The organism is Dehalococcoidia bacterium, from assembly GCA_022451965.1.
Lineage (GTDB): Bacteria > Chloroflexota > Dehalococcoidia > Lucifugimonadales > Lucifugimonadaceae > TMED-70.
The window spans coordinates 1-57,671 of record JAKUNJ010000005.1 but is presented as its reverse complement, the minus strand read 5'-3'; the positions used below and the strand labels follow the sequence as shown (position 1 = coordinate 57,671).

Here is a 57,671-nt window from a genome sequence, read left to right as displayed (position 1 = left end):
TTCTAAAAGTTTTTCTTCTGCTCTCGAAATTATAACTCCATGACCTGCCAATATGACTGGCTTTTTTGATTCAGTTATAAGATCAATTGCTTTTTCAACTTGAGATTCATCAATTTTAGGATAAGGTTTATATCCAGGCAGATCAACTTTTGAATCTTTTTTGTAGTCATAATTGGCTAATTCATCGTATACATCTTTGGGTATATCAATTAGCACAGGACCTGGCCTGCCAGTCTTAGCAATATAAAAAGCTTCATGTATTATGGGGCCAATATCTGACGCTTTCATCACTAAATAGTTATGTTTTGTAACAGGTAATGTAGCTCCAGTAATATCTGTTTCTTGAAAAGCATCTGTCCCTATTGCTGGCCTGCCAACTTGACCTGTTATTGCTACAACTGGTACTGAATCCATCATCGCTGTAGCTAGACCCGTAATAAGATTTGTAGCGCCTGGCCCTGAGGTAGCGAATGCAACTCCTACTTTACCGGTTGTTCTTGCATACCCATCAGCTGCATGGCAAGCACCTTGCTCATGTCTAGTAAGTATATGTTTAATCTCTGGAAAGTTGTTTAGTGTTCCATACAAGGGTAAAATTGCTCCACCAGGAATACCAAATACGACATTGACTCCCTCTTTAATAAGAGCCTTACAAACTATTTCGCTTCCTTTGAATAAATCTTTTGCCATTATATTCTCCATTACTTAACAAAAAAAACTCGTCCTAAAAAGGACGAGATTACCCGCGTTACCACCTTAATTGCACGAAATCCGTGCCACTTAATTTAAACTTTATCGCAGTCTATTTCGTTTCTTCTTACTTTATTCAGAAGAACCACTCCTAGGCGAGTTCATTAATCTTTAATATTGATTTGCAGAAACCATCAACTCTCTTATTAGAAAAGTATTAACTACTACTCCTGTTCATAGTGTTGATTCTATTATATAACTATATAGATCAAATTGCTATTAATCTGATAAATTACCCAAATGAAAATAAATAAATTAGACATTAATAATGCAAAAGAAATAAAATATTTTTATAATTTTGTGAGTAAAATTCATGATCATGGGCATTCTGATTTCACAAAAGATTTTTTTTTATTTAAAGAATCAATGATAAATAAAAATCTTATAATTTTCTTATCTCATTCTCAAAATTTAATCGATAATTATTTCATGATAGAACAGGAAAAAAAAATAAATAGAACAATAATTAAATCTCTCGATATAAGTAGAATTTTCCAATATGATGAAATTATTAATACTATTGATTTTTCAAACTCTGTAGAAACTGGAATAAGGGATAGTGAAAACTCAAAAATCCTTTCTAATAAAAAATTTATGCCTACTGAAACATATAATTTTATGGAATTAGAAAAAACTAATTATAAGGCTAATAAAGTTAATATTGATGAAAAATTATTTGAAAGAAAAAGTTTTGATATCAAAACTGACTTAGAAAAATTAACTAATTTACAAAATATATGCTTTAAGAATCATCATGGGTACCAAGAGAATAGACCTCAAGATATTCTTAGAGAAATAAATTATATTAAAAAAGATAATAAAAATAACTATATTATTGGATTGATAAATCCAAAAAACGAATGGGTTGGATATGCATGGTCATACTATAACTTAGAAGATAAAATTGGAAAATTATTAATGTGTGGTTCTCTAAAAAATTATAGAAATCATGGCTTAGCTTCAAGTATTGTTAATTTTTCAATAAATCATTTGTTTGAATTAGGTTGTAAAAAAATTAGACTTGAGGTGGATAATAATAATTCTTTTGCAAAAAAAATATACTCTAAGATGGGTTTTAATGAATATGATAATCTAAAGTGGTACGAGCTAACTAAATAAAAATATCAAATGTTTTGCTTAGTACTTTATTCCATTGAAAAGTTCCTACTTTTTCTAGATTAGGTTTGTAAAAATCTTTATTCTCAAAAAATATTTCTAAATTACTAAAATATTCTTGGGAAGTATTTTTTTCTACTAAAATACCTGAGTTTCCATTATCTATGAAATCTTTCATCCTGCCTACCGGAGAAGCTAATACTGGAGTTTTTGTAGCTATGGCTTCAAGACACACCATACCAAATGTTTCTGATCTTGATGGTATTAGTACAATATCAACAGCATTGTAGTAATAATTTAAGTCTTTTTGAGTTAATGATCCTAACCAAAATATTGAGTCATTAATTTTATTCATTTTTAATTCTTCAATAATTTTTTTTTGTTCTAATGATCCTATATCTCCACCCGCAATCAAAAGTTTATAATTTTTACTTTTTATTTTTGATAGTCTCATTACATCTAAGGCTATATCTAATCCTTTTAGGTAATCTAACCTACCTACAAAAAGTATTAATTCATCTTTTTGATGAAAATTAATATATTGTCTTGAATATTGCTTAGACATATTATAAAAAAAATTTTGATTATAACCAGGAGTTGAATCTAAAATTTGAGATTCTAAGTAGCCATAATCTTTTTTCAATAATTCTTTTTCTTGTTTCGAAAAACAAAGTACATAGTCAAAAAAATCAGAAAACATTTTTTCTTCTTCGTATCTGAATTTATCTATTTGATATGTAGGATTATTAACTTTCTTTAGACTTTCAATAGTATGTGATATGTTTATTTTCTTTATTTTGGAAGAATTAAAAAATTTTTTTGCGAATATTCCAGATGTCCAATAATTTGAAATGAGCAAGTCAGTTTTATTACTTACTGAAAAAATCTTAGAATCAGACAAATTAGAATTCTTGGAGTGAATAATATTAAGATTTACATTTTTTTCTAGTAAACAATTTTCATGATAGGAGGTAATAAAATTTACCTTAACTTTTTTTGAGAGTAAGAAATCTACAAGATTATAAAGATAGATACTTAACCCTCCAGATTTTCCAATTCCAATTTTTTGACAATAACAAGAATGTATTGAAAGAACAGTAATATTCATATTTATCATTTTCTTTCAAGATTTATTGAATAAAGCTTTTTATCTACTCCTCCAAGGTCATATTTATATCTCTCATTCCCTCTCATAAAATCAAAAATTTGAAATTTATTTTCAATAGACCTCTTAATTGCAAATATATGGTTTAGTAATCCTGAGGAATGCTTTATGTATTCTGGATCAAATCCAGAGTTGTATAAATATCTAGTGCCATTGAGTACGAAAGAAATAGAACATGCAATAGTTTTATTATTAACTTTTATGTATGAATATAATAATTTTTTATCTAACAAAAATTTATATATTAGATTTCTAAAAAAATTTTCTCTATTTTCATTCATAAAAATTTCTTTTTCATGGGAGCTTAACTTATGTAATCTAATAAATTCATCGGTAATCTCTTTGGCATTTTCTAATGAATCATAGTCACCAGAAATATAACTAAAGTTTTCTTCAAATCTTCTAATTTTTCTCTTAATTTCATGTCTTCGTTTTTTACTGAGTCTAGTAAGATATTCATCCCAAGATTGTGGAAGTGATAAGTAAGGTGCAACATCTTCTTTAGAAATATTGATATTATAATCTTTCAGCATCTTAAGATTTTTTAGTATCTCTGAATTCTCTCTAATAGAGTAGATCCTAAAATTAGAAATTTTTTCTTCAAAAATCTGATCTATTAATTCATTAAAATCTTCAAATTTATTATTTTTATAAAGTATCGCATTATAATCAACTACATCTTTATCACCAATTAATGAAGCCTCTAAATTACAAAACTTAACAGGAATAAAAAAATTAGAATTGAAAAAAATTTTATAATCAAAGTTATCGCCCAAATTTTGAGACCATATTTTTTTCCAAGCTAATAAATCAAATGGCGAAACTTCAGAAGAATTTTCCTCAAAATTCTTCCATATGCTACTGTCTAATTTATCAAATTTCAATTGGATAAAATCCTGCTGATAATATTAGTTGATGAACCAGTAATAATTGCTTTTTTTATTGACTCAGGGCTGGAGCCTGTTTTAATTATTTTTGAACTTAAATACTTTTCAGCATTTTGAGGGTCTTTCAATCCATTACCCGTTAATATACATACTATTATTTTATTTTTTACATCTAAACCATTTTCAATATTTTTCAATAATCCTGCAAAAGATGCAGCAGATGCAGGTTCACAAAAAATTCCTTCATTACTAGCCAAGAGAGATTGAGCAGAAATAATTTCTTCGTCAGAAACTTTCAAAAACTCACCATTAGTTTCTTTGATAGCTAGTTTTGCCAATTCTGAACTTGCAGGATTCCCTATTCTAATAGCACTTGCTAATGTTTTCGGATTTTTAATTATTCTGTCATCAACTAGTGGTGCAGAATTCTTAGCTTGAACACCATAAAGAACTGGTATATTATCAATTTTATTTCTTTCCAAATACTCTTTATAACCCTTGAAATATGAACTTATATTTCCTGCATTTCCAACAGGCATAAATTGATAGTCAGGAGAAACTTTTAGCGTATCAATGATTTCAAAAGAAGCGGTTTTTTGGCCCTCTAATCTAAAAGGATTAATAGAGTTAACAATCTCAAAATCCATACTTTCGGATATTTGTTTGACTGCCTCAAGGGCTTGATCAAAATTTCCTTTAATAGAAACTATTTTTGCTCCATATGCCATTGCCTGCAAGAGCTTACCTACAGCAATTTTTCCACTGGGTATAATAACAATAGTTTCTAGGTTATATCTTGCTCCAAAAGCTGCAGCTGAAGCAGATGTATTACCAGTTGAAGCACAAATTATTTTAGACTTATTATTTTCTATTGCTTTGGCAACAGCTAAAAACATTCCTCTATCTTTAAACGAGCCACTAGGATTACACCCTTCTAACTTAAAATATATCTCAGATTCAAATTTTTTACTAAAATTTACAGACTTAACCAGAGGTGTGAATCCTTCTCCTAAAGAAATACTAGGTGTTGATTTATTAATAGGAAGAAAATCTTTGTAGTGTTCAATTAGAGTTTTTTTCATTTAAAAAAAGTATATATCATTTATTGTTGTGAAGTTTGAATATTATTTTGAAGATTGTCATCACTTTGAATATCTAGAAATTCTGAATTTGAAGCGATAAGAACTTTATTATTTATCCAATTATAGATATCACTATCAATATCCATCCAAAGATTATATTCTTCAGTAAAAGAATTAATAAATTTTTCAAACTCAAAATCCGCTAAAATCTCAAAATTTTTATCATCTATTTCTCTTGCTTCAGAATAATCAGCTATATAGTAAAATGAATATGTTTTTTCAGTTGTATTTCTATAAGGAGTGTCAAGTAATTTATTATATTCAATAATATTGTTCTCATCTAATGAATCAAAAATAATTTTATCCATTTCCTTATCTATACCTCTAGGCATCCAACCTAAATTTCCTTTGGTTCTCAAAACTTCTTTATCTTCTGAATATTCTAATGCTATTTGCTCTATATCCGCACCCATTGTTAGTTTTCTATCTATAGAATTGATTACTGATAGATCAGGTGTTTCAAATACTAATTCATAAATATTAGCTTGAGGTTGAATTCTTGATAAATCTCTAGAAACAACTTCTTTCAACTCTTCTCTAAACATTGTTCTTTGGACATAATCTTTATATTCTTGATCACTTAATCCAGTTTTATTAAGAAATTGACGGTAGGATTCTTCAACATTCTTTTTATATTCTTCTGAATTCCCACTATTACTATCTCCAATGAATCCCATTAAGAATTCTATTCTTTGGTCAACTTGATCATTTGTAACCGTAATCCCATATTTTGGTGCAACTTGATATGCTAATTCTGCCTCAAGAATTACTCTGAGAGCTTCAAATAATGAGTTCCCTATCTCAAATTCAATACCTAAATCTTCACTAATTCTTTGATTAAATCTTATAAATTTTACTACATCACCTCTTGTATACTTAACATCCGCAACTCTAACTGCATCCTGCATTGGAGGTAAAACATAACTATTTACATAGAAGAAAACCAGTATAAAAAATATAATTATGAAAAATGAAAATCCTATATAAAAGAATGGCTTTAAAAAAATCGACTTACTTTTGTTTTTTTCTAAAATTTCAAATCTACTTTGACCTTTAGTTCCTGTAATGCTTCTCTTTCCAATTTCAAAAGAAGTACTAGCTTGATCAGGATCAGAGATTTTTTTATCGTTGACCATAATAAATAATTTGAAATCCTAAATTTTAAGAGACCTACTAATTTTTTGATGAAGAATCATCATCTGAATTTTCTGGCTTTACTTCCTCAGAATCCTCTGACTTTACTTCCTCAGAATCCTCTGACTTTACTTCCTCAGAATCCTCTGACTTTACTTCCTCAGAATCCTGTATAAAGTTTCTAACTAGCTCATGTTCATGAGAAATAGGTAACAAAGCCATATGTCTTGCTCTTTTTATCGCAGTAGTTAAACTTCTATGATCCTTTGCATCATTTCCAACCCTGTAAGCACTACTTATTTTAGCTCTATCTGAAACATATGAAAGTAAAACATCAACATCTTTATAATCAACTGGTAAACCTTTAATCATTTTAGAAATTGGCTTTTTTCTAGCTCTAAAATCATAAGAGAAAGAATTTCTTTTTGAATTTTGTCTATTAGTAGTCATAAGATTCCTTTACCATGGTAATTCTTCTGCTTCATCAGTATCATTATTATCAATATTTATTTCTTTTGAGACTTCAGAGGCAGGAAAGTTTTGATTTTCATCGTTATTCATAGGAATATCAGATTGAGAATTATCTGCCTGTCTATCTAAAAATATAACTCTAAATGCAGTTACTTCATTTGATTGTCTCTGAGTTCCATCATTGCCAACATAGCTACTTGATCGAAATCTACCTTCTACAAAACATTTTTGACCTTTTTGGAGAAACTGATTAACAGATTCTGCAGTTTTGTTCCAACATGCAATTCTGAACCATTCAGTCTCTTGAATTTGTTCTCCATCCGAACCATTTCTATAAGAGTTTACAGCAAGACTAAAATTTACAACCATTGAACCACTGGGAGTATATCTCATTTCAGGATCAGATCCACAGTTACCTATTAGTAATATTTGATTTAAGCTCAAATTTCCCTCGACTTAGCTTTAACTTTGTATGGCTTGAAATTTTGTTTTACTGTTATCAGGTGCCTAATTACGTCTGGGGTATCTTTCATTATATTTTCAATTTTTATAATACTTGAAGGCAAACATTCTATCTCTGAAATGAAGTACGTTCCTTCATCAAAATTTTGGATTTCATATGCCAATTTTCTTCTTGCCCATAATGATGAACTTATAACTTTAGATTCACTAGTAATATTCAAAAGTTTCTTTATTTTATCCAATGATTCATCGGCTGAATTATCATCTAGATTCCCACCTATTATCCACATTAATTCATATTTTTTCAATTGATGCTCTTACAATCTTGATTTTAACGATTTAAAAATTATATCACTGATTAATAATTATTTAGTATCATTTCCTACAAATTTTATGGAAGAGGGAGCTTATTCATTATTTTTTCAACTTCTTGTCGATAAGTCCCTGATTTCTTGGAAGATGAAATTAAGCTATCTACTATTATATTACCAATAGATAACAAGTCCTCATTAGATATTTCTCTAGAGGTAATAGCTGGAGTACCAATCCTAATACCAGATGTTACTTTTGGGGGTTCAGGGTCAAATGGAATAGCATTCTTATTTACTATAATTCCAGCATCACTTAGTTTATTTTCAGCTTCAGAGCCATTAATTCCAATAGATCTTGTATCAATTAGCATAAGATGATTATCAGTACCTCCAGAAACCAGTCTTAGTCCCCTAGAAATAAAGAGATTTTCAAGAGTCTTAGCATTTTCTAAAATTTTTTTGGAATAATTTATAAAGTCTTGAGATAAAGCCTCCTTAAACGCAACAGCTTTTGCCAAAATAGTATTCATTAGAGGACCACCTTGAACAGCGGGAAATACTCCCCTATCGTACTTATTAGAAAGATCTTCTCTTACAATTGCTAAACCACCTCTTGGACCTCTAAGAGTTTTATGAGTGGTGGAAGTAATGATATCAGCTATGCCTACTGGTGTAGGATGAAGACCAGAAGCAACTAATCCAGAAATATGAGCGATATCAGCCAGCAAGAGTGAATTAACATTTTCTGCTATTTGTTTGAATTTCTTAAAATCTATAACCCTCGAATATGCAGAATAGCCACATACTATTAACTTAGGTTTATTTTTTTCAGCTACTTCATTTATATGATCAAAGTCTAATAATTCCGACTCTTCATTCAAATAATAATTATGAATATCATAAATTTTTCCTGAAAAATTTACATTATGTCCATGAGATAAATGACCTCCATGATCAAGAGATAGGCTTAAGATTTTGTCTCCTGGTTTCAGTAATGATATGTATGCTGCCATATTTGCTTGTGATCCAGAATGTGGTTGAACATTGATATGATCTGAGGAAAATAATTTTTTCCCTCTAGTTATAGCCAAATTCTCTACCTCATCTGCGTTTTCACAGCCTGCATAATATCTAGCGCCTGGATATCCCTCAGCATACTTGTTTGTGAAAATGGTATTTGAATAATTTCTAACTTTTTCAGAAGCATAGTTTTCTGATGCTATAAGCACGGCTGAGTTTTTTTGCCTTGATAATTCTTTTTCTAAAATAAGTTCAATCTGATTATCTAAATTTTTCAAGAAATATAATTAACCTTTTTTTGTTGTAATAGTAAGTTTAATGATATTATTTTTTTTCTATAATGAAACGATAAAACAATAAATTTTAGCAATATGATTGAATTTAATGACATTCCAAAAAGTGCAATGGTTGTTTTTGCTCATCCTGATGATGCAGAGATTGGGTCAGGAGCAACTGCTGCAAAATGGTCTGACGCTGGTTGTAAAATTTTCTATGTTCTTGCAACTACAGGATCAAGTGGATCTAATGATTTGAGTATGACTAGCGAAAAAATTGTTGATATTAGATCTAATGAACAATCCGAGGCTGGCAAGATAATTGGTGTTGAAGATATAGTAAGTCTCAATTACACAGATGGAGAGTTAGAATCCAATAGAGAATTATTGTCTGATTTAGTTTTCTATATTAGAAAGTTTAAGCCTGAAATAGTTTTCACTCACGATCCTTTTAGAATGAATAGTTTTCTTCATAGAGATCATAGAAATTTAGGATTTTCTGTTATGGATGCAATATATCCATACGCTAGAGACCATCTTCATTTCCCAGATCAGATTACAAAAGATATTACACCTTTCAAGGTAAAAAAATTATTATTTTGGGGAAGTGATAATCCAAATGTAATAGTTAATGTTAGTAATTTTGAAAAAAGAAAAATAGATGCTTTATCGATGCATCAAAGTCAGTTACCAGGATTAAGTCTGGGATCTGAGTATGGTAATGGTATACTCGAAAGACTAAAGTCATCTGCAAATAATTTTGATTTTGAGTTCGGAGAGTCATTCAGAATGATTGAAGCAAGATCATAAATGATAGATATAAATAATAAAATTTTTAATTTCTACGAACCTAGCCAAATAATTGACGAGCAACTAAATCTTCTCCAGAAAAATAAAGTTGAAAACGTTTTCACAGATTCGATTTATATAATTTCAGAAAAATATATACCATTAAGAGAAAAAGCTTTTTTGATTAATCAATTTTATAATTTGGTAACAAACTATAACTATGAAAAATCAAAAATTTATGAAAAAAAGGAAAATAATCTATCAGGAACTGAAGTTATTTTCACTAGAGAATTCCTAGAAATAAATACTCAAATAATTGATTATTGCTTGGTTGATTCAAATTTCCTACTTATGGACTTAACTAATAATACTAGTAAAATTGATTACAGCAATTTTGAGGAATTGAAAAATCAAAATATAATTCCAATTATTTCGCATCCCGAAAGAATAGATAAACTAAATGATTTATCTGAAATAAGAAAACTAAAGAAAAATGGGGTACTATTTCAACTATCTCTTGGTTCACTTGATGGTTCTTTTGGTGAATTGATAAGATTAAATTCTAAAAAGTTGCTAGCAAAAGATACTTATGATTTTATAGCTTCTGACACGGTCAATTATAAAAAAATAGATGAATCATATCTAGAAATTAGACTAGATGAAGTTTCTGAAATCATTGGACATAGTAAGTTAGATCAAATAATTTACAAAAACCCACTAAATATTATTGATCATAAAAATAGCAATAATTACCAAATTTAAATCTTAAATGATGTTAACCAGTTAGAATAGTCTTTTCGCTTAGAAATTTTTTCATCATCAATAACTATAGAAAAGTATAAATCTTGCAGAGATTTAGTTATTTTACCAATTTTTCCTTCTCCTATTTTTCTATTATCTAAAGAACCAACAGATGTTACATGGGCTGCTGTCCCCGTAAGAAAAACTTCATCTGCTAGGTAAAGTTCAGATCTATGTATTTGTCTTTCTATAACAGTTATGCCTAGTTCATTTTGAGCTATGTCAATGATTGAATCCCTCGTTATTCCTAAAAGACAATTATCAGTTTCAGTAGGAGTTATGATTTCTCCATTTCTAACCATAAAAAGGTTCTCTCCACTTCCTTCAGACACTGTGCCATCATGATTTAATAAAATAGCTTCATCAAAATTAGCAGATACTGCTTCTGTTTTTGCTAATATACTTGTTGTGTAAAGTCCAGCTAGCTTAACTCCAGTTGGCATCATTGAATCTTCCGGTCTTCTCCAAGAGCTAGTCTGACAATTTATTGGTTTATCATTATCTATGTAGGCTCCAAATGGAACAACTATGATACTAATGTCATCTTCAAGTTCATGGAGTTTTAGGTTTGCAACTTGTTCCTGAGATTTATAAGCTAAAGGCCTAATGTATAGATCTTGCTTGTAACCGTTGCTTTTGACTAAATCAACAGTAATTTCTGATAATTCTTTAACTGAGTAAGGCAGGTTCATTCTAAGTATTTTAGCTCCTCTAAGTAAGCGTTCGTAATGTTCGTCAAGTCTGAATATCACCATATCTTTTTTGTCATTATTCCAGTTACCTCGAATACCTTCAAAAACCGCAGTTCCATAATGCATAGCATGAGTCATTATGCCAACAGATGCATCCTTAAGTAAAATTTTTTCACCTTTATGAAAAGCGATTCCTTCATTGGACATTTTTAATTACCTTCCGAAAATTTATTTTTTGATTTTTGTTTTTTTAATTCTTCATATAGTTTATATGTATCATCATTAAAAGGGTAATACTTACCTGGTGATTCAGGGTTTTTGATAAGTTCATCTTTAATCATTATTTCCATCTCTTCTCTTTCTTCAGTAATAGAAACAATCTCATTCAATAATTTTTTTGGGAAGACTACTACTCCATCATCGTCACCTAAAATATAATCTCCTGGTCTTACTAAAATTCCTCCGCAATTAATACTATCATTGACTGAAAATGGTAGCATAATTCCAGGTCCTTGCTTAGAAGTGAATGAGTGAGCAAAAATAGGAAGATTATATTTTTCTAGCTCTTTGGAATCCCTGACTGATCCATCAGTTACTATACCAGCTACTTTTTTTTGAAATAATCTTAAGAACTTAATATCTCCACCTATTGATTCCCATGGACCAACAGAAGATGCAACTAAAACCTTTCCTGGTCCACATAATTCAAAAGCCTTATATTCAGGAGATTCATGCTTCTTAGGTAGGTCTTCTAATAAATCTTTTCTAAAGTGAACAAATCTTAATGTTACAGCTTCTCCAAAAATCTTCTTTCCTTTAAATAAAGTTTTTGAACCATGTATCATGGTTTGATCCCATCCCAAAACGCTCATTGCATCAATTATATTTTGAGAGCTGAAAGATTTTATTTTTTTTTCTAATTGATTAGTCATTAATTAACCTTCCTTAAATTTTTGTAATGATGAAACTAAAGTAGTACTAAAAGGAGCTGGATAATTATATTTTTTCGATAAAACAACAACATGACCTAAAATATTATCTATTTCAAGTGGTTTTGACTTTATCAAGTCCTGCTGCATTGAAGATGTAATTGTATCAGATTCCTCTTTTAGACCATCTAATACTTTGTCTATATCAACATCTTCTAAGTTTACACCCTCTAGTTTTCCAATTTCTAGTATCTCATTCATAGTTCCTCTCAACACCTCTTCTCCATACATAGAGCTAGTTATTTCTCCAAAAGTAGATCTAAAAGAAGTCATTATAGTTCCAAAAGCTCCAACAGAAATCATTTTTTTCCATAATGATGCCTTAATATCCTTAGATATATTAATTTCCAATTCTTCAAAAGAAAGTTTATTCTTTATATTTTTTAATCTCTCAGAAAAATTACCATTAATTTCCCCCATTTCTATTACAACTGAAGAACCTTTTTGCAATATTGTTCCAGGTGAAACTATTTCTGCCTCGATATATGTTGCCGCTGGGATAATATTTTCAGAATCAAAAAAATTTGATAACTCATCATAACTACTAACTCCATTTTGAATTGTTATGATTAAAGTTTTATCTGAGCAGAGATTAGTTAATTTACTAATAGCATCTTGATTAGAATATAATTTTGTAGTCAAGAAAACTAGATCAAAAACACCAAGATTGCTTGTTTCATTTGAGGCATTAATATCAACATTATAATCACCCCAAAACGATCTAATATTTAGACCCTTATCAACTATTGCATCATGATGTTTTCCCCTATTGATAAGAGTAACATCAATTCCATTTCTCTTAAGAACTCCACCGTAATAACTTCCAACGGCACCTGCTCCCATAATAACAATCTTCATAATTCTTAATTAAAATAATTTTCTTAGTCAAATATTCTTTTGATAAATAACACAAATAAAACTATAAATTTTTTGTACAATGATACTATGAGAAAAAACAATAGAAAACTAGATCAAGCTAGAAAACTAACAATACTTACAAACTATCAAAAGAATTCAATAGGATCAGTGCTCATTAACTTTGAAGATACAAGAGTTATTTGCTCAACAAATATATCTAGAAATGTCCCCAGATGGTTACTAAATGAGAATAGAGGATGGGTTACGGCAGAGTATAGTATGCTACCAAATTCATCTGAAGATAGAATCAGTAGAGATCGAGGTGGAAGAATAAGTGGGAGAACTCAAGAAATTCAAAGACTTATAGGAAGATCACTAAGACAAGCCATAAATTTAGACTTAATTCCAGGTATTTTAATTACCGTTGATTGTGATGTTCTTAATGCAGATGGTGGAACAAGAACAGCATCAATTACTGGATCATTTATAGCAACTTACATGGCATTGAAAAATTATTATAATTCAAGTCCAAAAAAATTCATAAAAAATCAAATTGCAGCTATTAGCGTTGGTAAAGTAAATAATGAACTATTATTAGACCTTGACTACTCTGAGGATTCTAATGCAGATTTTGATATGAATTTAGTTTTAAATGAAAAATTAGAAATTGTAGAAATCCAAGGTACTTCAGAGGATGAATTATTGTCATTCGATGAAATGAAAAAACTATCAGATTTAGGATCTAGAGGTATACAACAAATCTTGAAAGAACAAAATAAGATACTTGAAGAAATAGACTTACACTAAGGTTAATAATGGCAAAAATTACATCAATAATAGCTAGAGAAATTTTAGATTCAAGAGGAAATCCAACAGTCGGAGTAAATATTACTCTGGATAATAATATAAGTGCATTTTCATCTGTCCCATCAGGTGCAAGTACTGGATCAAGAGAAGCGCTCGAACTTCGTGACAATGATTTAAAAAGATATAAAGGTAAAGGAGTACTTAAGGCTGTTGAAAATATAAATACAATTATCTCAAAAGCATTAGTTTCTAAAGATGTAAGTAGCCAAAATGAAATTGATGAAATCATGATTGAAATTGACGGAACTGAAAAAAAAGAAAATTTAGGAGCAAATGCTATTCTAGGTGTTTCATTAGCAGTATTAATTGCGTCTAGTAAATCAGAAAAAATTAATCTTTACCAAAGAATTTCAAATATTACAGAAAGTAAAAAAAAGTTTACCTTGCCAGTTCCTATGCTAAATATTATGAATGGTGGTGCACATGCAGTTAATTCCACAGATTTTCAAGAATTTATGATAATACCTGCAGGGTTCAATACTTTCAGTCAAGCCATTAGAGCAGGATCAGAAATTTATTCAACATTAGGAAAAATTCTAGAAAAAGATGGTCATTCCACTAATGTTGGTTATGAAGGAGGATTTGCTCCAAATGGGTTAACTAATTATCAAGTTCTAGATTACGTTATGAAAGCTATAGAAGATTCAGACTACAAACCAGGGGAAGAAATATATTTAGCACTTGATACAGCTGCTTCAGAATTTTATGAATCTGGAAATTATAATCTATCAAAAGAAGAAAGAGTCTTAAGTTCTGAAGAAATGGTTGATTACTATGATGAATTAATAAATAAATATCCAATCTTTTCAATAGAAGATGGATTATATGAAGATGACTGGGATGGATGGAAAAAACTTAATGATAAATTTGGTAATCATACTCAAATTGTTGGGGATGATCTTTTTGTTACACAAGAAAAATATCTTGAAAGAGGAATTCATAATAAATGTGCAAATTCTATTCTGATTAAGTTTAATCAAGTTGGAACAATTACTGAAACACTTCAAACTATCAAAACAGCTCAATCAAATAACTTTAGTTGTGTTATAAGTCATAGATCAGGAGAAACTGAGGATACAACAATCGCAGATTTATCAGTAGGAACTTCGTCTGGACAAATAAAAACTGGTGCTCCAGCTAGATCTGAAAGGGTTGCGAAATATAATCGATTACTTAAAATTGAAGATGAACTTGGATCAGGATCCAATTACTTTGGCAAATCAATATTAAAAAATAATTAAAAAGATTTTATAAATTATGAATAAAAATGTAGGAATTAATGGATTTGGAAGAATAGGTAGACAAATACTAAGAATAATTTTGGAAGATAATTTAGACGTAAATATAGTAGCAATAAATGGAAGATCAGATACAGAAACATATAAACACTTACTAAAATATGACTCTGCTTATGGAAGATTAGATATTGGCATTGAAGCTGATAAAGATTTTCTGTACGTTGGAGATAGAAAAATCAAATGCTACAGAGAAGATGATCCTAGTAAGATACCTTGGAAGAATGAAAATGTTGAAATTGTTATAGAGTCTTCAGGTAAATTTAATGATAAAAAAGGAGCATCAAAGCATCTTAAGGAAACTGTAAAAAAAGTTTTGCTTACCGCGCCTGGGAAAGATGAGGATATAACTATTGTAGTAGGAGTCAATGAGGATGATTACGATAAGAAAAATCATAAAATCATTTCAAATTCTTCATGTACTACAAATTGCTTAGCCCCTGTTGTTAGAGTTCTAGAAGAAAATTTCGGAATAAAAAGTGGATTCATGACTACAATTCACTCATATACAAATGATCAAAATATACTTGATAATTCACATAAAGACTTAAGAAGAGCAAGGGCAGGAGCTACAAGTATAATTCCTACAACTACTGGAGCAGCAAAATCCGTTGGAAAAGTAATAAAAAGTGTTGAAGGTAAAATTGACGGAATGGCATTTAGGGTTCCAACACCCAGTTGCTCAGTTGTTGACTTAAATGTATTACTTAATAAAAAAACTTCAGTTAACAATGTCAATGAAGCTTTTATCAAATATTCAAATAATGAGCTCAAAGGTATATTAGATGTTACTAACGAGCCGCTAGTTTCAATAGATTTTTTAGGTAATCCACATTCTTCAATTATTGATCTAAATTCAACTCTTGAAATTGAAGAAAATATGTTTAAGATAGTTAGTTGGTATGATAATGAGTGGGGTTATGCAAATAGAACTATTGATTTATTACAGATATTGTTGACAAATTTAGATTAAATAATGACTAAATCTAAATAATTTACTAAGATAGTAAATATACGGGTTCGGTGTCGTATAGATAAATAATAAAAAGCCGAGGAGAAAAAAATGAGTACATTGAAAGATCATAAATCTAAAACATGGAAAGAACAATCATTACCTGATGTGGGTGACTGGAGAGTCAAAGGTGGACTTGCACAAATGCTAAAGGGTGGAGTGATAATGGATGTAGTTACTCCAGATGAAGCTAAGGTTGCAGAAGACGCAGGAGCAGTTGCTGTAATGGCTCTTGAAAGAGTACCATCTGATATTCGAAGAGACGGAGGTGTTGCAAGAGCCTCAGATCCTGAGATGATATCAGGCATCATAGATGCTGTATCTATACCTGTTATGGCTAAAGCAAGAATAGGACATTTTGCAGAAGCACAGGTACTTGAAGCTCTTGGAGTTGATTATTGTGATGAGTCTGAGGTCCTAACCCCTGCAGATAATGAATTTCATATAAATAAATGGGAATATAAAATGCCATTTGTTTGTGGAGCAACTAATTTGGGAGAAGCACTAAGAAGAATTGGTGAGGGTGCTTCAATGATAAGAACTAAAGGAGAAGCAGGAACAGGAGATGTTGTCCAAGCTGTTACACATGCTAGGCAGATCTTATCTGATATAAAAAAAATACAAAGACTTGATGATGAAGAGCTAATGACAGAAGCAAAAAACTTAGGGGCTCCATACGAACTGGTTTGTGAAGTTAAGAATTCAGGTAAGCTGCCAGTTGTAAATTTTGCAGCTGGAGGTATAGCAACACCAGCTGATGCTGCACTTCTAATGCAGATAGGAGTAGAAGGAATTTTCGTAGGATCTGGAATTTTCAAAAGTGGCAATCCATCTAAAATGGCTGATGCAATAGTTCAGGCAACAACACACTATGAAGATGCAGACCTAATTGCAGAAATTTCTAAAAATTTAGGTGGTGCTATGAAAGGTGATGAAGTTTCAAAAATAGACCCTTCTGAAAGACTTGAAAAAAGAGGTTGGTAAGTAAAGTTAGAATAGGAGTTTTGGCTCTTCAAGGGGATTTTGCAGAGCATATTGCAATGCTTGAGCAACTATCATCTCATGTAATTAAGGTTAAAAAAAAATCTGACTTGGATGAAATTGATGGATTAATAATCCCCGGCGGAGAGTCTACAACTATTAAAAAATTAATTGATCGTTATAACTTTGAGGAATTGATTAAGAATAAGGTCAATAGTGGTATGGCGCTGTGGGGAACTTGTGCAGGATTAATTTGTATAGCCGATAAGTTGACAGAAAGTGAGCCTAAACCAATGGGGCTATTAAAAGCAGAGGTATCTAGGAATTGGTTTGGCAGACAAATTGATTCTTTTGAAACTGACGTATCATTCAAGGGAATAATAGGAAAAATTAAAGCTGTTTTTATTAGAGCCCCAATTGTAAACAAAGTTAATAAAGAAGTTGAGATTCTTTCTAGATTGAACAATAATGAGATAATTGCAATTAAACAAAATAAAATATTAGGCACCTCATTTCATCCTGAAATATCAGGATCTACTAAAGTTCATCAATATTTTATAAATTTATCAAAAACATAAATTTAATATATTCTTAATAGATAGTTACATTTTTTTGATTTAAAGTTAATTTAAAAATAATATGAAAGACATTTACAACTCAGAAATACTAGACGATTTAGACTTATTTCTTAAGATTTTACCGTCAAAGATCATTAATCATATTGATATTCATAGTCATGAATTAATTGAGATAGTTATGGATATAGGCAGACCCCCTGTTATTATTTATTCATCTCACCAAAAAATTCTTCAAGATCAAACCACTACCTTTTTAGATATTAGCTTTGTATTAGAAAAAATTGGTCATGTAGGTGATGATAATAGAGCTGGAATAGAAAAGACATTGCATCGAATATCTCTTATCAGAAATCGATTTGGAAAAACTGTTGGTATAACTTGTAGGGTAGGAAGAGCAGTTTTCGGCAGCATTAAGGTGATTGAAGATTTTATTGGCACCAACAAAAGTATATTAATAATGGGCAAACCCGGAATTGGTAAAACAACTATGCTCAGAGAAATCACTAGACTGCTCGCAGATAAACAACAAAAGAGGGTTGTTGTTGTAGATACTTCAAATGAAATTGCTGGAGATGGAGATATTCCTCATCCAGCCATAGGTTCTGCAAGAAGAATGCAAGTAAGTAATACCGAGCTACAGCACAATGTAATGATAGAAGCTGTAGAAAATCACATGCCTGAAGTTGTGGTGATTGATGAAATTAGTACTGAAAAAGAAGCTAATGCTTGTAGAACTATAGCAGAAAGAGGAGTTCAGCTTATTGCTACGGCTCATGGTAATACCTTAGACAACCTTATTATAAACCCAACTATTAGTGATCTCGTGGGTGGTACTAAATCAGTTACATTAGGGGATATTGAAGCTAGAAGAAGAAAAAGTCAAAAGACTGTCTTAGAAAGACAACACGAACCTACTTTTGACATAGTGGTAGAAATAATAGGAAGAAATGAGGTAGCGGTTCATTTTGATGTAGCATTAGCTGTAGATAAAAAATTACGAGGTATAGCTTCTCCTTCAGAGTTAAGAAAATTAACTGGAGACGATGTCATAAAATCTCTAGATTTAGAAGAAAATGAAACATTAAATATGACTCCTTTTAATTTTAGTAAATTAAAAAACTCTAATTTATCCATTCACGATATTACACCAAAAAAAAATAAAAAATCTAATACCAAAAGAATTAATATTTATCCTTTTGGCATACAAAAAACTAAACTTAGAAACTCTTCAAAAACTATTTATAATAATATTAGCTTAGTTAGTAATCCTGAAAAAGCTGAAATAATTCTTACCACCAAATCAAATTATTCCAGAGATCCTAAGCCTAAGATTTTGGAAACTGCAGAAAAACTAGGAATTCCTGTCCATATTCTAAGAAAAGGTTCTAGTGATCAAATAATTAGATTTTTGGAGAAAATTAAGGGAAAAAGTAAATTAGAAAACTCTGAAATAGATCTTGACATAGACGATTCTGATGCATTAAATGAAGTAAAGATTGCTGTAAAAAAGATATTAAATGGAGAAAATGAAATTGAATTATCTCCAAGAGATGCTGATATAAGAAGAAGGCAGCATTTCTTTGCAAATAATCTAGGTGTAGGAACTAAGTCAATAGGCAAAGAATTAAATAGAAGATTAGTTTTAAAAAAAAGAGATTAAATGATTTCCAAAAAAACTTCTGAAAAAAACTTACATTTATTTACTTTCCCAGAAGATGGTAAATCTTCTAAAAATATACTTGATAAAGGCTTATTAATTACATTTGAAGGTGGAGAAGGATCAGGTAAGTCAACTCAATGTAAAAGACTAATCAATAAACTGGTTTCTGAGGGAGTGAATTCTATTTTAGTTCATGAGCCAGGGAATACTCCTATGGGAGAGCAGGTAAGAAAATGGGTTAAGTCTAAAAGTATTAAAAATCCAATTGCTGAGACTTATTTGTTTTGCGCAGCTAGAGCTGAATTATGTAAATCAGTTATAGAGCCTGCTTTAGATAAAGGTATCACAGTAATAGTTGATAGATTTATTCATTCAACAATTGCATATCAAGGATATGGCAAAGGGGTACCAATAGAAATTATTGAACAACTAAATAAAATAACTATTAATGACTTATCTCCAGATTTGACAATTCTACTGGATATTGACCCGGATCTATCGACAAAAAGAATTAATAAGAATATTAATATTGAATTATCTTCTATAAATGATAAGAAAAGAAAATCAAAGAGAGAAAATTTTGAAGGTAACAAGTATGAAAATATGAGTATGAATTTTCACAAAAAAGTAAGGGAGGGTTATCTCCAACTAGCAAATGAAAAAAGATCCCTATGGAGCATTGTTGGTGCTCATCAATCAGAGTCTAGGGTTGCTGATTCAATATGGAAAAGAGTAAAGAGATTGATAGATAATCATAAATCTTTCAGAGAAATTTGATTTTGCCAGTCAGATATTATCTTATCGTCATGATCAAATGCTAATTCAGGTAATTTATCTAAATCAAAAAAACCAACTTCAATTGTTTCATCTAATGGTTTAGGTTCACCAGAAATCAAAGATAAATCCCAAACTAAGAGAATAATAGGAGAATCTTTTTCAGAATACACGCCTGAAATCCAATTTGCTTTTACAACTATACCGCACTCTTCAAAAAGCTCTCTCTCAATTGCATCTTCGACTTTTTCAAATCTATTTATAAAACCAGAAGGCATACTCCATTTACCATAACCTGGCTCTATACCTCTTTTAACTAGGAGAATTTTATTATCAATAACTAAAATTCCTATCCCAACTACTTTAGGGTCTAAATATTTATTGTTTTCTATATTAATATTAAGTTCCATTACATATATATTTTAATAATAAATCTAAATCAATCTTATGGCTATAAATATAAATCTGAAAAAAAAATCTTTAGAAATTATATCTAAAAATGATCCAAAATTAGGAAGTTTTTTAAATTTTTTTTTAGAAAATAATTTCGTTATTAACGATGATTATAAAAAAAAATCAGAGTTTTTGTCCTTAGTAAGAATAATTATTGGTCAACAGCTTTCTATTAGTTCAGCAGGAAGTATATATGATAGATTTATAAAAAAATATGGTGAAGAAATAGAATTTATAGATAACTTAGAAAATTCTAAAGAAGACCTTTTATCTATAGGCCTATCAAATAATAAAGCCAATACGATAATAGAAATAAATAAATTAGTTATTGCAAAAAAAATAGATTTATCAAGAATATCTACTTATGAAGAAACAGAAGCAAAAGATATTTTATGTAAGATTAAAGGTATTGGCCCATGGACTGTGGAGAACTTCTTAATTTTTTCAGGCAATAATACAGATATATGCCCTGCAAATGACCTCGGACTAAAGAAGGGCATAAAAATAATATATAAACTTAAAGACTTACCTAGTGATGAAGAAGTGTATAAGATTGCTGAAAAATGGAGACCCTATAGATCAATAGCAAGTAGATATATTTGGGAAGTTGTAGACCAAAAAATCAACTTGACCTAACACTTTTAGTGCTAAGAATTAGAGTTAATAATATTAATAATACCCCTGATATAATAAAAGAAAAATCGACTCCATAAACATCAGAAATTATCCCCATTGGAATAGCTCCTAGTGGGATAAAACCAAAACTCATTGCATAAAAACCCATAACTCTCCCTCTGAAAGCTGATGGAGTTTTTTCTATAATCATAGATGGATTTAGAGATCTTCTTCCTGCATCTCCGACTCCTAAAAAGAAACATAATAATATTGATATTATTAAAATACTAGAAAATCCTAAAATCATTATTGCTGAACCTGAAATCAATGATGTGAAAATAATATATTTGCCCTTTTTAGTAGATTGGGGCAATGAGGCTGAAAAAAGAGTTCCAAATAAAGCACCTGCGCCAATAGAAGCCAACATTATCCCCACTTCTAATGCACCTCCAGAAAGTAATTCTGAGGAATAAGGAGCTAACAGAGTTCTAATAGGCATAGATAGTAATGTAGTTACTAAAGTAAATAAAAGTAAAAATTTTAAGATAGAGTTTTTGTAAAGCAAATTGATAACATCTTTAATTTCGTTCAAAGCTTTTGAGCTTTTTGGAGACTTTTTTTCTCCTTTTGGAAGCATTGAAGTTGAAATACAAGCAACTAGACAAAAAACCACTATTAGCAAATAAGTCATTCCGGGTCCAAGGAAATGATAAACTATTCCTCCTATAGCTGGAGAAATCATTGTTGTTAGTGACATCCCTGCAGCATTGAGAGATATTGCATTATTTAGTTGATTATCATCAACTAATTCAGCGATTATTGATTGCCTTGCTGGCATCATGAATGCCCAAAAAGTTCCCTGAAAAAATGAAACGATTATTAAATGGTATATGGTAATAGTTTCAGTAAATATTGATATAGCAATAAATATACATATTGCTATAACACCTAACTGGCCAACTTGGATAATATTTTTATTATCAAATCTATCTGAAATAACTCCACCATACAATGAAAAAAGTAACATTGGTGGGGCAAATCCTACTCCAACTAACGTGACTGCTAAAGAAGAACCTGTCAAATCCCATCCAAGTTGAGCTCTTGCAAGCATTTGAATATTCATACCACCTATCATAGAAATCATTCCAAATACTAAGTATCTAAAGTGTTTATTTCTAAGTGAATCAAAAGTATTTATCAAACCAAGCTCATAGTTTTTTTATTCAGTTATAATTGTAAAGCTTCTTGCATTAAAGCAGAACAAATTAAAATTTACGATAATTACGATGGAATTTTTATTTCAATTTGCAGCGTTATTTAGCGCAATAACTTGGGCAAGCTCAGGAGCTATTCTAAAAACTATTAAGTTTAATAAGTATTTTAGTTTCCCATTTTTTGAAGCATGCATATCTTTTCTGATGATGATTATCGTCATTCTTATATGGGGAGAATGGGATGCAATTATAAATGAAAATTTTGATTCTTATTTATTTTTCTCAATTGCAGCATTTATTAGTTGTATTGGAACAGTTTCATATGTAATTGGAATACAAAAAACATCTATAGGTGTAGTATTTACAATAGCCTCAAGTAGTAATGTTCTAGTTGCACTTTTATTTGATGTTATCTTAAACTCTGTAAGACATTCTAATTTAGTCTTATTAGGTGCATTTTTAGTTTTATCTGGTATTTTATTGATGAATATTAAGAGCTTTACTTCTCATGAAAAACAAAGAATAATTGGGGTTTTAGGCGGAATTGTAGCTGGTTCAATGTGGGGCATTGCAGTATTTTTTAACGATAGAGCCCTTATTGAAGGCTCTGTGCTTAATGGGACTCTGATTAGAGCTATAATTTCAATCATTACATTAAGTCTTGCTAGTTACATATTTAGACAAAAAATAGAAAGAATAATTGAAAAAATACAATTTATAAAAATATTTTCAGCAGGTTCTCTTATAACTTTATCTAGTTTGTTTTGGTTTATATCCCTTGATTACACATCAGGTTCAATAACCGCAATTTTTGGGAGTACATCTCCAATATTCGCAATAATTTTTGGATATTTCTTTCTTAAGGAAAAAATTTATAAATTAGAATATTTGAGTATAACTTTAGCTTTAATAGGTATCGTTATAATTATCATGCATCAAAACTAGTTACAGTATGATAATCCAAGCCATACCAGTATGAATGGGGCTATGAACATTAATATACTTATCCATCTTGAGAAGCTATTCATAAAAATATTTTTATTTTAAATAAATACATGATTATTTTAGCATTATTAAATTTATGCGGTAGTTGGAAATATTAACGTTTTGTTACGGTAAAACATTTATATAAAACGAATAATTACTTTAGGAAACATGAAAGTTATCTCTAACAAGAATCTAATTTATAGGATTATTAATAATAGCTATAAGTTAAACCTTTTAGCAATATCTTCTTTAGACATTGATTTAGATTCTTTCTGCCTGACTTCTTCACACTTAATTAAGGTTTCTTCTGCTATTTCTATAGGAATACGAGTTAAGCCATCTTCATCACCTATAATTAAATCACCTGAATCAATGGATAGATTTGCAACATTTACTTGTGTTTGAGTTTCAATAAGATTAAATGGACCATGCCCTGGAACTCTACCTGTACCCCATACTGGCATATTAGCTTTCTTTATACCAGGGATATCTCTAATTGAACCCGCAGCCACCATTCCTACTGCTCCTAATTCTTTTCCCATATGAGCCATTACGTCTCCAATAATTGCAGCTCTTCCAGTATCCTCTTCAATATCCATTAATATTGCAAATACAGGATATTCACAATTCTTAATATTATTATAAAAATCATCAAAATCTATTTTTGATTGAGGCTCATCAAGTGGTGTTACTTTACCGGTAACAGCAATACCTACTACTGGTTCTATAAAGTTATAGCACTTGAGTTCTGGAGAAGTATAATCTATGTTTGCATCAACGTAACCTCTTACTAAAATCATTGCATTCTGAACAGTTGCTGAATCATATTTTTGAAATTCAGTAATGATATTATCTAAGTTCATTTCTACTCCTTATTTTTTTATTAGATGAAAGAAATAATAACAGAAAATGGTGGGCCCGGGATGACTCGAACATCCGACCTCTACTTTATCAGAGTAGCGCTCTAACCGGCTGAGCTACGGGCCCAAAAAAGTATCTAGATGTAATTCTATATCAAGATAATGTAAATATTATAGAAAAAAATAATTTATTTCAGAGAGTTGAAAAATAAGAAGTATTTTCACTTTGAAAACTGAACAGTGAATGAAAAAACCAAAAAGTTTGTTCAGTTTGTACTTAAAGTACTTATAACAATAGCGTGATTAATAGCAATAATCATTATTATCACGAGCCCCTTCTACAATTAAGAGAATCTCGCTCAAGCAATAAAAATAATTATTGCACACACTAAACGACCATAATAATAACTCATCTAAGAGTCTTATTTATCCTTAGAAAGGAGGTGATCCAGCCGCACCTTCCGGTACAGCTACCTTGTTACGACTTCGTCCCAGTCATCAGTCCCACTCTCGGCGTCTGCCTCCCAAAGGGTTAGCGCAACGACTTCAAGTGTTACCAACTTCCATGACGTGACGGGCGGTGTGTACAAGGACCGGGAACGTATTCAACGCAGTGTGCTGACCTGCGTTTACTAGCAACTCCACGTTCATGCAGGCGAATTTCAGCCTGCAATCCCAACTGAGACAAGTTTTATCGGATTAGCTCCCCCTCGCGGGTTGGCAACCGTCTGTACTTGCCATTGTAGCGTGTGTGTAGCCCAGGGTGTAAGAGCCATGATGATTTGACGTCATCCCCACCTTCCTCCCTTTTAAGGGCAGTATCGTTAGAGAGTGCAACTAACAAAGAGGGTTGCGCTCGTTGCGGGACTTAACCCAACACCTCACGGCACGAGCTGACGACAACCATGCAACACCTGTGTAAGCTCCCTTGCGGGTCCATCCCCTTTCGGTTCAGTACTACTTACATGTCAAACCCTGGTAAGGTTCTTCGCTTACCATCGAATTAAACCACACGCTCCGCTGCTTGTGCGGTCCCCCGTCAATTCCTTTGAGTTTTAGCCTTGCGGCCGTACTACTCAGGCGGATTGCTTAACGCGTTAACTTCGGCTCACGAGGGGTCGATGCCTCGAAAACCTAGCAATCATCGTTTACAGCGTGGACTACCCGGGTATCTAATCCGGTTCGCTCCCCACGCTTTCGTCCCTTAGCGTCAGAACTGTCCCAGCAAGTCGCTTTCGCCACTGGTGTTCCTCCAGATATCTACGCATTTCACCACTACACCTGGAATTCCACTTGCCTCTAACAGTCTCAAGTCTAACAGTATCTCACAACATCTCCAAGTTGAGCTTGAAGCTTTCATATGAGACTTATTAAACCGCCTACGGACCCTTTACGCCCAGTGATTCCGGACAACGTTTGCAACCTACGTATTACCGCGGCTGCTGGCACGTAGTTAGCCGTTGCTTATTCATTAGGTACCTTCCTTGCTATTCCCTAATAAAAGAAGTTTACAACCCTAGGGCCTTCATCCTTCACGCGGTGTCGCTGCATCAGACTTTCGTCCATTGTGCAATATTCTTAGCTGCTGCCTCCCGTAGGAGTGGGGGCCGTGTCTCAGTCCCCCTCTGGCTGGTCGTGCTCTCACACCAGCTACCCGTCTTAGGCTTGGTGGGCCATTACCCCGCCAACAACCTGATAGGACGCAAGCCCATCCAAGAGCGATAAATCTTTCATTTATAAAAATTATTAATAAATCGTATGCGGTATTAGCACAGATTTCTCTGTGTTATTCCCCACTCAAGGGTAAGTTACTTACGCGTTACTCAGCCGTCTGCCACTAGATATATGCTTTCCGAAGAAAGCGATCTCGTTCGACTTGCATGCCTTAGACACACCGCCAACGTTCGTCCTGAGCCAGGATCAAACTCTTCAAAAAAAACGGTCTTTTCATTCACTGTTCAATTTTCAAAGTGCGATATCATAATTTAATCATGAGATTAAAAAAATCTATTAGAAAAAAAATGATAACAAACGCCTAGGTAAATAACAATAACTAAATTAAAACATTAGTATTGTTAAAATATAATTTAAGCGTAATAATAATTGTAACAAATTTTTAGGAGAATAAAACATGGTAAAAAACAATCCTGGAGAACCTTACTCTAGAATTTCATCAGAAGAAGCATTAGAAATGCAAAAAAATGGTGATTCAACAGTTATTGATGTAAGGAATGAAGATGAATATCATTTAGGCCATGTTAAGAATGCGCTTTGGATTCCAGTGGATGAAATAGTTCAAAGAATGGAAGAATTACCACAAGAAGGTAATTTGCTATTTATTTGTGCTGTGGGAGCAAGAAGTGGTTTAGCGGCAGAATATGCAAGCTCATTGGGAATAGATTCTTCAAGATTGTTTAACATTGAAGATGGTACGCCTACTTGGATAAATAAAGGTCTTCCAACTTCTACAGGGAATGAAAAATGATTATTGCCGATCCAAAAGTTCATGTTGTTGGATCAATAGCTTACGATGATATAACCACTCCAGTAGGTACTAGAAATAATTTATTGGCTGGATCTGCTGTTTATTTTTCTGTGTCAGGATCTATCTTTTCAAATATATCAATGATTGGAACAGTAGGATCAGACTTTAGGGATGAAGACCTTAAATTACTCAGTTCCAAGAATATTGATACTTCAAAAATAGAAAAAATCGATAACGGTCATACATTTAGATGGAAGGGAAATTATATAAAAAATATTGAAGATCCCGAAACTATTTTTACAAGTTTAGGAGTTTTTGAAGATTTTTCTCCTAATATTGACTCGGAGCTATCTAATTCGGATTTTGTTTTTCTAGCTAATATTTCTCCAGAAATACAGTTTTCCATTTCAGAGAAGTTGATATCAAAATCAAGAATAGTTGGATTAGATTCAATGAATCACTGGATACTTGAGCAAAAAAGTAGATTATTAGATGTTATGAAGAATATAGATATCTTTTTCTTGAATAAAGGAGAAGCATTAAAGCTTGCAAATAAAAAAGATATCAAAGAATCAGCAAAATATATAATTGAGAATGGGCCAAAATTATGTATCATTAAAGACGGTAAGAATGGATCATATTTGTACTCAATTAATGGAGAAGAATTTTATTGTCCAACATACAATGTTGATAGAGTTATCGATCCTACAGGAGCCGGAGATACATTTGCAGGTGGATTTTTTGGGTATATTTCAAAAATAATAAATCCTACGATTGATGATTTCAAAAATGCAATGCTTTATGGAACTTCAATTGCATCGTTCACCATAGAAGGTTTTGGTTTGGAAAAACTAATAAATTTAAGTTTAGAAGAAGTTGATTCTAGAGTAAAAAATATTAAATCAAAAATAGATTTGAGGAAAAAATGAAGTATGATGTGAAGGATTTAGGTTTAGCTGATGAAGGTAAAAGAAAAGCTGAGTGGGCCTCTAAAGAGATGCCAGTCTTAGACCAAATCAAAAAGAGATTTGAAAAAGAAAAACCTCTAGAAGGTTCAAAAATCTCAGGTTGTTTACATGTTACTTCAGAAACTGCTAATCTAGCCCTTACATTAAAAGCAGGTGGAGCTGATTTTTCATTGTGTGCATCTAATCCTTTATCAACTCAAGATGATATTGCAGCTTATCTTGTTTCTGAAGGTATACCAGTTTATGCAATTAACGGAGAAGATAATGAAACTTACTATAAGCACATTAACTCTGTTGTTGAGAATAAACCAAATATAACTATTGATGATGGTGCTGACTTAGTCGCATTTTTACACCAAGAAAAGCCTGAATTAATGTCAGAAATTATAGGTGGAATGGAAGAAACAACAACTGGGGTTATTAGACTTAAAGCCTTAGCAAATGAAAATAAACTAAAATACCCAATAATTGCTGCAAATGATTCTCAAACTAAACATATGTTTGATAACAGATATGGTACTGGACAAAGTACTCTAGATGGAATAATCAGAGCAACAAATATACTTCTATCTGGTAAAACATTTGTAATAATTGGATATGGTTGGTGCGGCAGAGGGCTAGCTTCAAGAGCAAAGGGAATGGGAGCTAGGACAATAGTTTGTGAGATAGATCCAGTTAAAGCATTAGAAGCTGTAATGGATGGGCACCAAGTTATGAAGATGGATGAAGCTGTTGAAGAAGGAGATTTTTTTGTAACTCTTACAGGAGGACTTCATGCAATAGGAAAGAGTCATCTTGAAAAAATGAAAGATGGAGCAATAGTAGCTAATTCAGGGCACTTCAATGTCGAGATAGACCTAGAGTCTCTTGAGGAAATGTCTGAAACTAAAAGTAAAGTTAGGCCTTTCGTTGAGGAATATGTTTTAGAAAATGGAAAAAAAATATGTGTTCTTGGAGAGGGTAGATTGATTAATTTAGCTGCTGCTGAGGGGCACCCTCCTTCAGTAATGGATATGAGTTTTGCTAATCAAGCATTGGGTTGCGAGTTTCTAAAAAAGAACAATTTAGATATAGGAGTTCATGTTCTTGCTGAAAATATTGATAAAGAAATTGCAGCACTAAAACTAAAGGCTATGCAAATGAATTTTGACAAACTTACTCCAGCTCAAGAAAAATACTTTAACTCTTGGGATATAGGAACATAAAAAAATAGGGATACACTTAAATGAAAAATAATAATTATCTTTTTACATCCGAATCCGTATCTGAAGGTCATCCAGACAAAATATGTGATCAAATATCAGATGCAATATTAGATGCATGTTTTAAGCAGGATAAATTTAGCAGAGTTGCATGTGAAACTGCGGTTGGAGGACAGCACGGAGAAGGTTTCGCAATGGTTTTTGGAGAAATAACTACGAATGCTTCAATAGATTATATAAATATTATTAAAGACACTATTAAAAATATAGGTTATACAAAAGAAGAGTATGGTTACACTCCTGAAAATATAAAAATTCTTAATTACATAGGTAAACAGTCCCAGGATATTAAAGCAGGTGTAGACAATTCACTAGAAACCAGAGAATCAGATGATGAATCTAGTCAAGAAGGAGCTGGAGATCAAGGCATGATGTTTGGATATGCTTGTGATGAAACTGAAGAAAAGATGCCTTTGGCTATAACCCTTGCACACGAATTACTTAAAAAACTAAGAGATTCTAGAAGATCTGGAGAAATAGATTACCTAAGACCTGATTCAAAGAGTCAAGTAACTTTGGAATATAACGATAAGCATGATGTCTGTCGAGTAGATACAGTTTTGATTTCAACTCAGCATGATGATGGGGTTTCAAATGAACAAATGGAAAAAGATTTATACGAAAAGATAATTTCAGAAATAATTCCTTCTGATTTATTAGATAATGACACTAAAATAATAGTAAATCCATCTGGTAGATTTGTGATTGGTGGACCGGTTGGAGACGCTGGACTTACAGGAAGAAAAATAATTGTAGATACTTATGGAGGAGCAGCTAAGCACGGTGGAGGTGCTTTTTCTGGAAAAGACCCAACAAAAGTAGATAGATCTGCAGCTTATGCAGCAAGGCACATAGCAAAAAATATATTAGAAACAAACATAGCTTCGAAAGCAGAAGTTCAACTATCTTATGCAATTGGTAAGGCAGAACCTGTATCAATTATGGTTAATACATTTGGAACAGGTAAAGTAAGAGATAGTGTTATTGAAAGTGCTGTAAAAAAAGTATTTGATCTAAGGCCTTCTTCCATAATTTCAAGATTAGAATTAAGAAATCCAATTTACCAGCAAACTGCCACTTACGGACACTTTGGTAGAAATGACCTTAATCTACCGTGGGAAAGAACTGAACTTGCGAAAGATCTAGAAAAGGCATTTTGAGAAAAAAATCTGTATGAATTTTCAAATAAAATTTGGGACTGATGGTTGGAGAGCAACTCCTGAAACAGGCCTAAATTCTGAGAATATAACTATTTGTGCTCAATCTTTCGCTGACTATATCAACTCAAATTATTCAGGTAAAAAGAGTATAATAATAGGTTATGACACGAGGCTAGATTCTAAAAAATATGCTGAATTATCTGCCAAAGTGATCCAATCAAATGGAATTGAATCAGTACTATCAGAAACAGCTATTCCAACACCAATTATCAGCCATCACATAAAAAATTCAAATAAGATTGGTGGAATTATTATTACTGCATCACATAATGCAAAGAACTGGAATGGCTTTAAAATAAGATCTGAAAATGGAATGAGCTTTGGTAATAAAGAAATATTAGAAGTTGAAAAAAGTGTTAAATATTATAAAAAAAATATCTCAAAGATTAAATTAGATGAAAAGAAAAATATTAAGACTAAAAATATATTAAATTCCTACTTAGATGATCTAAATAAAGTCGTGGATTTAAATCTAATAAAATCTTCAAATATAAAAATCTCAGTTGATTATATGCATGGAGCAGTCTCTGGAGTTTTAGAAAAAATATTGAATAAAGATAATATTTTCTTAAGAACTGAATTTGATCCAAATTTTCCAGGAATGCTCCAACCCGAACCAATTGGTAAGAATTTGAAATTATTAAGTCAAACAATTAATGAAAATAAATGCCTATTAGGAATAGCCTTTGATGGAGATGGAGACAGGTTAGGAATACTGGATGAGGAAGGAAATTCTCAATCAGCATCTGATGTTTTTGCATTACTAAGTGATTATTTACTAAGAAAAAATACTTATAAACAGAGTATAGGTACCACAGTAACAATGTCTTCTGTTTTAGAAGATATATGTAAAAACTATGATTCTAAAGTAATTAGAACGAAGGTTGGATTTAAGTACCTTGCACCGCTATTAGAAAATAATGAGGTTTTTTTTGCTGGTGAAGAAAGTGGTGGATATTCTCTAAGAGATCATCTTTATGATAAAGATGGCATATTATCTTCACTATTATATTTAGAATATTTGATTAAAACTAAATCGACACCCAAAAGTTTACTTCAAACTCTATATGAAAAATACAAGAAAAGATTTTTTGAAAGACTAGATATTGAATTTGTACAAGACAAAAGAGAAGATATAAAGGATAAGATAGGTTTGCTAGAAACCTTTCTTCCTGAATATAAGGAGATAACTAAGTCAGATTCTACAGATGGGGAAAAAATTTTTTTTGAAGATGGATCTTGGATTTTAGTTAGATTATCTGGAACAGAGCCAATGTTTAGAGTATATATAGAGACAAATTCTATAGAAGATTTAGTAGAATTAAAAGAACTAATTTCTGAACACTTTAAAAATTGATTTTTATATATCTTTATCAAATTAATTGATATTCAAATTGATAGTTTGAGTATAATAAAATAGATAATTATCAGAATGCCGGGGTGGCGGAATGGTAGACGCGCCAGACTTAAAATCTGTTGTCCGTATAGGGCGTGGGAGTTCGAGTCTCCCCCTCGGCACCAAAATTAAAGTATATATTTGATAAAATGATAAGATTGGGCGACGTGGCGAAGTGGCTAACGCAGTGGTTTGCAAAACCTCCATTCATGGGTTCGAATCCCATCGTCGCCTCCAAATTTAGAAATTGGGTAAATATAAATGTTATACAAATTTTTATTACTCCTAATTTCCTTAGTAATGATCATATCTTGTTATGAAAATGATATTTCTACTACTGAATTAGCAGCTACCTCATAAGCTTTATGAAGAATTTATTGAGAAAATACTAAATCCTGTGAATCCTGAATTATTTGAAGATATTTTAGAATCTAATTTTGAACCTAAAATATATTGAAAATATGGTGCCGAGGGGGAGAGTCGAACTCCCACGCCCATAAGGACACTACGCCCTCAACGTAGCCTGTCTACCATTTCAGCACCCCGGCATTTTATGGCAGGAGCGGGAGGAGTCGAACCCCCGACCTCTGGTTTTGGAGACCAGCGCTCTAGCCAACTGAGCTACGCTCCTAACTTGCATGAATTTTAATTCTAACAATTTTTATAAGTTTAAACATGAAAATTGAAATATTAGAAACATTAATAAAAAAAATAGGTACGGATCAAAAAAGATCCATACCTATTTTCAATTATTTCTATTAGCTAAGTTAATTACAGAGCATTTTTTCCAGTATCACCAGTTCTTACTCTGATAACATCAGAAATTTCAGAAATAAATATCTTTCCATCTCCTATTTGCCCATCACCACTAGTTTTTGCAGCTTTCATAATTGCATCAACTACTACCTTTTGATTGGCCTTGTCAGTAACTGCAGTAATAACTACTTTTGGAACAGATACCCTATTAGCTGTTGAGCTACCTCTTCCCGTAAATACTTCAACTCCCTCTTGGGTGCCCCTTCCACTTACGTTTGCGTAAGTGAATCCGGTACATCCCGCTTCAGCCATTGATTCTAAGACTGCATTTACTCTTTCTGGTCTCACTACAGCTTCAATTTTGATCATTTATTTCTCCTTAAATTAATTTAGTTTGCCCCATCATTTACAAAACCCTGTTCTCCATGCTCAGCTAAATCTAATCCCTGATCTTCGGATGTTTCTGAAACTCTTAGTCCTAATCCAGGAATCTTATCCAAAACAAATAAAATTGCAAATGAAACTACGAATGAATAAGCAAGTGTTCCTGCTGCTGTATAAATTTGAATCCAAACTTGTTCACCACTGCCTTGAAAAAGTCCCTTTACTCCGGCAATACTTTCTACAGCAAATATACCAGTAGCTATACATCCCCAAATACCACCAATTCCATGAACAGCAAAAACATCTAATGCATCATCTAGATTTGTTTTATGTATCAATTCAACAGCATAATAACATAAGAATCCAGCTCCAAAACCAATTCCTAATGCTCCTAATGCATTAACTGCACCCGCTGCAGGAGTTATTGCCACTAATCCTGCAACAGCTCCTGTTGCAACTCCTACGGCACTTATTTTACCTCTAGAAAGTAAGCCAACTATTCCCCAAGTTGTTGCAGCAGTTGCAGCAGCAATTTGAGTTACGAGCATTGCATTAACTGCATAGCTATCTGAAGCTAAGGCTGATCCACCATTAAATCCAAACCATCCAAACCAAAGAATTGATGCACCAAGTACAACATAAGGAACGTTATTAGGTTGAAGTCCTGGATTTTTTCTTTTTCCTACAAGTATTGCAGCAGCAACTGCTGCAGCTCCAGCATTAATATGAATTACTGTACCTCCAGCAAAATCCAGAGCACCTGCTCCATCTGCACCAATCCATCCTCCACCCCAAACCCAATGAGCTACAGGAGCATAAACTATAGTAATCCATATAACTGTGAAGATAAGATAAGTTGAAAACTTGAATCTTTCAACAAATGCTCCAGTTATTAAAGCAGGAGTAATTATTGCAAACATCATTTGAAAAAGGACATCATAAAGAGGACTGATATCTTCTCCTTCTCCAGCAAATGTATTAACTCCTTCTAATCCAAAAAGAGAAAAATCCCCTATAAAATCTGGGATTAATTCTCCATTACCATAGGCTAAGCTATATCCCCATAAAGTCCAAACTATAGTTACTACTCCTATAGTAATAAAACTTAACATTATAGTGTTTACTAAGCTTTTTGCTCTTACTAAGCCACCATAAAAGAAAGCTAAACCAGGTGTCATAAAAAAAACGAGTGCAGATGCTGTCAACATCCACGCGGTATGTCCTGAATCCATTTTATTCTCCTATAAACCATTTTTAAATTTAACTATTCTTGAGGATAGGATAAAAATGTTTTATTTTTGTTACTTAAATGTTTCTAAAGTTTAAACTTTGTGTATAAAATGTAAATTTCTAAATATATCTATAAACATTCTTTAGTGAGAAATATAATAAAAAAGGCAATATAAAAATCAGATTGTTGGATCTGCAAGAATCTTCATTATTAGAAATTTCTTGAACTACCGATTCTTCTCTTAACTGATAAGGGCCAGCCCCTATACTTTTTCTCCAATCACTATCTAGTGTATCTAAATCAAATCCATAAGCATTAATTAAAGATTCATCTATAGTTTGACCTTTNGAGATATTAGTTAACAAAACATTCATACCTGTTTCTCCAAAATTGTCTATTAGATAATTAATTACACTTCTAGATTGTCCATAAGCAACTAAGGTTAGCTTTGGATCTCCAGGAAAACTTCTTAGTTGGCTCAAGGGCTTTAATTGATTTGTACCAATCGCCCAATCCANGTAAAGGTCATAACTTATAGTTTTATCTCTATTTGCATATTCAGCAAGTCCTTCATTTAGCCATAAAGGAAGATTAATTGATCCTTCTGTTTTTCTACCAACAAGTACGTGCATTATCTCATGTGTAGAAGTTCCTATATCATTTTTACCCGCAAGAACTAAAACAACACTTGATTCATCAAAAGCCTGACCTGCTGTTACCAATTGCCTATCTGAGGTTTTTGATTTTGAACGTATTGCTCCTAGCATTTCTGAATAATTATTATAAAGAGTCAAATGAATTTTCTTATAATTTTCACTACTTGAAATATCAATTATTGGAGACATAGTTAACAATAATTGTTCACACTCAAATAATAATTTTTCTGCTCTACTTTTAGAGTAACGGTAATATATTCTTATATTATCTCCGTCTAAATATTCCCAATTATCAAATCTAGTATCAAGCATTATGAATTCATAATCCTCGGATATAAATTGAGTTCCATCATCAAAATAAAAAATAAGGTGCCAATTTATAGTTGACCCAGGTGGTATATAACCCCCTTGAGTACTGATTCTAAAATCCATTATTCCAGATACATTATTTTCTTCGTCAGTATTAAAATCCATGTAACCATACTGTAATGCTTTTCTATCACCAGTTTTAAAATTGACTTTAATGTCACTTATTTTCTTTTCACTAAAACCTTCAAAAATAAAAGAAATATTATTTGGGAAATCTACTTTATGGTCAATTTTATTTACAATAAAATCTTCATTCGATTCAGCAATAATTTGAATTCCTGAAGAGATAAATAAAACTAAAAATAAACTCGACAAAAAACTAATTTTTAGCATTTTTCAAACCTATAATTAATCTCCAAATTGAACTAAAAAATGTTCCAACAGACAAAATATACAATGCAAACAGGGGCTGTGAAATTAATAGGAAAAATATAATTATTAATGATCTTTCTACTCTTGTCAAAAAACCTGATTTATTCTCTATATCTAGGCTTTCACTTTTAGCTCTTACATAACTAATTAGCTGAGAGCACAACATAGAAATTATGCATAATAAAACTGCAATTTCATCTAAAGAATTAAATAAATAATAACACGCTAAAGAAAGAAAAATCGCAGCTTCTCCATATCTATCTATAACTGAATCTAGCAAATCTCCAAATACAGATTCTTTATTTGATAATCTAGCCATAGCTCCATCTATAGAATCAAGAATAGTACCTAGGCCAACAATTATTCCTCCTGCAAGAAAATCTCCCTGAAAAATGTAATATGAACCAAATATCGTAATTATTAGTCCTATAAAAGTGATCATATTTGGAGTAAGACCAAGTTTGATCAGAAATTTAGAAATAGGAATTTCGTATATTTCTCTAGTATAACTTCTTAATAACTGTCTAAAATTTTCCAAGATTTATTATATTTTTTTCTTTTGTATATACTCCTATTATTTCAGAAACTAACTTTGGCCAAGAGTATTTTTTAACATTATTTAACCCATTTTCTAAATTTTCTTTGGTATTAATTTTTTTTGAAATAATGTTTGAGAGAGTATTTGTTAAGCTTTTTACTGATTTCGATTCAAATAAAAATCCATATTGATTTTTATATAAAATATCTTTATAGCTATCAATATCAGAAGATACCAAAACAGAACCAGTTGCCATAGCTTCTAAAATTATGATTCCAAATGATTCATTTTCTGTAGAAGGCAAGCAAACTATATCGGAGTTTTGATAAAATTTTGGAAGATTTTTTTGATCTATAGTTCCTAAAAATAATATATCTTTGAGATTTGACTTTTTATTATAAATATTTTTATTACCTGGCCCAATAACAATTAATTTTAGGTCATTATATTTTTTTTTAAGTTCAATAAAACTTGAGAGTAAGATTGGGAAACCTTTTCTAGTTTCATCAAATCTACCAACAAATAAAAGGCTTATATCTTTGTAACTTTTTTTAGACTTTTTTGAAACATATGAAAAATTTTCAAGGTTAATGCCATTAGGAATTATTACAGACTCAAATAAAAAATATTTATTGATGTATAACTTGGAAAACTTAGAAACACATATTTTTTGAGATATTCTTCTGAGTACTAATTTTAGTAAAAAATTAAAAACTATATATAGATAATTTTTTTTATGGCTGTAGGCATGAAATGAGGCAATTTTTAGAGTCTTTGTAAATATATTTATTATTATTTGAGAAGGTAATAATGGTTCATGAATATGAATTACGTCATATTTGTTTTTTCTCAAGTAAAAAATACACTTAATAATTTTCAACAAATTAATCGATATTCTATTTTTAGATCCAAGAAAAGAAAATGAAACAGGTTTTCCTAAACTTATAAATTTAACGCTAGGCAAATTATGAATATTTTTATTTGATAATGGAGCTGCTATAGTTACATCATGATTAAGTCTTAGAAGCTCTCTTGAAAGTTCGAAAATATGAGATTGGACACCTCCAGGATAAGAAAAATCATATGGAGAAGTAATTACGATTTTCAAGTTATTCTAAACCTGAGAAATCCTCTACAGCTTTTCTTGCATCATCGTCTCTCATTTGATTGGGAGGAGATTTCATAAAATATGCACTCGGAGCATCAATAGCACCCGATACACCCTTATCAAGAGCTATTTTGGCACATCTAATTGCATCAATAGCTACTCCAGCAGAATTAGGACTATCTTCAACCTCTAATTTTAATTCCACGTTAAGTGGAACATCTCCCCATGATGTTCCTTCTAATCTAATATAAGCCCATTTCCTATCTTCAAGCCATGGAACATGATCAGATGGCCCTATATGAACATCGTCAGTTGGCAATTCTTTTTCAAGTTGTGACTGAACCGCGTTAGTTTTAGAGATTTTTTTGCTCTTGAGTCTTGATCTTTCAAGCATATTTAAAAAATCAGTATTTCCTCCAAAATTAAGTTGATAGGTTCTGTCTAGTCTGACTCCTCTATCTTCAAAAAGCCTGGCAAGAACTCTATGTACTATTGTTGCCCCCACTTGACTCTTGATATCATCTCCAACTATAGGTAAACCTCTGTCTTGGAATCTTTTTTGCCAGTAATCTTCTTTAGCAATAAAAACTGGAATACAATTTACAAATCCACAACCAGCTGCTAGAACTTGTTCTACATACCATTTTGTGGCTTGCTCGGAACCAACTGGTAAATAATTTATTACAACATCTACTTTTCTATCTCTGAGTATTTGTACTATATCTGCTGTTTGACCTTCTGACTTATTTCTGTCTCTCTCAATGTCCACCACATCAGAAAGATATTCACCTATACCATCATGAGTCATACCTCTGTCAACTTTTACCCCAGAATGAGGAACTTCATGAAATCTAAGAGCATTATTATTATTTGTAAAAATTGCTTCAGATAAATCTTTTCCTACTTTGTCTTTATCAACATCAAATGCTGCAACTACATTAACATCTCCTATTGAATATCCTCCAAGAGTATTATGCATCAAACCCGGAACTTTTATATCACTTTCTCCAATTTCAGAATATTTTTGAATACCCTGAACTAAAGATGAAGCACAGTTTCCAACTCCTATTATTGCTACATTGATTTGACCCATAAAAAAACTCCAAAAAATTAAATATGATTCTAAATTATAACTTAATATGCTATTGCAGAACCATCTTTTCTAGGCTCAGTACCTAAAGATATAACTCCAGTTTGGTGATCATATTTTGCAACTTGTGCTCCTCCAAATTTCATTCTTTCATTACCTTTGACTATATCTATTTTATGACCTTTATCCTGCAGTCTATTTATAACTGATTCTGAAATATCCTCTTCAACTGATATCGTTTTCATATCATCTACATCTAATGAAAATCTTAGTGCATCTAAGGCTTTTTGAGGGTCTAGTCCATAATCAATAATATTAGATATTACTTGTAAATGACCTTGCGGTTGCTGAAAACCTCCCATAACCCCAAAAGATAAGAATAATTTAGAATCTTTTGTCACCATACAAGGAATAATAGTATGAAAAGGTCTCATGTTTGGTTCTAAATAATTAGGGTGTTTTTTATCTAAACTAAACAAAGCTCCTCGATTTTGAAGAGCTATTCCTGTTTCTGGTACAACTAAACCTGAACCAAATCCTTGAAAAGTTGAATTAATTAAGGAGCAACCCATTCCATTTTTATCTATAGCAGTTATATAAACAGTATCTCCTTTAGTTTCAAAGGTATTATGGGATACTGTTTTTATCACTGAATCTTTGTCAATTTCATTAAATCTATATTTTCCATATTCCTTGGACAATAGATTTTTAATGGGAATTTCTGATTTGGATGGATCAGTAACATACCACAAAGTATCTGCAAAACCAATTCTAATTGCTTCAATTAGATAGTGGTAAAAATCACTGCTTCCATGTTCTATTTGCTTAAGATCTAAGTTTTCTATTATATTTAGGGCGATTAGAGCTGCCAAACCTTGACCATTAGGAGGACATTCGTAAACCTCATATCCTCTATAATTTGTTTTTATGGGATCTGTCCAAAAAGATTTATAATTCTTAAGATCCTCCTCATCTAACCAGCCTCCTTCGGATCTAATAAAATCAGAGATTTTCTTAGATATACTTCCATCATATATAGCCTTGGGACCTTCTTTTGAAATAGTATACATTGAAGATGCAAGTTCAGGTAATCTAATAATCTCTCCTTCTTTTGGAGCTTTATTATTTTTATTTAATAACTCTGATCCTGATTTTCTAAATTTGAGTTTTGATTCATTTTCTGACCATGCCCAGGATATCAATTCAGATACAGGGTATCCTTCTTCAGCTAACTTAATACCAGGCTGAAGGGACTCAGAAAGAGATATCGTACCAAATTTATCTAATATTTTTTGCCATCCATCTACAGATCCTGGTACTGATACAGAATATGCTCCTCCCTCACCCTCTGTTGGGATAGAGGAAAATCCTTTAGATATTAATTCCTCTGGGTTAGAATTTCTTGAAGATGTTCCCGATCCATTAAATGAGCTAATTTCTTCTGATTTAGGATCCCAAATCAAAGCAAAAATATCTCCTCCAATACCTGTTGACATAGGCTCAACTACTCCAAGTGTAGACGCCATAGTAATTGCTGCATCAACAGCATTTCCACCTGCTTTTAAGACATCTATTCCTACTTGAGATGCTAAAGGCTGGCTTGTTGCTACACCTCCATTAATTCCATGAACGGTTGAACGCCTTGATGAAAAAAAACTCATTATTTTCTCCTTTACACGCTTTAGTGTACACGGTCTAGTATATCCTAAACCGTTTAGATTTAATTCTTTCTAGGATTTAATATATCAGTCAATGCATCACCTATTATATTCCAACAAAAAATCATAATCCAAATAACAATTATAGGAGAAAGTAATTGTTCCGGATGATTAGTTAAAACAGAAACACTTGCTCCGCCTCTTCCAGAAACATCAGATAACATAGCTCCTAAACTTGGTCTAGGAGGTTGAACGCCTAAACCAAAAAAAGAAAGAATGACCTCAGATAAGGCTACAGCACCCAAGCCAAAAGTTGCAGTTACAACTAATGGAGCTACTACATTTGGTAACACATGTCTTGTAACTATTCTTAGGGTACTTGCTCCAGAGGTTCTAGCTGATTGAACATACTCAATATTCCTAATACTAAATACTTGTGCCCGAATCAATCTCATTGTTCCAAACCAACTCAATGGAAGTAGAGCTATACCTATAACTAAATAGTCTATAATTCCACTACTAACTAACCCAGAAATATTAAAGTTATCCTCTATAGAATAGAAAAAGGTTGTGATTCTGGGCCTTAGAGTTGCAGCCAATAATATTATCAATAGAATATCAGGAAATGATGAAACTAATTCACCGGTTCTCATCACTATAAAATCAAATATACCTCTGTAATAACCAGCTAATAATCCCAAAAACAAACCCAAAATCAATGAGCCTGTGAGTAAACCTGTTATTGTAACTATAACAGTAGTTTGAATTCCCCAAATTACTCTTGAAAGTATGTCTCTACCTAATCTATCTGTACCCAATAAATTTTCTAAATCAGGAGCAGATTGAGTTTTCAAAAGATTAGTTTCTGAATAATCATAAGGAGCAAGAAGAGGTGCAAATATTCCAATTAAGTAAATTATTGAAACTAAAACCACACATATAACTCCTAGTTTTTTTCTACTAAAATTCATTATGAATAATTTTGTAGATGATAAATTCTTAGGATTAAGGTTCATCACTGTAATTCTATCCTCGGATCAACTAGTGTATATAAAAAATCTATAATAAGGTTTGCTACAACAAGAGCACTAGAGCCTAATAATACAATAGCCATTATTACTGGATAATCTCTGGAATAAACTGAGTCTAAAGAAATTCTTCCAACTCCAGGAATTCCATATAAAATTTCAACTATCAATGAACCTCCAAATAATCCAGCTAGAGAAAATCCCATTATGGTAACAACAGGCAACATTCCATTCCTAAAAGCATGCTTCCATAAAACTTTACTTTCACTAACACCTTTTGCTCTTGCTAATTTTACATAATCGGTGTCTAAAACTTCAATCATTGAAGAGCGTATTAGTCTTACAAATACCGCTGCTCCAGGAACACCTATTGTTAATGCAGGTAAAATAATTCTTTTATCAAATACACCGCCCCAGCCTGCTGCAGGAACTAAATCTAGTTGCAAAGCAAATATAAGAATTAGAAAAGGCGCCGTAAAAAAAACAGGCATTGCATAAAAAACTAATGAAAAAATTACAACGATAGGATCTTTAAAATTACCATTATTAACAGCAGCATAAAATCCTAGTGGTGTTCCAATTATAATTGCTATAAAAAAAGAAATAATATTCAGTTTCGCAGATACTATTAATTTTGGAATTAATAATTCAGAAACTTCTCTATTCTTGAATACATAAGACTCTCCAAAATCTCCAACCGCTGCATTTCTTACATAATTGAACCATTGAACAAATACAGGGTCATTTAAACCCATTTTTTCTCTTATTCTATCCGCAGATTCTTCGTCATAGTTATTGCCTAATTGAACTTCTATTGGATCACCTGGCCCATAAACTCCTAGGAAAAATACAATTAAAGAAACCATAAGTAAAAGGATAGGCATCCAAATTATTCTTTTGAAAATATACTTCAACATGATTTGTTTATAAACAATTTATAATCTCAAATCTATATCAAATTATTACTCTATGTATAAATCTTTGTATTTTGGAACAATTATTGGTGTAAATGAATAACCTTTAACCCATGGTTTTACCAAGGCGTATCCATCTGTATCAAACCACAGTGGAAGTATTGGAGCCTCATCAACAACTATTTGCTCTGCTTGATTGTACAAAAGATATCTTCTATTTTGATCTAATTCTGTACGAGCTTCTATAATGAGATCGTCTACTCTAGAATTTTTATAATTTCCATGATTTACATCAGATTCGCTATAAAAAAGAATATCAATAAAATCTTGAGGATCAGGGTAGTCAGCTTGCCACCCAGATCCAGCCCATACTTGTAGTCTTTTTCTGTTCATATCTTGTAAGTAAGTAGCCCATTCTACCTGTTGAATTTCTACTTCTACACCAAGAGTCTCTCTCCACATATCTGAAATAACTTCAGTATCCAAGCCAGGTGAACCTCCAGTACCAGGAATAGTTACAATAATTCTAGGCCTACTTGAAGGATCAGCATACTTAGATTTTTCAAGATAATCTTTAGCTAATTCAGCATTGAATTCCAGGCCATTAATAGTTGGACTAAAACCTGGAAAGCCAGGAGGTATCACAGCATATGCAGGCTTTGTTAATCCAGAATAAATCTTGTCTGCAATTAGCTCTTTATCAACTGCATGCGTAAGTGCTTTTCTAAAATTTTCATCATCAAAAGGAGGCATATTTACATTAAATCCAATATAAGACAATGTAAATTGTGGGGGAACATCAACTAAATCCCTACTCAAAGGATCATTGGGATCTTTTACTCTTTCCAGGTCAGCAAGACCAACTCCTGTGATATCTATTTCATCATTTTCATACATTGCCATAGACACACCACCTGCAAGGTTCATTATTACGCCATCTACCTTAGATTTTTCACCCCAATATAGATCATTTCTTTTGAGTTTAAGTATTTGCCCTATCTGATATTCCTGAAGAATAAATGGACCAGTTCCTACGGGTTTGTCTATCCAATTATCTCCTTGAGATTCCATATAATTTTTGCTCAAGACAAAAGCTGTTGGATATGTCAATTTAGCCAAAAAGTAGGTTTTAGGCGAATCTATGGTTATTTCAAGAGTTTTATCATCTAAAGCTTTTACTCCATCAATTGAAGTTTTGGAACCATTACTTTCTATAACTTCCTTAACTCCAACTATATCTCCCAAATAAACATCGGCATTATATGACCCAGTATCTGGATTGGCAGCTCGTTCAATTGACCATTTGAAATCTTCAGCTGTTACATTATCACCATTAGAAAACTTTATATTTTCTCTTAATTTAAAAGTATAAACAGTTCCATCATCTGATATTTCCCATGATTCTGCTAAATCTGGAATTATATCTAGATTTTTATTTAAAGTTACTAATCCTGAAAAAATTTCAACAATTATTGAAGCAGATGTAGTATCTGTTACCAAGTGAGGATCAAATGTAGGAGGATCAGAAAAATTAATCCTAAAAATATTTTCTTTGGAGCCCGATGAGCTTCCAGTAGAATTACCTTCTAAACTTGGAGCAACATTAGAATTTTTCCCTATTGATGCAGGCTCCTCAGAGGTATCGTCTGAGCCACATGAAAGTGCTGCTATGATAATTGCCGAGAATAAAAAAATCTTTAATTTTGAAATCATATTATTTTTTTCCTAGTTTATTATATAACTATAATTTTATCTGAAATAAATGAATATTATATGAAAAAAAAATTTTGTAAAAGATAATTAACTTTAATCTATATTTTTTAACAAAAATGCTTCTATAAATTCATCAATATTACCATCTAGTACCCCATCAATATCGCTTATTTCTAAATCAGTCCTGTGATCTTTTACCATTTTATAGGGATGCATCACATATGATCTTATTTGCGATCCAAAGTCTGCAGAGATATGCTCTCCTTTAATTTTTGATTCTATTTCTCTTTGTTTTTTTAGCTCAAGCTCTTTCAGTCTAGACTGCAATATTTTCATAGCTAGTTCTTTATTTAGTAACTGTGACCTTTCATTTTGGACTGAAACTGTAATTCCCGAAGAAAGATGAGTAATTCTAACCGCAGTAGAATTTTTTTGAACACTCTGACCTCCTGCTCCTCCTGCTTTGAAAACATCTATTCTTATATCCTTAGAATCAATATTTACTTCCTCTTCAGATTCTAATTCTGGCATTATTTCTACTAAAGAGAAAGATGTATGCCTTCTATTACCTGTATCAAAGGGTGATATCCTAACTAATCTATGAGTACCTTTTTCTGCTGAAAGTAAGCCGTAAGCATAATCTCCTTCAATTTTTACTACAACAGACTTTATTCCTGCTTCTTCTCCAGGTGAAATATGTATAATTTCCATAGTAAAATCATTAATTTCGCACCATCTTTTGTACATTCTTAATAAAATTTCTGCCCAATCTTGAGAATCTACCCCTCCTGCACCTTGCTTTATTCCCAAGATAGCATTTCTTTGATCAAATTCTCCTTTCATTTTTAGTTTTAGAGAAATCTTGTTATATAAATTTTTAAGTTGATTTATTGATTCAATTATTGATTCTCCAGAACTTTCATCATTAAGTTCAAGTGAAATATCACATAATTCTATTATCTCCAAAGAAGAGTTTTCTAAATTCATAAATTGGCTTAGAGAATCTTTCTTATGTTTAAGATTTTGCAAAAATTTTTTGGCGAAATTACTATCTTTCCAAAGATCTTGGTCAGACGATTTTTTTTCTAATTCTATTACTTCAGATTTTAGTTTTTCTAGGTCAAACATTCCTCAAAATTTGGATAATTTGATCTCTTAATCTTGAGGCCTCATCTTTAAGTTCTTTAATTTGCATATTTTTTTTGTGGGTATGGATTTATATAATAATGTATTCTATCTAATATTATATTGCAAAAAAAATTGCGGGGCATGGCGTAGCTTGGTAGCGCGTCCGGCTGGGGGCCGGGAGGTCGTAGGTTCAAATCCTGCTGCCCCGACCATTTAAGGAGGATAAATTGAAAAAAATATTACTATTATTATCAATTTTTATGGTAATTTTTGTTTCTTGTGAAGATGAAACATTAATTATTGAACCAGAGGTTACAAAAAGTTCAATATATTTCCCTTTTGACTCTAGAGAAGATGGTCGATTTGTATCTATTTATAGAAACAATACAGATGAAACTGTTTATATATCGGTAGCCTATACCCAGAAATCATTTGACGACTCTCAAAATTATGACTTCTGTAATGATATTCAAAACTTTAGAAGAGGAATTATTACTAGTGAATGGATAATGATAAACGTAAAAATTCCCATAATAGCTGAAGCTTCAGTCCCAAATCAAAATGATCATCCTAACTTAATAAGCTATTCTTTACCTATGGGAACATATCTTAGTTTTATATCAGAAGCTGAACAATGTTATAAAGAACAGTATCACGTATTTAATATTACAACTAACGAAGCATTTGCTTCAGAATAAGGATTACCGGAATGATTTATGAACTTAGAATATACGAATGCTTTTCAGGTAGGCTTGAGAACTTAAATTCTAGATTTAGAAACCATACTCTCAAATTATTTGAAAAACATGGTATGAAAAATATAGGATACTGGGTTGCAGATGTAGGTCCAAGTAACAACACTTTGACTTATCTTTTGGCTTATGAAAGTCATGAATCAAGGATTGAATCATGGAATAATTTCAGAAATGATCCTGAGTGGGCAAAAGTAGTTGAAGAGTCTCACAAAGATGGACTTATTGTTAAGAATGTGGAGAACCAATTACTAAATCCAACAGATTACTCTCCTCTAAAGTAGAAAAATTCATTTAAATTGCTATCATTTACTCAAGAATATTAAGATACATAATTTTTTAGTAGAAGGGCAAAAAATGAAAGAACTAAGAAAATCCTTATCAGGAAAAGCCGCAATTGTAGGAGTTGCAGAATCAGATAAAATTGGCAAGGTTCCTGATATCTCCCCTCTAGGGCACCATGCTCAAGCTGCACACAATGCGTTAGAAGATGCGGGTTTGAGCATATCTGACGTAGATGGTTTATTTACTGCTGGATATTCAACATATGATTTAGGAGAATATCTAGGTATTGAGCCAAACTTTACAGATTCTACAATAGTTGGTGGTTCATCATTTGTTATTCATCTGGCTCATGCTTTGGCAGCTATAAATGCAGGATATTGTGAGGTTGCATTAATAACGCATGGTCAGAGTGGAAGAAGTGATAGAGCCAGAAATAGAAGTGGAGGGGGTATGCCTGCAGATCAATATACTTCTCCATATGGAATAATGGGGCCACCTATAAACTATGCTATGGCTGCTAGAAAATATATGGAAATGTATGGAGAAGATAGAACACGTCAAGCTCTAGCAGAAATTGCTGTTTCTACAAGAAAATGGGCAAATATGAATGAAAAAGCCTACTTTTACGATAAACCAATGTCTTTTGATGATTACCATGACTCTAGATGGGTTTCTTGGCCATTTCATCTTTTAGATTGTTGTTTAGTAACAGATGCAGGTGCAGCAATAGTCGTAACTTCAATGGAAAAGGCAAAAGATACAAAAAAAGGACCAATAAAAATTTTAGGAGTTGGTGAAGGGCATGATCATGGTAGCGTATTATCTCAAATGCCTGATCTAACCAGAACATATGGAAGAAACACTGGCCCTAGGGCATTAGAAATGGCTGGTTTGGATTACAAAGATATTGATTTGGCAATGATATATGATTCATTTACTTACACAGTTTTAGCAACATTAGAAAGTTTAGGCTTTTGTGGACCTGGAGAAGGACCTGATTTTGTTGCAAATCAAGTAACTGCTCCAGGGGGTACATTTCCTCTTAACACATCAGGTGGAGGCCTTTCTTATACTCATCCTGGTATGTATGGAATATTTACTGTATTAGAAGCAGTAAGGCAACTAAGAGGTGAAACCGGAGAAAGGCAAATAGATAATTGTAATATTGCTCTAGCCCATGGAACGGGAGGATTATTATCAAGTACTGGAACAGTTTTACTAACATCAAATAATTAATATAATAAGGAGTCAAATATGAGTGAAAAGATAAAGCCCATACCTCAACCAGAATCAGATAAATATTGGGAAGGAGCTAATGAGAATAAATTATTAATCCAAAAGTTTGGTGATCATATTCAATTCTACCCAAGAGCTGTATCTACCAAAGATGGTAGTAGAGATGTTGAATGGATAGAAGCATCAGGCAAAGCAAAATTATATACTTTTACAATAGTTCATCAAGCACCACATCCAAGTTTTGTAGAAGAAGTACCATATATTGCTGCAATAGTTACCCTAGAAGAAGGTATAAATATGCCTACAAGAATTATAGGAGTTGATCCAGAACCAGAAAATCTAAGTATAGGGATGGACTTAATATTAGATTTTATTGATGCAGATGGACAAAACTTACCAGTATTTAAGCCAGCATAATGATAAAAAACTTAATCAAAATTAGTGATTGTGAATCCAATGATTTACTTAACATAATCAATCTAGGAATTGAATTCAAGAATAGTAAAAAATCAACTATTCTTAGTAATAAAACTGCAATCTTACTTTTTGATAAGCCTTCACTTAGAACTAAATTATCATTTATTGCAGGAGTTCAAAAGCTTGGAGGTAATGCAATATATTTCTCACCTGAAGAAGTAGGAATGGGTAGTAGAGAGCCAATTCCAGATGTATCTAGCGTAGTTAGTCGAATGGGAGATTTAGCTATTATAAGAACATTTGAACAAGAAAAAATTGAAATATTTAGTAATTATTCAAAAATTCCTGTTATAAATGCCTTAACTGATGATGAGCACCCATGCCAAGCTCTAGCTGACATAATGACAATACACGAGAATCTAGGTACCTTAATAGATAAAAAAATTACCTATATTGGTGATTGTAATAATGTTGCTAAAAGCCTGGGATATGCAGTTCTAAGTTTAGGAGGATTATTTTCTGTGAGCTCTCCTAAGGGGTATGAATTTGATAGTGAAACATCAGATCGTTTTTTAGATCTTGGAGAAGAAAGGTTTCAATTTTCAAATTATCCTAATGAGATAATCCCTGATTCAGATATTGTTTATACAGATGTTTGGACAAGTATGGGGCAAGAAGAAGAGAAGAATAAAAGACTTCAAGATTTTAACGGTTATCAAGTAAATTCAAATTTACTTGATATGGCAAAACCAACAGTAAAATTTATGCATGATTTGCCTGCGCATCCTGGAGAAGAAATTGAAGATGGTTTATTATATGACTCTAGATCTGTAGTATTTGATCAAGCAGAAAATAGACTATGGGCTCAAACGGGGCTTATGGAATACATTTTTTCAAATCTGTAGAATAACTATATAAATAGTACATTTAAAATGATTATTTCCATAATTGGTAGACCTAATGTAGGTAAATCAACATTATTTAATAGAATAGCTGGAGAAAGAATATCTATTGTATCTAGTGTGTCAGGTACTACGAGGGATCGTATTTCAATTAACACTAACTGGAATGGAAAGAATTTTATATTAATTGATACTGGAGGAATTGATCAAAAGTCAGATGAATTGTTTCAGACTTCAATTACAGACCAAGCCTTAAGTGCCATAAGAGAAAGTGATAAATTAATCTTTATGGTTGATGGAAAAGAAGGAATAAATCCTCTAGATTATGAAGTCATCGATCTAATAAGAAAAAACAATAAGAAAGCAATCCTTGCTATCAATAAATTAGATTTAGCTAATAGTCAGCATAACTCTTTTGAATTCAGCGGATTATCGGAGTTTGAAACTGTAAAAATTAGTGCATATCACAATAGGGGTATAACTGATTTATTAGAAAAAGTTTTAGATGATTCAAAAAATATTCCATCTGATTTAGAAAATATAAAACTTTCAATAGTTGGACACCCTAATGTTGGTAAATCAAGTATTTTTAATTTACTAACCGAATCAAATAGGTCAATAGTCAGTGAAATTCCTGGAACAACTAGAGACAGTATTGATTATTTGATTAATTATGATGATAAAAACATAAAGTTTATTGACACAGCTGGTCTTAGAAAAAGAGGTCAAATTGATCCAGGAATAGAAAAATATTCATCAATAAGGTCATTAAAATCAATCGAAATGGCAGATGTGTGTATTTTGATAATTAACGCTGAAGAAATGATCACAGCTCAAGATCTGCATATTTCTGGTTTCATAAAAGACCTAATGAGACCATGCATTATAGTATTAAATAAAATCGATCTTCTAGATAATATTGAATCTGAAAATCTAATAAATAGATTGAAAGAAAAATTTAGTCATATACCTGATATACCTGTAATACTTACATCAGCAAAAGAAGTAAAAAATATTGATAAAATTGTACCAGAAGCTATAAAGGTGTATGAAAACTCAATTAAAAGAATTAATCAAAAAGAACTTAATAAATGCTTTTTGGATGCCTTAACAAAAAAACAACCTCCGTCAAAAGGTAATAAGACTCCAGAGTTATTTTCAATTAGCCAATACAAGGTGGGTCCACCTGGGTTCAAATTTGAATCATCAAATTATGACTTAATACACTTTAGTTATAAAAGATATCTTGAAAATAATATTCGTCAAAACTTTGATTTTGCGGGATGTCCCATAAGTTTAAAGTTCGTCAAGGGGAAAAAATATTGAATATTTCCTACATAATTATAATTATTATTTGCTATCTTATTGGCTCGGTTCAAAATGGGATTTTACTTGGAAAAATTTTTTATAAATTAGATATAAGAAATTTTGGTTCTAAAAGTACTGGAGCTACAAACATTAATCGTGTCCTAGGAATAAAGCCAGGAGTGGTTGTTCTTATACTAGATATATTAAAAGGACTTATTCCAATTTTTATAATAAAGTTAATCTTTGATGAAGAGATAATCCATATTCTTAGTTCATGCTTTATAGTTATAGGACATTGCTTCCCAATTTATCATAGATTTAAGGGTGGAAAAGGAGTTGCTACAGGTTTCGGTAGCGTAATTATTCACATACCTTTAATATCAATTGCACTAATACCTTCTTTACCAATTATTTATCTTACGAAATATGTTTCCTTAGGATCAGTTTTAGGATCATTAATTTCTATGTTATTGATATTTTATTTAGCTATTTTTAGCGATATTATTAGCTATAATTTTTTATATATTGGAATAGTCATACCATCGATAATTATATTCAAGCATCGTCAAAATATAATTAGAATCATAAATAATACTGAAAATAAAATTACTTTTAATAATAATGAAACAAAATAAAGTAACTGTTGTAGGGTCTACATCTTGGGGAATTACGCTATGTAATATTCTTTCAGAAAATGTTGGTAAATTATTTTTGTTATCTAGAAATGATGAAGAAAATAAAAATCTAAATCGAACAAGATCTATATCAAGAAATCTACAATTTAATATAAAAAAAAATATAATTATTTCAAATTTTGCGGAAGAAATAATTAGCGAATCAAATATAATTATCTTAGCCGTACCTAGTGCAAATATAGAAGAAAATATAAATAGAATTTGTAATTATATAACTGAAGATCACGTTGTTATAAGTGCAGTTAAGGGTTTTGAAAATAATTCAAAAAAAACAATATCTCGATATATTTTAGAAAAATTAAGTATTCCTAAAGAAAATATTGGTGTTATTTCAGGTCCTAATATTTCTTTAGAAATATATAAAAATAAACCTGCCACTTCGGTAATTGGAATAAGTCCAATTCATGAAAATAATATAAGAAGAATTTTTAACACTAATTCATTTAGAACTTACAGCTCAAATGATGTTCTGGGAATTGAATTAGGAGGCATACTTAAGAATATTTTTGCAATTGGTGCTGGAATTATTTTTGAATATAATCTAGGAACTAATTCTATGGCTTCTTATATTACAAGGAGTTTATATGAAATTACAAAACTATCTAAATATTTTGGAGGAGAAATTAAAACTTTTTATGGTAATTCAGGTTTAGGAGATCTTATTACTACATGTTTTAACGAAAATAGCAGAAATAATAAACTAGGTAGATTAATAGCTCAGGGAAAAAATTTAGAAGTAGCCTTAGAAAGTATTGATGGAGTAGTTGAAGGGATTCAAACTACAAAAATAATAAAAGAAATATTAGGTGAAAAAATAATTGAATTTCCAATTACTAATGAAATTTATAAGGTACTCTTTCAAGAAAAAAATCCTATGGAAGGCATTACTGATCTAATGAGTAGAGAAAATACTAATGAATAGAACTAATAAGCATATTAATATTATGCACTGCACAAATAGCAGCTGTTTCACCTCTTAAGATATTATTACCTAAACTCTCAATTTCATAATTATATTTTTTAAAAGTATCTAATTCTTGCTCTGAAAATCCACCTTCAGGACCAATTACAAGAATAATTTGTTTATATTCTTTTAATTTTTTAGAGGTTAGTTTATTTGATTTTGATTTTTCATAAAATAATATTTTTAATGTATCTTCTTGATTATAAAAATTTAAGAATTCAGATAATTTTTTTGGACTTTGTATTGTAGGAACAAAATTAGTCCCACATTGTTCAGCAGCTGAAATAGAAATATTTTCTAATCTTTCTATTCTCTTTTGAGAAAACATCTTTACATAAGTATCATTAGTATGTTGAGTAATTAATGGCACAATATTACTTATTCCAATTTCAGTTGTTTTTTCAATAGCAATTTCATATCTAGAAGGTTTTAAGACTGAAAAAGCTAAAGTTATTTGAGGTGAGGAATTTATAACTATTTCTGGATTATTTTTATCGACTTTTAACTTTACTGAATTATTAGAAATTGACATTATTTCTGAAATATAACTAGTACCATTTCCATCAAAAATTTCAATTTCATCTCCTAATTTAGATCGTAAAACTGATTTTATTTTATGAGTTCTAGAAGATACAATCTCAATAACCTCTTCAATTTTATCTTTATAAAATATTCTCATGTGAAATCACCTTAAAATCATAGATACCCAATCTTCTTCTATAGTTTTAGATATCATTTCAAATCCATTATCTATAAGTTTTTCTGATGTAATATCAGCATCTTTTGAAAGAATGCCTGAGCAAATCAATAAACCATCTAGACTTAATTTTTTTTTCATTTCGTATGAATATTTCATAATAATATTTGAAGAAATATTAGCTAAAATTATGTCAAAAAGAAGTTTATTGTCTAAAGTTTCTAGAGAACCTTGCAATAATTTTTCTGTATTAATATTTGATCTCTTTAAGTTTTCTTGAGATGAAATAATAGCCATTTCATCTGTATCTATAGACCATACTTCTAGTGCATCCATCTTATTAACAGCAATTGTCAAAATACCCGAACCACAACCAAAATCAAGAACTTTTTTATTTGAAAAGTTTATTTTTTCTATATGCTCCAGCATCATTTTAGTAGTTGGATGATGACCAGTTCCAAATCCTAGACCTGGATTTAAGTTTATTAGTATTCGAGAATCTTTATTGAAACTTAACGATTTATCTGAGCTTATAATAAATTTTTCCCCAATTTTTATTGAGGGAAATTCTTGGTTTATCCATTCTTTCTCTAAAATTTTTTTTATTCTTATTTCAGGTATTTCTGCAACTAGTCTAATTAAAGAAATACCACCTTCTATAAATGCAATCTTAGATTTTTGTTCCTTATCATCTATAATATACGATCTAATTATTACAGTATTTATTTCTGGCTTTGTTTCATTTTCATCGGGACTATATTCTAGTTTTTCTTCCACTATATAATCAAAGTCACAATGTTTCTTTAGTAAATATGAAACGGGTTCAACGAATTCTTTTTCTATTTCTAGAGATACTTCAATAATTGATTTATCTAACATTATTTTTTTACTTAAAAGATTTTTTCAATTCTTCAAATAATTTTTTTTGCTCTTCAGAAAGATTTGTTGGAGTTGAAATATTAATTGTGATTATATGACTTCCTCTTCTATTACCTCTTCCAATAGAAACTATTCCTTTATCTGATAATCTAAGTTTTTTGCCAGATTGAATTCCTGGTGGTATCTTAAGCTCAACATCTCCATCCAAAGTTTGCACAACAATTTTATCTCCTAATACAGCTTGAGCAATATTTATATCTTCTATTGAATAAATATCTGATGCAAGTCTTTGAAATTTTTCATGAGGAGTCACATTTACACTCACATATAAATCTCCTGATTGATTTTTTTTCAACCCAGAATCACCTTGATTTCTGATTCTTATCTTAGAATCATCCTCTATTCCAGCAGGAATTGTTATTGCTAATTTTCTATTATTTCGCTTTCTACCAGTCCCTTTACAGGATTTACATTTTTTAGAAATATTCACACCTTCACCATCACAAGAAGAGCAAGTTGAAACTTGCTGAAATTGTCCAAAAAATGTTTTTTGTAGTCTAGTCACTTTACCTGAACCATTACAGCTTGAACAAGTGGATTTATCTGATCCCGGTTCAGCCTTTGAACCATTGCAGATATCACATGTCTCGTATCTGTCTACTATAACTTCTTTCTCTGTACCAAAAGCAGATTCCTCAAAAGATATAGTTACAGGAATTTCTAAATCATTACCCCTTGAAGAGTTTGTTTCTCCAGAAGATGAACCACCAAAAAATGCATCAAAAATACTACCAAATCCTCCAAGATCTTCAAATCCAGAAAAACCTGAAGATCCATTTGCAGCATTTCTTAGTCCATCATATCCATATTGATCATAGAGTTTTCTTTTTTCTGGATCACTTAGGACCTGATATGCTTCATTAATTTCTTTGAACTTTTCATCTGCTCCTGGCTCTTGATTCCTATCAGGGTGATACTTAAGAGCTTGCTGTCTAAAAGCTTTTTTTATTTCTTCTTCTGAAGCATCTCTAGAAACACCTAATATTTGATAATATTCTTTTTGTTGAGTCATGATTTAGAAAACTAATTATCTTTCTATTATATACTGCAAGTCTAACTTATGAGAGAAACATTTAATTTTCTAGAATAATAATTTCTTGAGAATCTCCCAAATTATTCAAAGTAAAAGAAGCTTTATTTTTTGATTCAAAATCCTTAACTCCTAATACTTTGTTTACACTATCTAAACCTGGACTACTCTTAGCAGAATTTTTATCGAATCCAGAAATGATTATTTTCTTAGTTTCTAAAGATCTTATAGCATTAACAAGTATTTCTGCGTCAATATTATTATTATCAGGTGAAAATACAACTGCGTGAGATGAACTAAGCCCTGAGAGAGCCTCTGAATCAAATGGACCACCAATATTACCAACTACAGCAACTGAAAGGCCTCTAGATTCAAGCTTAAAACAAGTACTTACTAGCTTTTCACCAGATTTTAATATTCCATTTGCTACTCCAAAAATAGACAAATTATTAACTTCATATTCTCCTGGTGAGTCTACAACTGGAAGATTAGTAGAATAAGAGCTTTGTGATTCTGTTGCAATAACAACTGAGTTCTCATTTATTAATGAAGAACTCAGAATTGAATCATCTGGATTTACTACAATACTTACCAGTTCATCTGATATAAAAAAAGAATTATTACCTAACCAAGTTATATCCATTAAAATTAATTTTTTCTTCGTCTATTTAATACATAAAGTGGAACAGCTGACAAAACTATAAGGCTCAAGCTTGCAGCTCCACCTCCTCTAGAGTTACATCCTCCTGAGTCAGAATCTTCCAATATTATTTGAGAATCAGAATTATCTACAGACATGCCAAGTCCGATGGGTGTTGGTGTAGCAGTAGGCGTATATGTAGGTGTTGGTTCAGGGATAGGGGTTGGTGTTCTTGTTGGCTCAGGGATAGGTGTTGGAGCACTTGGAGCAACTACCGTGGGTGTGGGTGTGGGTGCTACGTATTCTGGGAAGAATAATTTAAATTCAGTAATAAAATCATCAGGTACAAAGGAATATGTAGTTTTAGAATCAGATCCTCCTATTTTGAAAATAACCTGTTTTCCAAGATAATTTTCGTTTCCAGGATCAACTGTTATACTAAAATCTGGTCCTAATACAGATCCAGTACCTACAAGTTCACCATCAATAAAAGCTTCAATTGCAGTCAATTCTGAAGGAGCAGATAAAATTGAACCAAATATAACATTACCACTGATAAAGGCAGGAGCAACAGAAGCAGGTACAGGTGTAGGTGTAGCTTGAGGAAAGGAATTGAATGATAGGTTTAGAGTTTTGGAAAGAGGAAGTACCCAACTACAACCAGGACAATATTGTCCACTAGGAGTTGTTGGTCCAAATGGAATAGACTCATTAGCTTTCTCATTACCTATAAATAAATTTATAGTTTTTCCTTCTAGTGGAGCGTTGGGACCAATTTCTAAAGCAATATATCTAGAAGAGGTTGTACCTTTTGAAATCTCAATTGATCCAACTTCTTGACCATCAATCTTAGCAGTTAAAATAAGTCCATCAACACTGGAGTCTTTAAGTCCAGAAACTGTTATGTCACCTTGCAAGACAAGCATATGTAATTCTGGTATATCTTGAGCTTGTAAAGAAGCTTCAGAACTAAACACATTAAGCGATATAGCGAAAGCAAAAACAAAAAACAGAATTCTTTTATACATCTTTTTCATAATCAATTAAAATTTGGTTTATATAAACATTATAGAATTTTTAAATAAAAAAAAGCAGTCATATTTCAGACTGCTTTTTTTTATTTTTAGCTAATTTATTCCTTATGGAACAATTGGTGTTAGCAATCCATTAGCATCAGGTTTAGCGTAAACCCAGAATGCTTGACCAATAGTTACATTTCCGGAATCAAGAGCTTGTGCGCTCCATGATAGTCCAGTAGTACTATATGAGAATGCTTTAGTTATTGATGAACCACCACCAGCACCAAGGTAATTTGCAACAGTTTTGTAAACGTCACCTTCATTAGCTTGAGTCTTAGCTTTAGTTGCATCAGTAATACCAACTAAGTTCCATCCACTAGCTAGCTCAATAGCTTCAATTGCTGGTGGAGCAGAAGCACTAGGTCCTTCTGGTCCTGTCAAAGCAACTGATTGGCTAGAGAATTCATCAGAGTGTACCCAGTAACCATTACCAGCTGAAATTGTTTCCAATCCACCTGAGAATAGTCCTGTAGCTGAATCTTTAGTTGCAACACTCCATGGAGAACCTTTAGACATAGCATCGTATCCAACAACTTGGTCAATTCCTGCATTAGTAAACACTGCTGAAACTGAGTTTGCTACTGGATCAGATGGGAATGACATTAGATTCCATCCTGCTAGTATTGTAGCTTTATAATCTTTTCTTGAAGTAACTTTCAAGTTGTAAGTACCTTCAGCACCTTTGTTACCTGCTAAGTCTGTACCTTTTGCTGTTACAGCATAAGTTTTAGCAGTTAGGTCTGCATCTGGTACCATGAAGTACTTCTTGCTATTTGTTGTAGCTAGTTTAGCAAGTACATCATCTCCACCGAATGAAGCTGATACAACTGTTACCTTAGATTCATCTGTGAAATCAAATATCACGTATGGTCTAGGTAGTGTTGTTTCACCAGCAATAGTTGCGTCGGTTATTGGAGTTTTTAGGATTGGAGCAGTTCTATCAAGTCTAAACTTATAAAGTCCAGTTGTAGCATCCTGATCTCTAGTTCCTAATGTACCTACGTTACTGTTTATGTCTGTAGCACTAAGTACTACAGCTTTAGAATCTTTTGTTCCAATGTCAGAGAATACTGTACTAGTTCCATCAAAAGTAGCTGTGAATGATGTTGAATCAACAGCAACTGCTGTTACAGTACCTTCACTAGAAGTTTCATCACTAGTAGCACTGTATGCTGCATTTGCATTAGCTTCAAGCTTTATCTCATCAGCACCACCAGCTAGGGCACCAGAGTTATTATTCTTTACAATAACTATTACATTTTCACCACTATTTGTTACTGAAGTAATCTCTAGATTTTGTAGTTCAGTATCTGAAGGAGGCTCAGCAGTTGATGCTAAGATGTAAACCTCATCAAGGAGACTTCCATCTTTATCAGTATCAACAACAGTATTTGTATTGATTGTCAATGTTACTGAAGATCCTGCTGCAACTGTAGCTAGATCTAGGTCATCACCTATTGATCCGTATGTTGCACCAGTTCCATAATCTTCTGAGAAGATTGAAATGGTAGGTACTCCACTTAGAACTTCTGAACTTGTTATAGTCATAACCATATTACTTTTTGTTAGACCAACTGAGTCGTCAGGAGAAGCTCCTGTACCTGTACCACCTGAAAGTGATAAAGTAAGCGAAGGCTTAATTTTATCTACAGCGTTGTCAACTGTACCAGACTTATTAGAGTTACCAGCTAAGTCAGTTACATCTCCAACCAATTTTACTTTTGGTGTCTCAGATGTGGCCAAAGCAGTTCCAAGAGTTAAGTAAACATTCTTTCTCTCATCATATGATGCTCCAGCAGCAGTAGTACCCTTAGTACCAATCTCTGTTGCAATAGGAGTTAGAACTGTTCCTGCATCTGTTGTAATTTCAAAAGATGAGGCTGGAGCAGTTAATATTTCATCATCAAATGCTACAACCATTTTTGTTGTGTCACCAGTTTTTTCTGCAGTTGTGCCTGGATTCCAGTAAACACCTGTTTCAGTTTGAGCTGGATCTAAAGATGGCTTCAATTCATCAATATTGAATGAATATGCATCTTTAAATGAAGGCCCATCGTCTGTATCAGTTGTTGTTGCATCACTGAACCCTCTGTTTCCTGCTAAGTCAGTTACGGAACTGAAGTAGTCAAGAGTCACATCTGGCTCAGATTTTGCTGTTGCACAAGTAGTTGCTATCGCAGCAAAGTTGGTGTGAGATGATCCACCATCAGAGTTTGGAGTAGAACTATCATTATTTACTGTTAGACATGGAATATTTGCTGAAAGAGCAGGGATAGTCCATGTAACACTTGAT

57 protein-coding genes, 6 tRNA genes, 1 rRNA gene and 1 other annotated feature (1 of these 65 running past the window's edge) are annotated in these 57,671 nt (G+C 31.7%); of the genes, 28 read left to right on the top strand and 36 right to left on the bottom strand.

The window, feature by feature from the left end; translation table 11 throughout:
- Window positions 1–690, bottom strand: partial view of a biosynthetic-type acetolactate synthase large subunit gene (gene ilvB / locus MK083_03310; GenBank protein ID MCH2673479.1) — the start only. It extends 1,008 nt beyond the left edge of the window; only the first 690 of its 1,698 coding nucleotides appear in the window; it begins with the start codon at window positions 688–690; its stop codon lies off the left edge, out of view.
- Window positions 691–726: 36 nt separating this feature from the next.
- Window positions 727–937, bottom strand: a binding site (T-box leader).
- 53 nt (window positions 938–990) lie between these two features.
- Between ilvB and MK083_03305 the strand changes: the two genes are divergently transcribed.
- Window positions 991–1,869, top strand: a complete 879-nt coding sequence (locus MK083_03305; GenBank protein ID MCH2673478.1) for a GNAT family N-acetyltransferase — start codon at window positions 991–993, stop codon at window positions 1,867–1,869.
- Here the strand turns inward: MK083_03305 and MK083_03300 are convergent.
- The 8 genes from MK083_03300 to MK083_03265 all read right to left on the bottom strand — a co-directional run bounded on the left by MK083_03300 (window position 1,862) and on the right by MK083_03265 (window position 8,736).
- Window positions 1,862–2,983, bottom strand: coding sequence for a glycosyltransferase family 4 protein (locus tag MK083_03300; GenBank protein MCH2673477.1), 1,122 nt, complete (start codon window positions 2,981–2,983; stop codon window positions 1,862–1,864). The genes MK083_03305 and MK083_03300 overlap by 8 nt on opposite strands.
- The gene (locus MK083_03295; protein MCH2673476.1) at window positions 2,980–3,915 is read right to left on the bottom strand and encodes a GNAT family N-acetyltransferase; all 936 of its coding nucleotides are present in this window, start codon (window positions 3,913–3,915) and stop codon (window positions 2,980–2,982) included. Before MK083_03295 ends, MK083_03300 begins: the two co-directional genes overlap by 4 nt.
- Entirely contained in the window at window positions 3,912–5,000 is a 1,089-nt protein-coding gene (gene thrC / locus MK083_03290) for a threonine synthase (GenBank protein ID MCH2673475.1), read from the bottom strand. Before thrC ends, MK083_03295 begins: the two co-directional genes overlap by 4 nt.
- Before the next feature lie 20 nt (window positions 5,001–5,020).
- Window positions 5,021–6,196, bottom strand: a complete 1,176-nt coding sequence (locus tag MK083_03285; GenBank protein ID MCH2673474.1) for a SurA N-terminal domain-containing protein — start codon at window positions 6,194–6,196, stop codon at window positions 5,021–5,023.
- 37 nt (window positions 6,197–6,233) lie between these two features.
- The gene (gene rpsR, locus MK083_03280; protein MCH2673473.1) at window positions 6,234–6,644 is read right to left on the bottom strand and encodes a 30S ribosomal protein S18; all 411 of its coding nucleotides are present in this window, start codon (window positions 6,642–6,644) and stop codon (window positions 6,234–6,236) included.
- Window positions 6,645–6,653: 9 nt separating this feature from the next.
- Window positions 6,654–7,109 (bottom strand): single-stranded DNA-binding protein, encoded by a 456-nt coding sequence (gene ssb / locus MK083_03275; GenBank protein MCH2673472.1) that lies wholly within the window; start codon window positions 7,107–7,109, stop codon window positions 6,654–6,656.
- Window positions 7,106–7,435 carry a 30S ribosomal protein S6 gene (gene rpsF / locus MK083_03270; protein ID MCH2673471.1) on the bottom strand — a complete coding sequence of 110 codons (330 nt, stop codon included), beginning with the start codon at window positions 7,433–7,435 and terminating at the stop codon, window positions 7,106–7,108. Before rpsF ends, ssb begins: the two co-directional genes overlap by 4 nt.
- Before the next feature lie 83 nt (window positions 7,436–7,518).
- A complete protein-coding gene (locus MK083_03265) occupies window positions 7,519–8,736 on the bottom strand; it encodes a serine hydroxymethyltransferase (GenBank protein ID MCH2673470.1) in 1,218 nt (405 codons plus the stop codon).
- A 93-nt stretch (window positions 8,737–8,829) separates the two neighbouring features.
- On the opposite strand from MK083_03265, the gene MK083_03260 reads away from it, so the two are divergent.
- On the top strand, window positions 8,830–9,543 hold the full coding sequence (locus MK083_03260) for a PIG-L family deacetylase (GenBank protein MCH2673469.1): 714 nt from the start codon (window positions 8,830–8,832) through the stop codon (window positions 9,541–9,543).
- The gene (locus MK083_03255) at window positions 9,544–10,284 is read left to right on the top strand and encodes a hypothetical protein (GenBank protein ID MCH2673468.1); all 741 of its coding nucleotides are present in this window, start codon (window positions 9,544–9,546) and stop codon (window positions 10,282–10,284) included.
- Here MK083_03255 and MK083_03250 read toward each other — a convergent pair.
- Genes MK083_03250 through MK083_03240 form a run of 3 tightly spaced genes read right to left on the bottom strand, consistent with a single transcriptional unit; the run spans window position 10,281 to window position 12,862 of the window.
- A complete protein-coding gene (locus MK083_03250) occupies window positions 10,281–11,222 on the bottom strand; it encodes a branched-chain amino acid transaminase (protein ID MCH2673467.1) in 942 nt (313 codons plus the stop codon). The two genes, MK083_03255 and MK083_03250, sit on opposite strands and share 4 nt — an antisense overlap.
- A 2-nt stretch (window positions 11,223–11,224) precedes the next feature.
- Window positions 11,225–11,947, bottom strand: coding sequence for a hypothetical protein (locus tag MK083_03245; protein ID MCH2673466.1), 723 nt, complete (start codon window positions 11,945–11,947; stop codon window positions 11,225–11,227).
- A gap of 3 nt (window positions 11,948–11,950) precedes the next feature.
- Complete coding sequence (locus tag MK083_03240) at window positions 11,951–12,862, bottom strand: 2-dehydropantoate 2-reductase (protein MCH2673465.1); 912 nt, start codon at window positions 12,860–12,862, stop codon at window positions 11,951–11,953.
- Between the two features lie 87 nt (window positions 12,863–12,949).
- Here MK083_03240 and rph point away from each other — a divergent pair, with 87 nt between their 5' ends.
- From rph to tmk, 7 genes are all read left to right on the top strand, one after another.
- The gene (gene rph, locus MK083_03235) at window positions 12,950–13,669 is read left to right on the top strand and encodes a ribonuclease PH (GenBank protein MCH2673464.1); all 720 of its coding nucleotides are present in this window, start codon (window positions 12,950–12,952) and stop codon (window positions 13,667–13,669) included.
- Between the two features lie 8 nt (window positions 13,670–13,677).
- On the top strand, window positions 13,678–14,970 hold the full coding sequence (eno, locus tag MK083_03230; GenBank protein MCH2673463.1) for a phosphopyruvate hydratase: 1,293 nt from the start codon (window positions 13,678–13,680) through the stop codon (window positions 14,968–14,970).
- Between the two features lie 16 nt (window positions 14,971–14,986).
- Complete coding sequence (gap, locus tag MK083_03225; protein MCH2673462.1) at window positions 14,987–15,997, top strand: type I glyceraldehyde-3-phosphate dehydrogenase; 1,011 nt, start codon at window positions 14,987–14,989, stop codon at window positions 15,995–15,997.
- A gap of 183 nt (window positions 15,998–16,180) precedes the next feature.
- Window positions 16,181–17,020 (top strand): pyridoxal 5'-phosphate synthase lyase subunit PdxS, encoded by an 840-nt coding sequence (pdxS, locus tag MK083_03220; protein ID MCH2673461.1) that lies wholly within the window; start codon window positions 16,181–16,183, stop codon window positions 17,018–17,020.
- Window positions 17,014–17,595 carry a pyridoxal 5'-phosphate synthase glutaminase subunit PdxT gene (gene pdxT, locus MK083_03215; protein MCH2673460.1) on the top strand — a complete coding sequence of 194 codons (582 nt, stop codon included), beginning with the start codon at window positions 17,014–17,016 and terminating at the stop codon, window positions 17,593–17,595. Before pdxS ends, pdxT begins: the two co-directional genes overlap by 7 nt.
- A 61-nt stretch (window positions 17,596–17,656) precedes the next feature.
- On the top strand, window positions 17,657–19,255 hold the full coding sequence (locus tag MK083_03210; protein MCH2673459.1) for an AAA family ATPase: 1,599 nt from the start codon (window positions 17,657–17,659) through the stop codon (window positions 19,253–19,255).
- Window positions 19,256–20,032: a dTMP kinase gene (tmk, locus tag MK083_03205; protein MCH2673458.1), complete on the top strand. Its 777-nt coding sequence runs from the start codon at window positions 19,256–19,258 to the stop codon at window positions 20,030–20,032.
- Here tmk and MK083_03200 read toward each other — a convergent pair.
- Complete coding sequence (locus tag MK083_03200; GenBank protein ID MCH2673457.1) at window positions 20,008–20,439, bottom strand: NUDIX hydrolase; 432 nt, start codon at window positions 20,437–20,439, stop codon at window positions 20,008–20,010. The two genes, tmk and MK083_03200, sit on opposite strands and share 25 nt — an antisense overlap.
- Window positions 20,440–20,476: 37 nt before the next feature.
- Here MK083_03200 and MK083_03195 point away from each other — a divergent pair, with 37 nt between their 5' ends.
- On the top strand, window positions 20,477–21,118 hold the full coding sequence (locus tag MK083_03195) for a hypothetical protein (protein MCH2673456.1): 642 nt from the start codon (window positions 20,477–20,479) through the stop codon (window positions 21,116–21,118).
- Here MK083_03195 and MK083_03190 read toward each other — a convergent pair.
- Window positions 21,105–22,298 (bottom strand): MFS transporter, encoded by a 1,194-nt coding sequence (locus tag MK083_03190; GenBank protein MCH2673455.1) that lies wholly within the window; start codon window positions 22,296–22,298, stop codon window positions 21,105–21,107. The genes MK083_03195 and MK083_03190 overlap by 14 nt on opposite strands.
- A gap of 85 nt (window positions 22,299–22,383) precedes the next feature.
- Between MK083_03190 and MK083_03185 the strand changes: the two genes are divergently transcribed.
- Entirely contained in the window at window positions 22,384–23,256 is an 873-nt protein-coding gene (locus MK083_03185) for a DMT family transporter (GenBank protein MCH2673454.1), read from the top strand.
- Window positions 23,257–23,516: 260 nt separating this feature from the next.
- Here the strand turns inward: MK083_03185 and MK083_03180 are convergent, their stop codons facing one another.
- The 3 genes from MK083_03180 to MK083_03170 form a co-directional block, all read right to left on the bottom strand.
- Window positions 23,517–24,161: a hypothetical protein gene (locus MK083_03180; protein ID MCH2673453.1), complete on the bottom strand. Its 645-nt coding sequence runs from the start codon at window positions 24,159–24,161 to the stop codon at window positions 23,517–23,519.
- Between the two features lie 47 nt (window positions 24,162–24,208).
- A tRNA-Ile gene (locus MK083_03175) sits at window positions 24,209–24,285 on the bottom strand.
- A 309-nt stretch (window positions 24,286–24,594) separates the two neighbouring features.
- Window positions 24,595–26,094 (bottom strand): 16S ribosomal RNA (locus MK083_03170).
- A 195-nt stretch (window positions 26,095–26,289) separates the two neighbouring features.
- Between MK083_03170 and MK083_03165 the strand changes: the two genes are divergently transcribed.
- From MK083_03165 to MK083_03135, 7 genes are all read left to right on the top strand, one after another.
- Window positions 26,290–26,643, top strand: a complete 354-nt coding sequence (locus tag MK083_03165; protein ID MCH2673452.1) for a rhodanese-like domain-containing protein — start codon at window positions 26,290–26,292, stop codon at window positions 26,641–26,643.
- Window positions 26,640–27,572: a PfkB family carbohydrate kinase gene (locus MK083_03160; protein MCH2673451.1), complete on the top strand. Its 933-nt coding sequence runs from the start codon at window positions 26,640–26,642 to the stop codon at window positions 27,570–27,572. The genes MK083_03165 and MK083_03160 overlap by 4 nt, the downstream gene beginning before the upstream one ends.
- Window positions 27,569–28,816, top strand: a complete 1,248-nt coding sequence (ahcY, locus tag MK083_03155; GenBank protein ID MCH2673450.1) for an adenosylhomocysteinase — start codon at window positions 27,569–27,571, stop codon at window positions 28,814–28,816. The genes MK083_03160 and ahcY overlap by 4 nt, the downstream gene beginning before the upstream one ends.
- Window positions 28,817–28,836: 20 nt before the next feature.
- Window positions 28,837–30,033 (top strand): methionine adenosyltransferase, encoded by a 1,197-nt coding sequence (gene metK, locus MK083_03150; protein MCH2673449.1) that lies wholly within the window; start codon window positions 28,837–28,839, stop codon window positions 30,031–30,033.
- A 13-nt stretch (window positions 30,034–30,046) separates the two neighbouring features.
- Entirely contained in the window at window positions 30,047–31,450 is a 1,404-nt protein-coding gene (locus MK083_03145) for a hypothetical protein (protein MCH2673448.1), read from the top strand.
- A gap of 77 nt (window positions 31,451–31,527) precedes the next feature.
- Window positions 31,528–31,614, top strand: a tRNA-Leu gene (locus MK083_03140).
- A gap of 36 nt (window positions 31,615–31,650) precedes the next feature.
- Window positions 31,651–31,726: transfer RNA gene (locus tag MK083_03135), tRNA-Cys, on the top strand.
- Window positions 31,727–31,951: 225 nt separating this feature from the next.
- Here the strand turns inward: MK083_03135 and MK083_03130 are convergent.
- From MK083_03130 to prfB, 13 genes are all read right to left on the bottom strand, one after another.
- A tRNA-Leu gene (locus MK083_03130) sits at window positions 31,952–32,037 on the bottom strand.
- A 6-nt stretch (window positions 32,038–32,043) separates the two neighbouring features.
- Window positions 32,044–32,120, bottom strand: a tRNA-Trp gene (locus tag MK083_03125).
- A 140-nt stretch (window positions 32,121–32,260) separates the two neighbouring features.
- On the bottom strand, window positions 32,261–32,614 hold the full coding sequence (locus tag MK083_03120; GenBank protein MCH2673447.1) for a P-II family nitrogen regulator: 354 nt from the start codon (window positions 32,612–32,614) through the stop codon (window positions 32,261–32,263).
- A gap of 20 nt (window positions 32,615–32,634) precedes the next feature.
- On the bottom strand, window positions 32,635–33,861 hold the full coding sequence (locus tag MK083_03115) for an ammonium transporter (GenBank protein MCH2673446.1): 1,227 nt from the start codon (window positions 33,859–33,861) through the stop codon (window positions 32,635–32,637).
- 118 nt (window positions 33,862–33,979) lie between these two features.
- Window positions 33,980–35,218, bottom strand: a complete 1,239-nt coding sequence (locus MK083_03110; GenBank protein ID MCH2673445.1) for a hypothetical protein — start codon at window positions 35,216–35,218, stop codon at window positions 33,980–33,982.
- Window positions 35,205–35,795, bottom strand: a complete 591-nt coding sequence (locus MK083_03105) for a CDP-alcohol phosphatidyltransferase family protein (GenBank protein ID MCH2673444.1) — start codon at window positions 35,793–35,795, stop codon at window positions 35,205–35,207. Before MK083_03105 ends, MK083_03110 begins: the two co-directional genes overlap by 14 nt.
- Window positions 35,782–36,903 (bottom strand): glycosyltransferase family 4 protein, encoded by a 1,122-nt coding sequence (locus MK083_03100; protein ID MCH2673443.1) that lies wholly within the window; start codon window positions 36,901–36,903, stop codon window positions 35,782–35,784. Before MK083_03100 ends, MK083_03105 begins: the two co-directional genes overlap by 14 nt.
- 1 nt (window position 36,904) lies before the next feature.
- A complete protein-coding gene (locus MK083_03095; GenBank protein MCH2673442.1) occupies window positions 36,905–37,996 on the bottom strand; it encodes an inositol-3-phosphate synthase in 1,092 nt (363 codons plus the stop codon).
- 41 nt (window positions 37,997–38,037) lie between these two features.
- On the bottom strand, window positions 38,038–39,654 hold the full coding sequence (gene ggt, locus MK083_03090; GenBank protein ID MCH2673441.1) for a gamma-glutamyltransferase: 1,617 nt from the start codon (window positions 39,652–39,654) through the stop codon (window positions 38,038–38,040).
- A gap of 59 nt (window positions 39,655–39,713) precedes the next feature.
- The gene (locus MK083_03085) at window positions 39,714–40,667 is read right to left on the bottom strand and encodes an ABC transporter permease (GenBank protein ID MCH2673440.1); all 954 of its coding nucleotides are present in this window, start codon (window positions 40,665–40,667) and stop codon (window positions 39,714–39,716) included.
- Window positions 40,667–41,563, bottom strand: a complete 897-nt coding sequence (locus MK083_03080; GenBank protein MCH2673439.1) for an ABC transporter permease — start codon at window positions 41,561–41,563, stop codon at window positions 40,667–40,669. Before MK083_03080 ends, MK083_03085 begins: the two co-directional genes overlap by 1 nt.
- 78 nt (window positions 41,564–41,641) lie before the next feature.
- Window positions 41,642–43,306: a peptide ABC transporter substrate-binding protein gene (locus tag MK083_03075; GenBank protein ID MCH2673438.1), complete on the bottom strand. Its 1,665-nt coding sequence runs from the start codon at window positions 43,304–43,306 to the stop codon at window positions 41,642–41,644.
- 93 nt (window positions 43,307–43,399) lie between these two features.
- Window positions 43,400–44,434 carry a peptide chain release factor 2 gene (prfB, locus tag MK083_03070; GenBank protein MCH2673437.1) on the bottom strand — a complete coding sequence of 345 codons (1,035 nt, stop codon included), beginning with the start codon at window positions 44,432–44,434 and terminating at the stop codon, window positions 43,400–43,402.
- A gap of 135 nt (window positions 44,435–44,569) precedes the next feature.
- Here prfB and MK083_03065 point away from each other — a divergent pair.
- From MK083_03065 to MK083_03025, 9 genes are all read left to right on the top strand, one after another.
- Window positions 44,570–44,646 (top strand) — tRNA-Pro (locus tag MK083_03065).
- A gap of 15 nt (window positions 44,647–44,661) precedes the next feature.
- Complete coding sequence (locus tag MK083_03060; GenBank protein MCH2673436.1) at window positions 44,662–45,132, top strand: hypothetical protein; 471 nt, start codon at window positions 44,662–44,664, stop codon at window positions 45,130–45,132.
- An 11-nt stretch (window positions 45,133–45,143) separates the two neighbouring features.
- On the top strand, window positions 45,144–45,470 hold the full coding sequence (locus MK083_03055; protein ID MCH2673435.1) for an NIPSNAP family protein: 327 nt from the start codon (window positions 45,144–45,146) through the stop codon (window positions 45,468–45,470).
- Between the two features lie 73 nt (window positions 45,471–45,543).
- Window positions 45,544–46,707 carry an acetyl-CoA acetyltransferase gene (locus MK083_03050; GenBank protein ID MCH2673434.1) on the top strand — a complete coding sequence of 388 codons (1,164 nt, stop codon included), beginning with the start codon at window positions 45,544–45,546 and terminating at the stop codon, window positions 46,705–46,707.
- 18 nt (window positions 46,708–46,725) lie between these two features.
- Window positions 46,726–47,124 carry an OB-fold domain-containing protein gene (locus MK083_03045; protein MCH2673433.1) on the top strand — a complete coding sequence of 133 codons (399 nt, stop codon included), beginning with the start codon at window positions 46,726–46,728 and terminating at the stop codon, window positions 47,122–47,124.
- Entirely contained in the window at window positions 47,124–48,029 is a 906-nt protein-coding gene (gene argF / locus MK083_03040; GenBank protein MCH2673432.1) for an ornithine carbamoyltransferase, read from the top strand. Before MK083_03045 ends, argF begins: the two co-directional genes overlap by 1 nt.
- Before the next feature lie 27 nt (window positions 48,030–48,056).
- The gene (der, locus tag MK083_03035) at window positions 48,057–49,352 is read left to right on the top strand and encodes a ribosome biogenesis GTPase Der (protein ID MCH2673431.1); all 1,296 of its coding nucleotides are present in this window, start codon (window positions 48,057–48,059) and stop codon (window positions 49,350–49,352) included.
- The gene (plsY, locus tag MK083_03030; protein MCH2673430.1) at window positions 49,349–49,969 is read left to right on the top strand and encodes a glycerol-3-phosphate 1-O-acyltransferase PlsY; all 621 of its coding nucleotides are present in this window, start codon (window positions 49,349–49,351) and stop codon (window positions 49,967–49,969) included. Before der ends, plsY begins: the two co-directional genes overlap by 4 nt.
- A complete protein-coding gene (locus MK083_03025; protein ID MCH2673429.1) occupies window positions 49,956–50,951 on the top strand; it encodes an NAD(P)H-dependent glycerol-3-phosphate dehydrogenase in 996 nt (331 codons plus the stop codon). The genes plsY and MK083_03025 overlap by 14 nt, the downstream gene beginning before the upstream one ends.
- Here MK083_03025 and MK083_03020 read toward each other — a convergent pair.
- From MK083_03020 to MK083_02995, 6 genes are all read right to left on the bottom strand, one after another.
- On the bottom strand, window positions 50,941–51,672 hold the full coding sequence (locus tag MK083_03020; protein MCH2673428.1) for a 16S rRNA (uracil(1498)-N(3))-methyltransferase: 732 nt from the start codon (window positions 51,670–51,672) through the stop codon (window positions 50,941–50,943). The genes MK083_03025 and MK083_03020 overlap by 11 nt on opposite strands.
- 6 nt (window positions 51,673–51,678) lie before the next feature.
- Complete coding sequence (locus MK083_03015; protein MCH2673427.1) at window positions 51,679–52,569, bottom strand: 50S ribosomal protein L11 methyltransferase; 891 nt, start codon at window positions 52,567–52,569, stop codon at window positions 51,679–51,681.
- Between the two features lie 7 nt (window positions 52,570–52,576).
- Entirely contained in the window at window positions 52,577–53,641 is a 1,065-nt protein-coding gene (gene dnaJ / locus MK083_03010; GenBank protein MCH2673426.1) for a molecular chaperone DnaJ, read from the bottom strand.
- Window positions 53,642–53,702: 61 nt separating this feature from the next.
- Window positions 53,703–54,302, bottom strand: a complete 600-nt coding sequence (locus tag MK083_03005; protein ID MCH2673425.1) for an MBL fold metallo-hydrolase — start codon at window positions 54,300–54,302, stop codon at window positions 53,703–53,705.
- 5 nt (window positions 54,303–54,307) lie between these two features.
- Window positions 54,308–55,276, bottom strand: a complete 969-nt coding sequence (locus MK083_03000; GenBank protein ID MCH2673424.1) for a hypothetical protein — start codon at window positions 55,274–55,276, stop codon at window positions 54,308–54,310.
- A gap of 162 nt (window positions 55,277–55,438) precedes the next feature.
- Window positions 55,439–57,671 (bottom strand): hypothetical protein (locus MK083_02995; GenBank protein MCH2673423.1); only part of this gene is annotated, 2,233 nt, incomplete at its 5' end.

Excerpts from the sequence above, each read along its gene's own strand:
- ggt (MCH2673441.1), bottom strand. The coding sequence starts at position 39,654 with ATGAGTTTTTTTTCATCAAGGCGTTCAACCGTTCATGGAATTAATGGA.
- prfB (MCH2673437.1), bottom strand. The coding sequence starts at position 44,434 with ATGTTTGACCTAGAAAAACTAAAATCTGAAGTAATAGAATTAGAAAAA.
- rpsR (MCH2673473.1), bottom strand. The coding sequence starts at position 6,644 with ATGACTACTAATAGACAAAATTCAAAAAGAAATTCTTTCTCTTATGAT.
- MK083_03185 (MCH2673454.1), top strand. The coding sequence starts at position 22,384 with ATGGAATTTTTATTTCAATTTGCAGCGTTATTTAGCGCAATAACTTGG.
- MK083_03195 (MCH2673456.1), top strand. The coding sequence starts at position 20,477 with ATGGCTATAAATATAAATCTGAAAAAAAAATCTTTAGAAATTATATCT.
- MK083_03005 (MCH2673425.1), bottom strand. The coding sequence starts at position 54,302 with ATGGATATAACTTGGTTAGGTAATAATTCTTTTTTTATATCAGATGAA.
- der (MCH2673431.1), top strand. The coding sequence starts at position 48,057 with ATGATTATTTCCATAATTGGTAGACCTAATGTAGGTAAATCAACATTA.
- MK083_03245 (MCH2673466.1), bottom strand. The coding sequence starts at position 11,947 with ATGACTAATCAATTAGAAAAAAAAATAAAATCTTTCAGCTCTCAAAAT.
- pdxS (MCH2673461.1), top strand. The coding sequence starts at position 16,181 with ATGCTAAAGGGTGGAGTGATAATGGATGTAGTTACTCCAGATGAAGCT.
- MK083_03075 (MCH2673438.1), bottom strand. The coding sequence starts at position 43,306 with ATGATTTCAAAATTAAAGATTTTTTTATTCTCGGCAATTATCATAGCA.
- metK (MCH2673449.1), top strand. The coding sequence starts at position 28,837 with ATGAAAAATAATAATTATCTTTTTACATCCGAATCCGTATCTGAAGGT.
- MK083_03095 (MCH2673442.1), bottom strand. The coding sequence starts at position 37,996 with ATGGGTCAAATCAATGTAGCAATAATAGGAGTTGGAAACTGTGCTTCA.
- MK083_03160 (MCH2673451.1), top strand. The coding sequence starts at position 26,640 with ATGATTATTGCCGATCCAAAAGTTCATGTTGTTGGATCAATAGCTTAC.
- MK083_03015 (MCH2673427.1), bottom strand. The coding sequence starts at position 52,569 with ATGTTAGATAAATCAATTATTGAAGTATCTCTAGAAATAGAAAAAGAA.
- tmk (MCH2673458.1), top strand. The coding sequence starts at position 19,256 with ATGATTTCCAAAAAAACTTCTGAAAAAAACTTACATTTATTTACTTTC.
- MK083_03305 (MCH2673478.1), top strand. The coding sequence starts at position 991 with ATGAAAATAAATAAATTAGACATTAATAATGCAAAAGAAATAAAATAT.
- gap (MCH2673462.1), top strand. The coding sequence starts at position 14,987 with ATGAATAAAAATGTAGGAATTAATGGATTTGGAAGAATAGGTAGACAA.
- dnaJ (MCH2673426.1), bottom strand. The coding sequence starts at position 53,641 with ATGACTCAACAAAAAGAATATTATCAAATATTAGGTGTTTCTAGAGAT.
- ahcY (MCH2673450.1), top strand. The coding sequence starts at position 27,569 with ATGAAGTATGATGTGAAGGATTTAGGTTTAGCTGATGAAGGTAAAAGA.
- MK083_03050 (MCH2673434.1), top strand. The coding sequence starts at position 45,544 with ATGAAAGAACTAAGAAAATCCTTATCAGGAAAAGCCGCAATTGTAGGA.
- MK083_03210 (MCH2673459.1), top strand. The coding sequence starts at position 17,657 with ATGAAAGACATTTACAACTCAGAAATACTAGACGATTTAGACTTATTT.
- MK083_03055 (MCH2673435.1), top strand. The coding sequence starts at position 45,144 with ATGATTTATGAACTTAGAATATACGAATGCTTTTCAGGTAGGCTTGAG.
- MK083_03300 (MCH2673477.1), bottom strand. The coding sequence starts at position 2,983 with ATGATAAATATGAATATTACTGTTCTTTCAATACATTCTTGTTATTGT.
- MK083_03200 (MCH2673457.1), bottom strand. The coding sequence starts at position 20,439 with ATGGAACTTAATATTAATATAGAAAACAATAAATATTTAGACCCTAAA.
- MK083_03250 (MCH2673467.1), bottom strand. The coding sequence starts at position 11,222 with ATGTCCAATGAAGGAATCGCTTTTCATAAAGGTGAAAAAATTTTACTT.
- MK083_03285 (MCH2673474.1), bottom strand. The coding sequence starts at position 6,196 with ATGGTCAACGATAAAAAAATCTCTGATCCTGATCAAGCTAGTACTTCT.
- MK083_03180 (MCH2673453.1), bottom strand. The coding sequence starts at position 24,161 with ATGAACTTAGATAATATCATTACTGAATTTCAAAAATATGATTCAGCA.
- MK083_03045 (MCH2673433.1), top strand. The coding sequence starts at position 46,726 with ATGAGTGAAAAGATAAAGCCCATACCTCAACCAGAATCAGATAAATAT.
- rph (MCH2673464.1), top strand. The coding sequence starts at position 12,950 with ATGAGAAAAAACAATAGAAAACTAGATCAAGCTAGAAAACTAACAATA.
- argF (MCH2673432.1), top strand. The coding sequence starts at position 47,124 with ATGATAAAAAACTTAATCAAAATTAGTGATTGTGAATCCAATGATTTA.
- MK083_03240 (MCH2673465.1), bottom strand. The coding sequence starts at position 12,862 with ATGAAGATTGTTATTATGGGAGCAGGTGCCGTTGGAAGTTATTACGGT.
- MK083_03165 (MCH2673452.1), top strand. The coding sequence starts at position 26,290 with ATGGTAAAAAACAATCCTGGAGAACCTTACTCTAGAATTTCATCAGAA.
- thrC (MCH2673475.1), bottom strand. The coding sequence starts at position 5,000 with ATGAAAAAAACTCTAATTGAACACTACAAAGATTTTCTTCCTATTAAT.
- MK083_03020 (MCH2673428.1), bottom strand. The coding sequence starts at position 51,672 with ATGAGAATATTTTATAAAGATAAAATTGAAGAGGTTATTGAGATTGTA.
- MK083_03255 (MCH2673468.1), top strand. The coding sequence starts at position 9,544 with ATGATAGATATAAATAATAAAATTTTTAATTTCTACGAACCTAGCCAA.
- MK083_03080 (MCH2673439.1), bottom strand. The coding sequence starts at position 41,563 with ATGCCTATCCTTTTACTTATGGTTTCTTTAATTGTATTTTTCCTAGGA.
- MK083_03025 (MCH2673429.1), top strand. The coding sequence starts at position 49,956 with ATGAAACAAAATAAAGTAACTGTTGTAGGGTCTACATCTTGGGGAATT.
- MK083_03120 (MCH2673447.1), bottom strand. The coding sequence starts at position 32,614 with ATGATCAAAATTGAAGCTGTAGTGAGACCAGAAAGAGTAAATGCAGTC.
- eno (MCH2673463.1), top strand. The coding sequence starts at position 13,678 with ATGGCAAAAATTACATCAATAATAGCTAGAGAAATTTTAGATTCAAGA.
- MK083_03085 (MCH2673440.1), bottom strand. The coding sequence starts at position 40,667 with ATGAACCTTAATCCTAAGAATTTATCATCTACAAAATTATTCATAATG.
- MK083_03115 (MCH2673446.1), bottom strand. The coding sequence starts at position 33,861 with ATGGATTCAGGACATACCGCGTGGATGTTGACAGCATCTGCACTCGTT.
- MK083_03145 (MCH2673448.1), top strand. The coding sequence starts at position 30,047 with ATGAATTTTCAAATAAAATTTGGGACTGATGGTTGGAGAGCAACTCCT.
- MK083_03260 (MCH2673469.1), top strand. The coding sequence starts at position 8,830 with ATGATTGAATTTAATGACATTCCAAAAAGTGCAATGGTTGTTTTTGCT.